Genomic DNA, 56,322 nt, shown 5'->3' with positions numbered 1-56,322 from the left:
CGGTCAGCCGGGTGTGCATGTGCATATACGAGCTGTAGAACAGCGGATCGCCCTCGGCGAGCAGCGCGACATCGCGCCCGGCATCCAGATGGGTGGCGATCCGCTCGGCGGCCTCGGCGTAGAAGTCCTCCATCGCCCCGGCATAACCGCCGGGGTGTTCGGTGGTCTCGGTGGTCACCGGGTACACCAGGTGCTCCTCGAGCTGGCCGTCGCGCAGATACGGCTCGGCGATCCGGCGCGCGATGCTGCGGCCGTGCCGGGCGCTGTGATACGCCACCACGTCGGCCGACCCGATCAGCCGGGCCGCCTTGACCGTGACCAGTTCGGGGTCACCGGGGCCCAGGCCGACGCCGTAGAGGGTGCCTTTGGTCGTCATTCGTGTTCACTCGCAATCGCATTCACCGCGGCGGCCGCCATCGCACTGCCGCCCCGCCGGCCGGTCACCACCAGATAGGACATCCCGCGCGGGCGGGCGATCAGTTCGTCCTTGGACTGCGCCGAGCCGACGAAGCCGACCGGGCCACCCAGCACCGCGGCGGGCACCGGTGCGCCCTCGTCGATCAGCTCGAGCAACCGGAACAGCGCGGTCGGCGCGTTGCCGATCGCCAGCACCGCGCCGTCGAGCCGGTCGGCCCACAGGTCTACCGCGGCGGCCGAGCGGGTGCTGCCCAGCGTGGCCGCCAACTCGGGTGCCCGCGGGTCGGCGACGAGTGACACCACCTCGTTGTCGGCGGGCAGCCGGGACCGGGTGATACCCGCGGCCACCATGGACGAGTCGCAGAGTATCGGTGCACCCGCGGCCAGCGCGGTATGCGCCCGGGCAACGACGTCGTCGCTGAAGGCGACGTGCTCGCCGAGGTCCACCTGCCCGCAAGTGTGGATGAGGCGGACGACGACGCGCGACACGTCATCGGGGAAGCGGGTCAGGTCGGCCTCGGCGCGGATGGTCGCGAACGATTGCCGGTAGATCTCCGCGGCGTCGCGGACGTAGTCGAGCACGAGATCACCCTACGGGTGACGGCCCTGGTAGCCGTGTCCGGTGGCGATCAGTACCTCTGCCCCCGAGGGACTGCCGCAGGCCCGTGGGCAGCCAACGAAATGACGGTGAACCCCCGGCGCGCCGTCGTTCAGCGCCGCGTGTGCGTCAGCACGCACATCAGAGAGAGATTTGTCACATCCGGGCCGTCCCGTGCAGGCACTCAGGCGCAGCCAGGGGGACGACTCGTCGAACACCAGACCCAGGGGGGCGAGCACCCGTAGCGCCGTGTCGGCGACACCTTCGTCGAGATCGCCGATGACCACCGAGCGCCACGGCGTGATGATCAGTGGTGCCTCGATGGCGGCCAGGAACTCGGCGACCCGGGCCTGCAGCACGCCCAGCGGCACCGCGGCGCCGAGGCTGACCAACCCGTCACGCTGGGTGATCCAGCCCACCGGCGGGCAGGAGCGAAGCGACCCGGGGAGTTGATCCGGCGGGCAGGAGACGGCGGGGTAGTGCGGCCCCTGCCGTGCGCCGTCGAGCAGCACGGCCGCGTCGGCGAGTTCGGCGACGCGCCACGCGGTACCTCTGACCTGGACGAAGCGCTGCGCGACCGAGATCAGTGTCGGGGCCGCCGCGCCGAACGGGATGCGCACGCCGCTGTCCCGGCCGGCCAGGATCACGGCGAAGGTGTCTGCATCGACCGCGTGCACCCCGACATCGGGGCGCAGTCCGGAGACGTCGCCGCTGCCGTCGTCGAGGGCGAACTGAAACCGCCCCGGCAGGCCGGCCAGTTCCGGAGCGGCGCACAACGCGGCGTCCAGTTCGGTCACCAGTGGCCGGACGTCGACGAGGTCGCCGCTGCGCCCGGACAGCGGGGAGGCGACGATGTTGCGCACCCGCTCATGGGTGGGCGAGGGCAGCAGCCCGGCGGCCGCAATCGCCGAGGCCACCGCGGCGGTATCCGTGATCGCCCTGATCTGGATATTGCCGCGCGAGGTGAGTTCCATTGCCGGTGAGCCGAATTGCTCGGCGGTGTGAGCGAGCGCGGCGAGTTGCGCCGGGGTGATCGCGCCACCGGCCAGCCGAATCCTGATCAGCGCACCATCGGCGGCCCGGTGTACCTGGAGGGCACCGGGGCACGCATCGTCGTCACGGACCCGGGCCACGTCTCTACCGTACGACCTGCGTACCGGCACCGGTATGCGGCCACAAATCGAGTACCGGTCTACGCAATCGTCAATACTCCCGCGCTCCTAGTTTTGGACCATGCCCGCGATTTGGGCAAAGAAGCACGGGAAGTGATCGACATGACCAGCTTGACCAGTCACCTACCTCTCCATCTGCCGCACCCGGACGTGCGCAGGCTCACCGACGCGGCACATGCCGCGGGAGCAAAAATCCATGCCGTGGTGGAACCGCACGAGCACCACGAATGCAAACGCTACGAATTCCTCGAGGACGCGCTGTTGGCGCGGGAGATGGGCCGGCTCTAGCCGCTCAACCGGCCAGCCGTACCGGGCTGACCACCTCGGAGTACCGCGACGCGTCACCGGCCACCGCCCGGCTGGACCGGCCGTGGACATCGACCGGGATATCACCGGCCAGCGTCACCCGACTCAGGTAGCGGAACTGGTCGTCGTAGTCGGCCACCGCGTAGTGCTGGGTGGCCCGGTTGTCCCAGATCGCCAGGTCGCCGGGCGACCAGGACCACCGAACGGTGTTCTCCAGCTTGATGACTCGGGCCTGCAGCAGATTGAACAAGGTCGCCGATTCGGTGCTCCCCAAGCCGATGAAGCGTTTGATGAAGTGTCCGAGCAACAGCACCCGCCGTCCCGTCTCCGGGTGCACCCGCACCACCGGGTGCTCGGTCTCGAAGTACTCGGATACGAACTCCTCGCGGTACTCACGGGTGTTGGCGGACAGTTTCTCCAGGTCGGCGGCGGCATCCGAGGCGTAGTCGTACTGATTGGTGTGGACCGCCCACAGGTTGTCCACCAGCGCGCGCAGCGGCGGCGGCAGCTGCTCGTAAGCGGCCTGGGTGTTGGCCCAGACGGTGGTGCCGCCGTATTCGGGCAGGGTCACCGCGCGCAGCAGCGACGCCTTGGGAATCCGGTCGACGAAGGTGACATCGGTATGCCAGCTGTTGGCCTTGTCGTAGCGCGAATCGATGGGCAGGATGTGCGCGCCCCGGGAGGTCACCGTCGGATGAGCTCCCGTCGGGGTGCCCAGCAGGCCGGCGAACGCGAGCTGGCCGGCGTCGTCGAGATGCTCTTGGTTCCCGAAGAAGATGACCTTGTGCGTGAGCAGGGCGTCGTTGATGGCCTCGACGGTGGGGCCGTCGAGATCGGCGGACAGCCGCACGCCGTCGATTCGGGCGCCGATATTCGCACCGAGTTTCGTGACGCTGATCGAATTGCGAGGACTCATCTCCCCATTGCGCCAGTCGGCGCGCGTCCCGTAAATGGTTTGGCTAGGGCCGATCAGAAAGCCGAACGGTGACGGCAAATACCAGTTCAACGGGTATCCCGCGGCCATCAGTGTGATGTGTCTCACGTCCGCGTGGCGGCTGTCTCGTCCGGCACAAAAAGCCGGTACCGGCGGTCCCGGGAAGTAGATTTCAGCCAGAAGAAAGGAGTGACCAATGGTTTCACTCATCGCCATCGGAATCGGCGTGGCCCTCGTGTTCGGTGCCCTCGCGACGCCGTATCAGGATTCGTGGTACGGCCGCTGGAGCCGCTCGGAGCGCTGACGGCGCCGACCGGGCAGCGCAGGTCGTGCGGTACGAATAGACGGTGCCGTCTGTCCTGCTGCTGTCCACGTCCGATACCGACCTGATCACCGCCCGCGCCTCGAGCGCGGAGTATCGGTGGGCCAACCCGTCGCGGCTGCTTGAGGATGAGCTCGACGCCGAGCTCACCACCCTGCTCGACGGTGTCGACGTCGCGATCGTGCGCATTCTCGGCGGATACCGCAGCTGGCAGCAGGGTATCGACGCCATCATTGGCAGCGGCGTCCCGACCATCGTGCTGTCGGGGGAGCAGTCGCCCGACGCCGAATTGATGCGGCATTCCACCGTGCCCGCGGGGGTGGCGCTGCAGGCGCACATCTATCTGGCCCAGGGCGGCACCGAGAACCTGCGCGGTCTGCACGCGTTCCTGTCCGACACCCTGCTGATGACGGGTATCGGTTTCGAACCGCCGGTCAGCATCCCCACCTGGGGTGTGCTGGAACGGGACGGCGCCGCAGTCGGTCCGACCGTGGCAGTGCTGTACTACCGCGCCCAACATCTGGCCGGCAACACCGGCTACGTCGAGGCGCTGTGCGATGCCATCGACGCGGCCGGCGGCAGGGCGCTGCCGGTCTACTGCGCGTCGCTGCGCACCGCCGAACCCGAGCTCCTGCAGCTGCTCGGCACCGCCGATGCGCTCGTCACCACGGTACTGGCGGCCGGTGGCGCCACACCGGCCATGGCCACCGCCGGCGGTTCCGACGACAGCTGGAACGTCGCGCATCTTGCGGCCCTTGATATTCCGATCCTGCAAGGGCTGTGCCTGACCAGTTCACGGGCCCGATGGGCGGACAACGACGACGGCATGTCCCCACTGGACGTCGCCACCCAGGTCGCGGTACCGGAGTTCGACGGCCGCATCATCACCGTCCCGTTCTCCTTCAAGGAGATCGACGACGAGGGCCTCATCACCTATGCCGCAGACAAGGAACGCTGTGCACGCGTCGCCGGGCTGGCCGTCCGGCACGCGAAACTGCGTCACATCGCGCCCGCCGACAAGCGGGTCGCCCTGGTGTTCTCGGCATACCCGACCAAGCACGCCCGCATCGGCAACGCCGTCGGGCTGGACACGCCGGCCAGCGCCGTCGCCCTGCTGCGCGCCATGCGCCAGGCAGGCTACGACATCGGCGAAGTGCCCGGTGTCGATGCCGGGGATGGTGACGCGTTGGTGCACGCACTCATCGAACGCGGTGGCCAGGATCCCGACTGGCTGACGCCGGATGCCCTGGAGGCCAACCCGATCCGCGTCTCGGCCAAGGACTACCGGGCCTGGTTCGCCACCCTGCCGCAAGATTTCGCCGAAGCGATCGTGAAGCACTGGGGCCCGCCGCCGGGTGAGCTGTTCGTCGACCGCAGTCGCGATCCGGACGGTGAGATCGTCATCGCCGCAATGCAGTCGGGCAACACCGTGGTGCTGGTGCAGCCGCCGCGCGGGTTCGGCGAAAACCCGGTGGCGATCTATCACGACCCCGATCTGCCGCCCAGTCACCACTACCTGGCGGCCTATCGCTGGGTGGATGACGAATTCGGCGACTCCTTCAAGGCGGATGCCGTCGTGCACCTGGGTAAGCACGGCAACCTGGAATGGTTGCCCGGCAAGACCCTCGGGCTGTCGGCGGGGTGCGGACCCGATGCCGCGCTCGGCGATCTGCCGCTGATCTACCCGTTCCTGGTCAACGATCCGGGCGAGGGCACCCAGGCGAAGCGGCGCGCCCACGCCACTCTGGTCGACCACCTGATCCCGCCGATGGCGCGCGCCGAAACCTACGGCGACATCGCGCGTCTTGAGCAGTTGCTCGACGAGCACTCCAATGTCTCGGCGTTGGACCCGGCCAAGCTGCCGGCCATCCGTCAGCAGATCTGGACCCTGATGCGCGCGGCCAAGATGGACCACGATCTGGGCCTGGAAGACCGCCCGGATGAGGACTCCTTCGACGACATGCTGCTGCACGTCGACGGGTGGCTGTGCGAGATCAAGGATGTCCAGATCCGCGACGGTCTGCACATCCTCGGCCAGGCGCCGGTGGGGGAGGCCGAACTCGATCTGGTCCTGGCCATCCTGCGCGCCCGCCAGCTGTTCGGCGGCGAGCAGACTGTGCCGGGGCTGCGTCAGGCGCTCGGGCTGGCCGAGGACGGCACTGCCGACAAGGCCAGCGTGGACGCCGCCGAGGCCCGGGCCCGTGAACTCGTCGCGGCCCTGCAGGCCAGTGGTTGGGACAGTGCGGCGGTCGACGGGCTGACCGAGGATCCGACGGTGGCCGCCATCCTGCGGTTCGCCGCCGACGAGGTGGTGCCCCGGCTGCGTGGCACCGACGGTGAGATCGACGCGGTGCTGCGCGCACTCGACGGGCACTACATCCCGGCCGGCCCCTCGGGGTCGCCGCTGCGCGGGCTGGTCAACGTCTTGCCCACCGGGCGCAACTTCTACTCGGTGGACCCTAAGGCGGTGCCGTCCCGGCTCGCATGGGACACCGGGGTGGCTATGGCCGAGTCCCTGCTGGAGCGCTACCGCACCGATCACGGCCGGTGGCCGGCCTCGGTCGGCCTGTCGGTGTGGGGTACGTCGGCGATGCGCACGGCCGGCGACGATATCGCCGAAGTGCTTGCGCTGCTGGGTGTCCGGCCGGTGTGGGATGACGCCTCGCGGCGGGTGGTGAGCCTGGAGCCGATCACGCTCGCCGAGCTGGGCCGGCCCCGGATCGACGTCACCGTCCGCATCTCCGGTTTCTTCCGGGATGCCTTCCCACACGTGGTCACCATGCTCGACGACGCGGTTCGGCTGGTTGCCGGCCTGGATGAGGCGCCCGAGGACAACTACGTCCGGGCGCACAGCCAGGCCGACATCGCCGAGCATCGTGACGAACGCCGAGCCACCACAAGAATTTTCGGGTCCAAACCGGGCACCTACGGGGCTGGGCTGCTGCAACTCATCGACAGCCGCAACTGGCGCGACGACAACGATCTGGCACAGGTCTACACCGCCTGGGGTGGTTTCGCCTACGGCCGGGACCTGGACGGCGCACCCGCCGCCGACGATATGAACAAGGCCTATCGTCGGATCGCGGTGGCGGCCAAGAACACCGACACCCGTGAGCACGACATCGCCGACTCGGACGACTATTTCCAGTACCACGGCGGCATGATCGCGACGGTGCGGGCGCTCACAGGTGCGGACCCGGCGGCCTATATCGGCGACAACACCCGGCCCGACGCCGTGCGCACCCGCACCCTCAGCGAGGAGACCACCCGGGTGTTCCGGGCCCGCGTGGTGAACCCGCGCTGGATCAACGCGATGCGTCGCCACGGCTACAAGGGTGCCTTCGAGATGGCCGCCACCGTCGACTACCTGTTCGGCTACGACGCGACCGCCCACGTGATGTCGGACTGGATGTACGAACAGTTGAGCGCCTCCTATGTGCTGGACCCGGAGAACCGCAAGTTCATGTCCGAGTCCAATCCGTGGGCCCTGCACGGGATGGCGGAGCGGTTGCTGGAGGCGGCCGGCCGGGGGATGTGGGCGCAGCCGGAAGCGGACACCCTCGACGGGTTGCGCCAGGTGTTGTTGGAGACCGAAGGCGATCTGGAAGGCTGAGTTTCCCGGTATTTCCGGGTGCCCACTAGATTCACAGTCATGGCACTTAACTTCGCCGATGTCGCCAAGGCCGAATACATCCTGCTGACCACGTTCACCAAGGACGGCCGGGCCAAACCGACGGCCATCTGGGCGGCGCCGGATGGGGACCGGCTGTTGGTCATCACCCAGGGAAAGTCCTGGAAGGTCAAGCGGATCCGCAACACCCCGCGGGTCACGGTCGCGATCTGTGATCGCCGCGGCAACGCCAAGAGCGAGGCGGTCGAGGCGACCGCCGCCATCCTGGACCAGTCCCAGATCGGCAAGGTCTACGACGCGATCGGGGCGCGGTACGGACTGCTCGGAAAGACGTTCAACCTGTTCTCCAAGCTGCGCGGCGGCATGAAGAACAATGTCGGTCTCGAACTCCGTGCAGCCGTCTAGTCGAGGCGCCGCACGGCACGCAGATATCGGCAGGTTGGTGCTGACCTGTCCCGACCGGGCCGGCATCGTCGCCGCGGTATCGACCTTCCTGACCCGTGCAGGCGCCAACATCATTTCGCTGGACCAGCACTCCACCCAGCCCGAGGGCGGAACGTTCCTGCAGCGCACCGTGTTTCATCTGCCCGGACTCACCGCCGCAAGCCCTGAACTGGATCGGGAATTCGCCGAGCTCGCCGCCCGGTTCGATATCGACTACCGGTTCACCGAGGCCGCCAAGCCCAAACGGGTCGCCATCTTCGCCTCCACCGCCGACCACTGCCTGCTCGATCTGCTGTGGCGCAACCGCAGGGGCGAGCTGGATATGACGGTGGTGATGGTGATCGCCAACCATCCCGATTTGGCCGAGCAGGTGCGGGCGTTCAACGTGCCCTTTGTCTACATACCGGCCACCCGCGACACCCGCGCCGAAGCCGAGCAGCGGCAGCTGGAACTGCTGCGGGGCAACGTGGATCTGGTGATACTCGCGCGCTACATGCAGATCGTCACGCCGGAGTTCCTGGACGAGATCGGGTGCCCGCTGATCAACATCCATCATTCGTTTCTGCCGGCGTTCATCGGCGCCAACACCTACCGTCGCGCCCGGGAGCGCGGGGTCAAGCTGATCGGTGCGACCGCGCATTACGTCACGGCCGACCTCGACGAGGGCCCGATCATCGAACAGGACGTGGTGCGCGTGGACCACACCCACGCCGTCGAGGATCTGGTGCGCCTCGGCGCCGACGTCGAGCGGGCCGTGCTGTCCCGCGCGGTGCTGTGGCATTGCCAGGACCGCATCCTGCGCCACGACAACGAGACGGTGATCTTCTGACCGCATGGCTCGTCCGCGCGCATCGCGCAGAATGAGCACATGGCCCCGACCTTCGACGACGTCCACCGCGAGAAGTACCTGCTGCTCACCACGTTCACCAAGGACGGCCGTCCCAAGCCCACGACCGTCTGGGGCGTGCCCCACGAGGGCACGTTGCTGATCGCCACCGACGACGGCTCCTGGAAGACCAAGCGGATCAACAACACCCCGCGGGTCACCATCCAGAAGTGCGGCGTACTGGGCAAGGTCAAAGGTGAACCGGTCGAGGCCGTCGCCCGCAATCTGCCGAAGACCGAGACCCGGCGGGTGTTCGACATGGTCACCAGGCGCTACTGGTGGCACGCGTGGTGGTGGATCCCGCAGGCCGTCCTGCGCGGCGGTGTCGACAAGGTGCACGCCGCGATCGAGGTTCAGCCCGTCGAGGCTTAGGAACCAGTTCGCGCTCTCGTGCGTTGACCGGATATGGCAATGCGACTGTTCCTCGTCTACGTCCTCGTCGAACTGGCGGTGGTCGTGGGCTTGGTGTCGACCATCGGGTTCGGGTGGACAGTGCTGGCCCTGCTGGCCGTATTCGGACTGGGGCTGGCGTTGGCCGGCGCGCAGCTGACCCGTCAGCTCGCTCGCCTGCAGGGGGCGCTGCGCAGCCGTTCTGACTCCCGCTTCGCTCGCCCCGGCGCGAACGACCCCTCGCTGGCCACCGACAGCGTGCTGATCGCGCTGGGCACGGTGCTGGTGGCCATCCCCGGTCTGGCCAGCTCGCTGGTGGGGGCGCTGCTACTCCTCCCGCCGACCAGGGTCGCCGCCCGGCCGCTGGCCAACCGCCTGATCAATCGCCAGCTCAGCCGCGCGGTGCCGGTCATGGTCTACAGCAGCACCGCGACCACTGCGACCACCGTGCACGGCGATTACGTCGACGGTGAGGTCATCGACGTGGTCGACGAGGTGATCACCCCGACCCCGCTGGACCGACGCGCCGACTGAGTACCCTGTCACCCTCGTGACCACTCTGCTACTCAACGGGCGCGTGCACAGCCCGGTCGCCCCTGATGCCACCGCCATGGCGATACGCGACGGCCTGGTCGTCTGGCTGGGCTCCGATGACGCCGCCCGCAGCGAGTTCCCACTCGCCGAGGTGGTCGATCTCGCGGGTGCCTTCGTCGCTCCGGCGTTCGTGGACAGTCATGTGCACGCGACAGCGACCGGGCTGGCGCTGACCGGGCTGGATCTGCGCACCGCGCGGTCGCATGCGGACTGCCTGCGCCTGGTCGCCGAGTATGCGGCCGCCCATCCCGACGGCATCGTCTGGGGACACGGCTGGGATGAGACGGGCTGGCCGGACGCGGCACCGCCGACCACAGCCGATCTCGACGCCGTGCTGGGCGGGCGGCCCGCCTATCTGAGCCGGGTCGACGTGCACTCCGCTGTGGCATCGACAGGTCTGCGCAGCACCGTCGCCGACCTGGCGGCCGTACCCGGGTACCACCCGCAGCTGCCGCTGACCGCCGACGCGCACCACGCCGCACGGGCCGCCGCCCGGGATCTGCTGTCACCCGAGCAGCGCAAAGGTGCCCAGCATGCCGCGCTGGATGCCGCCGCCGCCCTCGGGATCGCCGCCGTGCACGAATGCGCCGGCCCGGATATCGGTGGACTGGACGACTGGGATGCGCTGCGGTCCCTCGATCACGGTGTCGAGGTCATCGGCTATTGGGGTGAGGCGGTGGGAAGCGCCGAAGCGGCCCGAGCCCTTGTCGAACGCACCGGCGCGCGCGGGCTGGCCGGCGACCTGTTCGTCGACGGTGCCCTCGGGTCGCGAACCGCCTGGTTGCACGAGCCCTACGCGGATGCCCCGCACACCTGCGGCAACAGCTACCTGGACGCCGCGGCGGTCACTGCTCATCTGTTGGCATGCACCGAAGCCGGGATCACGGCCGGTTTCCACGTGATCGGCGACGCCGCCGTCACCACGGTCGTCAATGCCCTCCAGGTCGTGGCCGACCGGTTCGGGGGGCCTGCGGTCGCCCGCTGCGGGCACCGACTGGAACACCTGGAGATGGTCGAGCCGGAGCAGGCCGAGCGGCTGGGCGCCGTGGGCGTCATCGCGAGCATGCAACCCAACTTCGACGCCCTCTGGGGCGGGCCGGACGGTATGTACGCCCAACGTCTCGGGGTTGACCGAGCCGGCAAACTCAACCCCTTCGCGCTGTTAGCATCCCAAGGCGTGCCACTCGCCTTCGGCTCCGACAGTCCGGTCACCGGGCTTGACCCGTGGCAATCCGTGCGCGCCGCCGCCGAACATCGCACCCCGGGCAGCGCGGTGTCCGCGCGCGCGGCGTTCTCCGCGGCAACACGCGGTGCGTGGCGGGCCTCGGGTGTGCGCGACGGAGTCACCGGCACGCTGGTGCCGGGTGCGCCCGCGTCCTACGCGATCTGGGATGCCGGCGATCTGGAGGTGAGCATCCCGGCCACCGAGGCCGTGCAGCGGTGGTCCACCGATCCGCGATCCCGGGTGCCCGCGTTGCCGAGGCTGACACCGGAACGGTCGCCGCGCTGCCTGCGGACCGTGCACCGGGGTGTGGTCCTGTATGGCTGACACCGAGCCCGAAGTCGAGACGGCACCGGAGACCGAAACCGAGACCGCAGCCGAAACCGAGCCAGAACGCAGCGGCCCTGGACGGCTGGCCCGACTCGGCGCCCGGTTGCGCCAGATCACGCTGCCGCGGCTGCCCAGGTTCGCGGTGTCACTGGTCGCCGGCCTGCTGATGTGTGCGAGTTTCCCGCCGTGGGGCTGGTGGTACTGCGCATTTCTGTCGCTGGCGCTGCTGGGCTGGGTGCTGACCCGCACTCAGACCACCCGCGCCGGCGGGTTCGGCTACGGGCTGGTGTTCGGTCTGGCGTTCTACGTCCCGCTGCTGCCGTGGATCGGCAATCTGGTCGGCACACTGCCGTGGCTGGCGCTGGCGTTGCTGCAGGCGCTGTTCCCCGCACTGTTCGGGCTGCTGGCGGTGGTGGTGCGCCAACTACCCGGCTGGCCGGTGTGGTTCGCCGCCGAGTGGGCGGTCGGTGAATGGCTCAAATCCGTGGTGCCGTTCGGCGGTTTTCCGTGGGGTGTCGTCGGCTTCGGTCAGGCCGGTGGGCCGCTGCTGCCGCTGGCACAGCTCGGCGGCGCACCGCTGGTGTCGGCCGCCGTGGCGCTGGTCGGATTCAGTCTCACCGCGATCGCACTGGAAATCGTGCTGTGGTGGCGGCGCAGTCACCCCGATCATGCCGCCGCGTCCTCCGACGCCGCCCGTCCCGAGATCGTGCTACCCGGCGTGTGCCTGTCCGTCGTACTCCTGGGCACTGCGCTGGTGTGGCCCGCGGTGCACAAGGCCGGCGCCGGTTCCGGTGAGCACCCGTCGGTGACCGTCGCGGCGATACAGGGCAACGTCCCGCGTCTCGGGCTCGATTTCAACGCCCAGCGGCGGGCGGTGCTGGACAACCACGTCAACGAGACCCTGCGGCTGGCCGAGGATGTCCAGGCCGGCCGCGCGCCGCAGCCCATGGTCGTGATCTGGCCGGAGAACTCGTCGGATATCGACCCGCTGATCAATGCCGACGCCGGTGCGGAGATCTCCGAAGCAGCCCGGGCCATCCATGCGCCGATCCTGGTCGGCACCGTCCTGCGCGCCCCCGGCTTCACGCCGGAAACCCCCGTCGCGACCAATACGGTGCTGGTCTGGGATGGGCTGACCGGGCCCGGGGAACGCCACGACAAGAAGATCGTCCAACCCTTCGGCGAATATCTGCCCTGGCGCAGTCTCTTCCGGCACATCTCGTCCTACGCCGATCGCGCCGGCTACTTCGTCCCGGGTGCAGGCAACGGTGTGGTGACGGCCGCAGGCATCCCGATCGGCATCACCACCTGCTGGGAGGTGATCTTCGACCGGGCCGCCCGCGAATCCGTGCTCAACGGTGCCCAACTGCTCGCCGTTCCCGCCAACAACGCGACATTCAACGCCGCGATGAGTGCCCAGCAGCTGGCTTTCGCCCGGCTGCGCGCCGTCGAACACGACCGCTACGTGGTGGTGGCCGGCACCGTCGGGATCAGCGCGATCATCGCGCCGGACGGCCACGAACTGGCCAGCACCGAGTTCTTCGAACCGGGTTATCTCGACGCCGCGGTGCGGCTCAAATCCAACCTCACCTTTGCGACACAGTGGGCCCCGGCCGTCCAGATAGCGCTTCTGGCGATCGGCGTTGCCGCTGTGATCGCGGCCATGCTGCACAATGGGAGCTTCGTGCCAAGGCGCCGGACCGCAGGATCCGGTGAAACAGATTTGCAGCCCGACGGGGGCCATGCAGACGAGCCCGATCCGGGCAGTAAGGACACAGGAAGCACATGACCACTCCTGGGACAGGAGCGGAGCGACCGGGCAACCCGGCGTCGCCGAGCCGGCGCACGCTGGTGATCATTCCGACCTATAACGAGCGGGAGAACCTCCCGCTCATCGTGGGCCGCGTGCACGCCGCCCGGCCCGACGTACATGTGCTGATCGTCGATGACGGAAGCCCGGACGGTACCGGCCAGCTGGCCGACGAACTTGCCCTGGCCGATCCGGACCGCGTGCATGTCATGCACCGGGTCAGCAAAGACGGCCTCGGTGCCGCGTACCTCGCCGGGTTCGCCTGGGGGCTGGGCCGCGAGTACACGGTGCTGGTGGAGATGGACGCCGACGGCAGCCATGCCCCCGAAGAGCTGAGCCGGCTGCTCGAGGCGGTCGACGCCGGTGCGGATCTGGCGATCGGCTCGCGCTACGTGCCGGGCGGAACGGTGCGCAACTGGCCCTGGCGCCGGCTTGCGCTGTCGCGAACCGCCAACACGTATTCGCGCGTGCTGCTCGGGGTCGATATCAACGACATCACCGCCGGCTACCGCGCCTACCGGCGCGAGGTGCTGGAGAAGATCGATCTCGGCGCGGTCGACTCGAAGGGCTACTGCTTCCAGATCGATCTGACCTGGCGGGCCATCAATGCCGGGTTCACCGTCGTGGAGGTGCCCATCACGTTCACCGAGCGTGAACTCGGCGTATCGAAGATGAGCGGCTCGAACATCCGGGAGGCGATGTCCAAGGTCGCCGAGTGGGGGATCCGGGGCCGACTCGACCGGGCCCGCGGCATCGCCCGCTGACCACCTCGGAAGTGGCGTGCCCACCCGTACCGGATGTGCACGCCACACCGCAGGTCAGGACCCGCGGCGGCGGGTCTTGATGATCTCCAGACGCTCCTTGAGCAGTTCGTCGAGCTCTTCGACGGAGCGACGCTCCAACAGCATGTCCCAGTGCGTGCGGGGCGGCTTCACCTTCTTGGGCTCCGGAACGTCACCTTCGATGAGGGTGCCTTCCATCCCGTTGCGGCACGTCCAGGTGCCGGGAATCTCCGCGTCGTCGGCGAACGGCACATCGAATTCCTCGCCGTTGTCGGTGCGGTAGCGCGCCACCTGACGCGGCGCCAGATCATGGTTGCGGTCGGTCTCGTAGCTCACAGCTCCGAGGCGGCTGCCTCTCAGAACGCGATCGGCCATCGTCAACACTCCTCTTGCCGGCTGTATTTCGTCCGCAGTTTCAACGCAGACGGTGCCCGCGAAGTTCCTGACTCAGCCAAAGAGGATAGCGTGCCGTCCCTCAAAGTTGCCTGTCTCGTGTCTGTGTTACCAGCCCGCCGTGCCAATTCCCGGATCCACCGGCCCACGGGTCTACAGTCGGGATTCGTGACCGCAGCAGCGCCTTCTCCGGCATCCAGCCAGCCGCGTCGCCGCGCCCGTGCGCAGCCGTGCCGGTGGTGCGGCCGTGAGGTCGCCGACGCCGGGATGGGACGCCGCCGCCAGTACTGCCGCCAGTCCTGCCGACAGCGTGCCTACGAGCAGCGGGCACAGGTCAAGGGCACCTCGTTCGCACCAGACGCCGTGGTGCTGACCGCCGACGAGGCCGCCGACCTGTCCGACCGGGTCTACCAGGTGCGGTGTGCGGCCGAGGACATCGCCACCGCCTTGCAAGAGGGCGCAGACGGATCCGAACTCCGGGACCTGTGCGAGGTACTGATCCAGGCCGCCAAGGCCGCCGACGGCTGGCGCTGAGACCCAGGTTCCGCGGAGACCCCCACGCAGGAGTCTCACAGCTACGATGGCGCGGTGTCCGCCCCCGCACCTGATGGCCCTGCCGGCGTGTGGCGATTCGACGAGTTCGTGCTGGATACCCAGCGTTACGAGCTGCGCCGTGGCGGCGAGGTGGTGCGGGTCGAACCGCAGGTCTTCGATGTGATGACCCAGCTGGTGCGCAACCACGACAGGTTCCTCACCAAAGAAGAACTGTTCGACACGGTCTGGGGCGGCCGGTTCGTCGGAGAAGCGGCGCTGACCAGCCGGATCAAAGCGGCTCGCCGGGCACTCGGCGATGACGGCGAATCCCAGCGCTATATCCGTACCATCCGGGGCCGCGGCTACCAGTTCGTCGGCACCCTCACCGTCCCCGAGACACTCTCAGCCCCGGTCAGCGCACCGCCTCCGCGCCAACACATCGCGTTCTGCCGCGCCGCGGACGGCGTGCGGCTGGCGTACGCCGTGGCCGGGGAGGGCCCGCCGCTGGTGCGGGCCGCCAACTGGATGACCCACCTGGGCTACGACATCGAAAGCCCGGTGTGGCGGCACTGGGTTCGCGACCTCGCGGCCCGGCACACCTTCATCCGTTACGACGAGCGTGGTTGTGGACTATCGGACTGGGAGGCCGTCGACTTCACCTTCGATGACTGGGTCGCCGACCTGGAGACGGTGGTGGAAGCGCTTGGGCTGGAACGCTTTCCGCTGCTGGGCGTGTCGCAGGGCGGTGCGGTGGCGGTGGCCTACGCCGCCCGGCACCCGGACCGGGTCACCCACCTGATCCTGTGCGGGGCGTACGCCCGCGGTCGGGCTGTCCGCGCGATGAGCGATGATGAGAGACGCGCCGCCGCACTGGATTTGGATCTGGCCCGAGTGGGCTGGGGTCGCGACGACCCGGCGTTCCGGCAGGTCTTCGCAGCCCAATTCCTGCCCGACGGCGCCCGTGCCGACTGGGAGGCATTCGACCATCTGCAGCGCCGCACCACCTCACCGGAGAACGCGGTGCGCTTCCTCGACGAGTTCGGCCGCATCGACGTTCGCGACCTGGCCCGCGACGTGGCGTGCCCCACGCTGATCATGCATTCCGCCGACGACCGCCGTGTCCCCATGCGCTACGGGGAGGAGTTGGCCGCCCTGATCCCGAACTCCCGGCTGGTGGCGTTGCGGAGCAACAATCACCTACTCACCGAAGCCGAACCCGCGTGGCAGGTCTTCCTGTCCGAACTGACGGAATTCCTGCGTTCCTGAGTCGGCGTGGGTTCTCCACGCAATCTCCACGCAATCTCCATGTACTCCCGGCCGGCGACGACCATGCTGGTGACATGAGAAAGTTCTCCCGCACCCTCCTCGCCGGCGCCGCCGCGATGCTCGCCCTGGGCACCGTGGCCTGCTCCGGTGGCACCTCTACTCAGGCGGGGTCCACATCGGCCACCGCAGCCCCGTCCACCAGCACCGCCACCCCCTTCCCGCAGTCGGCCCGCTACATGGCTGACGCCGAGAAGGACGGCAAGAAGATGGCGATCGGCATCTCGGTCGACGGTGATTCCGTCACCGCCTACGCCTGCAACGGCACCGACGACGAAGCCTGGTTCTTCGGCAATCAATCCGCCGGCAGCATCGACATCACCTCGAAATTCCGTGACACCTTGGCCGCCAGTTTCACCGGCTCCGATGTCACCGGGGCGCTCACCATGAACGGCGTCACCTACGACTTCACCGCCGCTCCGGTTTCGGCCCCGGCAGGCATGTACACCGCCGCACTCGACGGTGCGCGGGCCTCCTGGATCATTCGGCCCGATGGCTCGGTGACCGGCGTGCAGTTCAACGGCGGCATCAGTGGCCGCGACTTCGAGCAGGCCGAGCTGCAGCAGCTCAACGCTGCGCAGTTCCAGGCCCAGGTCCGCAACAAGCGCAAACTGCAGCAGGCCGACCAGACCGTCAAACTGTCGGGCAACACCCTCACCTCGAGGATCAACGGGAGCGAGGTCACCGGGCACCTAGTCACCGGTACCACCCGATTCGGCTGATATCCGGCACAAAGCCGCCCAAATGCACATTTGGGCGGCTTTATGCGAGAGCGCCCTGGCATTTCGTCGATCTCGGCGGCCTCAGCAGGACAGCCGCACCCCGATATCGGGTGGTGCCTGGACCGGGGCGAGGCAGCCGAACCCGTCCACGCCGGCGGGCCGCATCCGGGTCGCCGTCTGGTGGGCATGGTTGACGCAGATCACCGCGTCACCGTCTGCCCGGCAAGCGAAGTCACCGAACGCCAGCGTCTGGCCGGACGAGAGGCCAGGGCCGTTGCCATCCACGAACGGCCCGGGATCGCCGTGCAGTGAGCCGATGTTCACGCTGGTCCCGTCGAAGTCCACCCAGTTGCCCTTCCACATCGTGAACGCGTCGGGCGGCTTGGGCGGCGGATTGGTCAGTTTCACCAGACAGGCCAGCGCACCATCGTTGTAGTGCGCGCTGCTGATGCAGCTCACGGTGTCGGTGCTGAATGCCACCCCGTGTACGTCGGTGGTGGTGCCGTCGCGGCTGACGGAACCGAACTTCTCGGCGGGTACCGCCTTGCCGGCGTTCACCCACCGCGTCACCTCGGCGATCGGTGCACCGGGTGCCGGCGGTCGCGGTGACGTGGAGCTCGGCGCGGTGGTGCTGGGTGCGGGCCGGGATGTGCCCGGCGTGATCGCGGTCAGCGGTGGCGGCGCAGGCACGGCGGCGCCCTTCATATCCTGCGAACACCCCGCCACCAGCGCGGACGCCATGAGCACCACTGCCATCCGCATGCGGCAAGGGTAGCCGTTCGCTACCGTCAGGCCATGCACGAACACACCGTCCGCGTGAAGATCAGCACCGGGACGATCGAGGGTTTCACCCGCAACGGGGTACACCGCTGGCGCTCGATCCCGTATGCGAAACCGCCGGTCGGTGCCCTGCGTTACCGTGCGCCCCGCCCCGCGTCGCCTTGGCCGGGGGTGCGTTACTGCCATGGATTCGCCAACTGCGCCCCACAGCAGCGGATGTACACACTGCTCGGTGTCGGCAAATATCAGCCGATGAGCGAGGACTGTCTGACGCTCAATGTGGTGGCTCCGCAGGACCCGGCAGATGACGGGCCCCTTCCGGTGATGTTCTTCATCCACGGCGGCGGCTACCTCATGGGCAGCTCGGCGACACCGATCTATGACGGGGTCGCCCTGGCCAAAGGTGGCTGTGTGTACGTCTCGGCCAACTACCGCCTGGGCGCGCTGGGTTGTTTCGATCTGTCCGCATTGTCCACACCCGAGCACGAGATCGACGACAACCTCTACCTGCGCGACCTGATCATGGCACTGCGCTGGGTGCGGGAGAACATCGCGGTGTTCGGTGGCGACCCGGACAATGTGACGATCTTCGGGGAGAGCGCCGGCGCGCATGCCGTCGCCACGCTGATGGCGATACCCGAGGCAGAAGGTCTTTTCGCACAAGCGATTTCGCAGAGCGCTGCCAGCGGTATGGTGCGCAACCCGGATCAGGCGGCCATGTTCGCCGCGCAGTTCGCCGGGTTGCTCGGCGCGTCCGGCACGGATGGGGCGCGCGCGGCGATGTCCGCGCGGCCGGCTGATCTGCTGGCCGCGCTGGACACCCTGATCGCCCGCGCGGGCAAGGAGATGCCCGGCGCGTTCCCGGTGGGTCCCACCTGCGGTACCGACCTGTTGCCGGAGGACCCGGTCGTCGCGATGCGTAGCGGCCGTGCGCACCGGATCCCGCTGGTCGTCGGCAGCAATGCCGAGGAAGGCAGGCTGTTCACCCGTTTCATGCAGCTGCTGCCGACCACCGAGCAGAGCATCGAGATGCTGCTCTCGACCACCGGGACCGAAACCCGCGATCGCGTCATCGCCGCCTATCCGGACTATCCCGCCCGAGCCGCGTGTATCCGGCTGGGTGGTGACTTCGCGTTCGGCACCGCCAGTTGGGATATCGCGGAGGCGCACAGCCGCCACCGGCCCACCTACGTCTACCGCTACGACTATGCGCCACGGATCCTGCACTGGTCGGGGATGGGTGCCACCCACGCGACAGAGCTGCTGGCGGTGTTCGGTGTCTACCGCACCCGCCTCGGCGGACTGCTCACGGCGGCCGCCGACGGCTCCTCGGCTCGCCGCGTCAGCCGGCAGGTACAGACGCGTTGGGGCACCTTCGGCAGGACCGGCAACCCCGGCGAGGGCTGGCCACGCTATGACCAGGACATGCGTGCGGTGCTGGTATTCGACCGCAACACCCACCTGGAATACGACCCGGCGGCCGAGCGTCGCCGAGCCTGGGAAGGTTTCACGCTGGCCGTGGGTTGACGGCTGACTTTCCCGCAGGCCTTCGCAATGGCCTGCGCACCACCGCACGGTGTGCTTGCGTAGAGCGATGGCGCACCCTCTTGACCCGCTCGATGCCGACGAATTCACTGCTGTCGCCGCGATCCTCGGCGCTCGGCACGGAGTGCGCGCCCCCGGCTGGCGCTTCGCCTCCATCGAACTCGCCGAGCCGACCAAGGACGAGTTGCGCGCCTTCGCCGGCGGGGGCACAGCCCCGCCCCGCCGGGCGCTGGCGGTCTGCCTTGATCGCGCGCACAACGCCACCTACAAGGCGCTGGTATCGCTGCACGCTCAGACGGTGGAGTCCTTCGACCACATCCCCGGCGTGCAGGCCAACTTCACCGTCGACGAATTCGTCGAATGCGACCAGGTGCTGCGCGCGCACCCCGAGGTGATCGCGGCGCTGGCGCGCCGCGGCATCACCGACCTGGACAGCGTGTTCATGGATACCTGGACCTACGGGGACGCGGTCGCCCCACCCGAGTTCCGGGACCGGCGGCTGGGTTGGTCGGACACGTGGCGTCGGGACGCACCAGGGGCGAACCCGTACGCCCACCTCGTCAGCGGGCTGCACTGTGTGGTCGACCTGAACACCATGGAGGTGCTCCGCGTGGAGGACTCGGGTCCGTTCGCCGAGGGGGCCGAACCCCCGGTGGTGATGGGCGAGTACGTTCCCCGTCACATCCCGGATCGGATATCGGCTGTGTCCCAGCGTGATCCGCTCACCCCGCTTCTTATCACCCAGCCCGAAGGTCCGTCGTTCACCCTGGATGGTCACCTGTTGACGTGGCAGAACTGGTCACTGCGAGTCGGTTTCAACTACCGGGAAGGCATGACGCTGCACGCGCTGACCTATCGTGACGGCGGCCGGATCCGTTCCGTCGCGCACCGGATGTCGTTTGCCGAGATGGTGGTGCCCTATCGGGACGCCTCGGTGGACCACTACCGTCGCACCGCCTTCGACATCGGCGAGTGGGGCCTGGGTTTCATGACGACCTCGCTGACCCTGGGATGCGACTGCCTGGGGGAGATCCGTTACCTGGATGCGGTGCTGCACAACAGCAAAGGCGAGCCCTACACCATCGCCAACGCCATCTGCATCCACGAGGAAGACAATGCGGTGCTGTGGAAGCATGTGGATCACGACGCCGGTGCCGAGGTGCGCCGGATGCGCAGACTCACGTTGAGCTTCCATGTCACCGTCGCCAACTACGAGTACCTGGTCTACTGGCGGCTGTATCAGGACGGCAATATCGAGTGCGAGGTCCGGGCCACCGGCATCATGGTCACCACTCCGCTGCCGCCGGGCGCTCCGAATCCCAACGGCACCCTGGTCGACGAGCGCACCTACGCACCGTTTCATCAGCACTTCCTGGTGGCTCGCCTGGACCTCGACATCGACGGCCCGGACAACACCGTCTACATGTCGGAATCCTTTGCCGAACCGATCTCGGAGGAGAACCCGCACGGTCTGTCGGTGGTGACCCGAAACATCCCGCTGCGCACCGAGAGTGAGGGCAAACAGGACCTCAACTTCGCCACCCAGCGCACCTGGAAGGTGGTCAACACCAACGTCGTCAACGGCCTGGGCACTCATCCGTCGTACAAGCTGGTACCCACCGGGGCGCTGCCGGCGATGTTCGATCCCGCCGCCCCGGTCCTGCAACGCGCCAACGTCATCGGGCACACCCTGTGGGTCACCCCGAACCGCGCCGATGAGCGCTGGCCGGCAGGCGAATTCGTCAACCAGTCGGTCTCCGACACCGGCCTGGGGGAGTGGACCAAGGCGGACCGCCCCATCCTCGACACCGATGTGGTCCTCTGGTACGTCTCCGGTCTGCACCACATCACCCGTCCCGAGGACTGGCCGGTCATGCCCGTCGACGTGGTGTCGTTCTGGTTGAAACCGTTCGGCTTCTTCGACCGTAATCCGGCCCTGGACGTCCCCCGGGACGAAAAACTTGACACCTGTCACATGTGATCGCAGTCACTGCTAAGTTCACTGGCGTGCACAGTGAACTCATCGAGCGTCCCACCGACCTGACCGACGACTGGCTGACCGCAGCGCTGGGCGCAGGTCGGGTCGAGGGCCACGATGTCGAGCGCATCGGCACAGGTCAGATGAGTGAGTGCTACCGGGTCACGCTGCGCTACGCAGACGGCGACAGCGGCCCCGCCAGCGTCGTCCTCAAGGTGGCCGCCGCCGATCCGAACAGCCGGACGACCGGCCTCGCCATGGGGCTCTATGAACGAGAGGTGCGGTTCTACGCCGAGATCGCACCGGCCCTGGGCAACGGGGGAACGGCGAGCCCGTTCGCCCCGTGCCTGCATCATGCCTACGATCCGGAGACCGGCGCCTTCGACCTCCTGCTCTCAGATGCCACGCCCGCGGTCGTCGGGGACGAGATCCGCGGTGCCACACCGCAGCAGGCGGCGCTGGCGTTGCATCAGCTGGGACTGGTGCACGGCCCGCTGCTCGGCAACCCCGACCTGGCCGGTGCGGCCTGGCTGAATCGGGACGCGCCGATCAACCAGGCGCTGATCGCCGGACTGTACGCCGCGTTCTCCGAGCGCTACGCCGACCGGATCGAGCCGCGACACCGCGAGGTGTGCGAACGCCTGGTCGGGTCATTCGACGCCTACCTGACGCAGGAAGCCGGGGCCGCAAAGGGATTGGTGCACGGCGACTACCGCCTGGACAACATGCTGTTCGGTGCGGCCGGCGCCGACCGGCCGCTGACGGTGGTGGACTGGCAGACCGTGACCTGGGGTCCGGCCCTGACCGACGTCGCCTACTTCCTCGGCTGCGCCCTCGAGCCGGCGGTGCGCCGGTCTCACTACGACGAGCTGCTGGCGGCCTATCAGGGCGCCGTGGGGGACGGGCTGTCCCTGGACGCCGTGCGCGACGGGGTGCGCAGGCAGAGCTTCTTCGGGGTGATGATGGCCATCGTGTCCTCGATGCTCGTCGAGCGGACCGACCGCGGTGACCTGATGTTCATGACGATGCTGCAACGGCACTGCGAACACGTGCTGGACACCGACGCCCTCGCGGTGCTGCCGGACGCCGCGGTGCCGGCACCCCTGGTCCCGGAGCCAGGGGATGAGGCACCGCACCCGGCCGGCGATGAGCCGCTGTGGAATGAGAGCTGGTACTTCGATTTCGCCGACGCCGCCCAGGGCATCGGCGGATGGGTGCGGCTGGGTCTGTATCCCAACCAGCAGAAGGCATGGGTCAACGCCCTGGTGTGTGGACCGGGCCTGCCGACGGTGGCGATCAACGACTTCGAGGTCGCCCTGCCCGCCGATCCCGCGCACATCCGCACCGATGACCTCGAGCTGTCGCTGGCGCCAACCGACCCGCTGCGCTCCTACCGTGTGACCGTACGGGGACACGGCCAGGCCTACGACGATCCCGCCGGCCTGCTGCACGGTGCGACGGGCCGGACCGTGGACGTCGCGCTGGATCTGGAATTCGCCACCGCGGGAACGCCGTACCAGTACCGGATCACGCCGCGTTACGAGATTCCGTGCAGCGTCACCGGCACCACCACGGTGGGCGGCACGACGTACGCGCTCACGGCCGTCCCCGGCCAGCGTGACCACTCGTGGGGTGTGCGGGACTGGTGGAGCATGGACTGGGTGTGGAGCGCCCTTCACCTGGACGACGGCACTCATCTGCACGGCGTCGACATCAGGATTCCCGGGCTCCCTCCCGTCGGCATCGGCTACGTCCAGAAGGGCGGCCAACTCGTCGAACTGGAGTCGGTGACCGCGGAGAAGACGTTCGGCGACAACGGATTACCGGTATCGACGACCATCAGCCTGAGTCCCGGCGATATCGAGGTCAGCCTCGACGTACAGGGCCATGCGCCCGTTCTGCTCACCTCGCCCGACGGGCGGATCAGCCAGTTCCCGCGGGCCTGGGTGACTGTCACCGCCCGCGACGGCCGCCATGGCGTCGGCTGGGTGGAGTGGAACCGCAACCTCTGAGGAGGGCAAGCTGGTCTCATGCTCGCGCTGAAATCGGTGGCCTTGTTCGTGCTCGCGGCGGTGCTCGAGATCGGCGGAGCGTGGCTGGTGTGGCAGGGCGTGCGCGAGCACCGCGGAGCGTGGCTGGTGGGTGCCGGTGTGATCGCCTTGGGCGCTTACGGATTCGTTGCGGCGTTCCAGCCCGATGCGCATTTCGGCCGGGTACTGGCCGCCTACGGCGGAGTGTTCGTGGCCGGCTCGCTGCTGTGGGGCATGCTGGCCGACGGCTTCCGGCCCGACCGGTGGGATGTCGCCGGGGCGCTGGTCTGTCTGGCCGGGGTCGGGCTCATCATGTACGCCCCGCGCTAGGCCGGCTACAGGGCGTCGTCGTCGAGCTCGTCTCGGTTCAGGCCCATCGGGGTGTCGGCAGGGACATCGCCGCCGGCCACCACCAGGCGGGTCAGGGGTGTCAGCGCCGCGAACAAGATGCCCAGCTGCCGGTCGTCGAGGGCATCGAAGGCGCGCAGCGCCAGCCGGTCCGTGCTGTCCTCGATCTGCGCCTTGAGGTCGGCACCGGCTGAGGTCAACGACCCCTCGGCGTCGACCAGTCCGCGCGCGGCCAGCGCGTCCAACTGTTCCTGCCAATCGTCCTCGTCGTAGTCACGGCTGGGGGCGATCATCTCGCGTGGCACCCGGCCGGCCACGGCGTGCAGCACGTTGGATTCGCGCCCGCCGATACCGTGCGCGGCGAGCACGGCGATATGGCCGTCGCCGCGCTGCTCCCGCAGCAGGGTGGTGGCGTGCCAGAGCTTGGCCAGCGGCTCCTCGGGCCACGGTAGTGCCGCGTTGGCGGCGAACAGCGCTCGCCCGTGTATCGGGGCCGAGCGGGCGGCGATCTCGGCCAGGTCGGCTGCGGTGCGCACCGTCTCATCGTCGGTCATCCCGTAGCGCCGCAATGTGGCCACCGCCGCATCCTGGCGGGCGGCCAGTACAACGGCCGGGGTGGCGATCTCCCACGCCGCGGGCAGTGCCTTGTGCACCTGACGCGGGGAGAAGTTGTAGAACAGCGCCGTGACCACTTCGGGTGGCACCGGCCCCAGGGGCGCCGACCGGGCAGCGAAGTAGCCCGACCAGAATCCGCGGTAGCCGAGTTCGCCGAGTGCGGCGCGGGATTCCGGCGCGAAGTAGGTGACGGCGTGTACCGGTTCCAGCCGGTCGAACAGGCGACGGGCAACCCTGGGCTGTCTCACCAGGACAGTCAAGCATCACGGGGTCGGCCGCGTGCGAGCACGGCCCCGGTATGGTTTTGCCCATGAGCGACGCGGCGGGATTCGGTTCTCCCGCACCTGTCGAAGCGACAAACCCGCAGCGGATACGCGATATCGCGATGGTCTGCTTTGCCGAGCGCGGGGTGTCGGGCACGTCCATGCGGACCATCGCCGACGCGGCCGACGTGAGCGTGGGTCTCATCCAGCACTACTTCGGCAGCAAAGCGGCCTTGATCGAGGCGATCGACGAGCACGTGCTGCGGGTGTGCGGTCAGATACTCGATGACAGTCCGGCCTCGCCCGAGACGGGGAACACCCCTGACGTCTATCGCGGCGGCACCGCGCAGCTGTTCATCGAGCATCCGGACGTGATGGACTACGTCGCTCGTGTTCTCACCGAAGGCGGAGCGACGGGTGCCGCGATCTTCGACGGTCTGGTCAAGATCAGCGAAACGCAGGGCGAGACGTTCATCGCGCGCGGTCTGGCCAGGCCCGACCTCGATCCGCTGTGGTCGGTGCTGAATCCGGTGCTGGTGCGCGTCGCGGCCAGCGTGTTCCGCAGACATATCGAGCGGCACATCCCCGGACCCCTTTACAGCCGGGAACAGACACTGCGATGGGACGAGGCCACCACCAACCTCATTCGGCACGGTCAGCTCCGGGAGGCCGCACGCGACGGATCCGGTGGGCGGGACACGTCCCAGCCCTGAGCGTGACGGCCCACCCTCAGGCGTCCTCGGCCACCGCTCTGGCGGCCTCGTCGATGATGGCCCGCATGGCATGTTCGGCACCCGATTCGTCGCGCAGCCGTATCGCCCGGGCCACCTCGTCGTGCAGTTCGATGGCGGCGGGGTTGGGCAGTTCGGGCATCATCCCGTGGTGAGTGCGTCCGGTGAGTACCTCGGCGACCACCGCATTGAGCGCACGGAACATCTCGTTACCGCTGGCATCCAGCAGCGTTTGGTGAAAGATCTTGTCGGCCTGCAGATATGCGTCCAGGTCACCGGAGCGGCCGTGCATCACCATGTCGGACACCGCGGCGGCCATGATTCGGCAATGGTGCGGATTCGCCCGCCGGGCGGCCAGTGCGGCAGCGGCCGGCTCGAATCCGCGACGTAACTCCGACAGCGAGATCAGCTGGGCGGCCCGGTCGCCGGATTCCAGACGCCACCGAATCACGCTGGGGTCGAACACATTCCAGTTGGCTGCGGGCTGAATGGTGATACCGACGCGGCGTCGCGAGGACACCAGGCCCATCGACTCGAGGACCCGGATCGCCTCGCGGGCAACGCTGCGCGACACCCCGTGTTCGGCGCTGACCCCTTCCAGGGTGATCACCTCGCCGGGTGGGTATCTGCCGGACACCACGGCGGCGCCCAGGGCGGTCAGCACGTTGTCGTGCAGTGCGCTGACGTTTGACGACGGACCCACGCGTACATCGTGTCATAGCGGGCTTGGATTGGACTTAAAGCAGACGTATTTGTGATCCTCTTGCAATAGTATGACGTTTAAGTCATCCTGTGTGAGGTCAACCACAGTCAGGGAGGTGTAGCGATGCCGTCACCGATCGTCGTGATGGGCGTCTCGGGGAGCGGGAAGTCCACCGTCGGCGCCGCGCTGGCACAGCGGCTGCGCGTCCCGTTCGCGGACGCCGATGACTTCCATCCGCCCGCCAACATCGAGAAGATGAAGGCAGGCCACCCGCTCGACGACGAGGACCGCAAGCCGTGGCTGGCGACGCTGGGCGACTGGCTGGGGGAGCGTTGTGGTGACGGTGGCGTGATGAGCTGCTCGGCGCTCAAACGGCGCTACCGCGACCAGTTGCGTGCACACTGCCCCGGCATCCAATTCCTGCACCTGAGCGGGACACCCGAGATCATCGGGGCGCGCCAGGCCAGCAGACCCGGCCACTTCATGCCGGCCTCGCTGCTGGCATCTCAGTTCGACACCCTCGAACCACTCGAGGAGGACGAGGCGGGCGTCGTCATCGACGTCGGTCAGAGCATCGACGCCATCGTCGACACCTACATCTCACTCACCGGAGGGGAACACCGATGAACGCCGCCGTCACCCTGTTGGCCGACGCGCCCAAACTCGTCGAGCCGGTGGCCTCAGCCCCGCAGCTGATTCTGTCGTTCCTGGCCGGCATCGCCGTCATCGTCGTCCTGATCACCGTGGTGAAACTGCACCCGTTCCTGGCGCTCATCTTCGGCGGCCTCACCGTCGGCCTGGTCGCGGGGGAGAACCTGACCAAGGTGCTCAAGTCGTTCACCGACGGGTTCGGATCGACGGCCGCCAGCGTGGGCATCCTCATCGCGCTCGGCGCGATGTTCGCCAAACTGCTCGCCGATTCCGGCGGCGCCGACGAAATCGTGGACACGATCGTCGGTGCAGCCTCGCCGCGCATGCTGCCGTGGGCGATGGCATTGGTCGGCGCCATCATCGGCCTCCCGATGTTCTTCGAGATCGGTCTCGTACTGCTGATGCCGGTCATCTATCTCGTGTCCCGCCGGTCGCAGCAGTCCCTGATCACCATCGGTATCCCGGCGCTGGCGGGCCTGTCTGCCATGCACGGGTTCGTGCCCCCGCATCCCGGACCACTGACGGCGGTCGGCCTGCTCAACGCCGATCTCGGCGTCACGTTGGGTCTCGGGGTGCTGGTGGCGATCCCGACGATCATCCTGGCCGGGCCGTTGTTCGGCAAGCTCGCCGGCAAGTGGGTGGTGGTGGATGCTCCCGACACCTTCGATGCCGACGAGACCAGGACACAGGACAAGCGGCCGTCGTTCGGGATCACGCTGTTCTCGGTGCTGCTGCCGGTCGCGCTGATGCTCGGCAAGGCCCTTGCCGACATCTTCATCGACAACGAAAAGCAATGGGTCCGAACCATCTTCGATGCACTGGGCACCCCGCTCGTCGCGCTTCTGCTCGCGGTGATCGTGGGCATGTTCACCCTGGGCCGGGGGGCGGGCATGGACCGGGCCACGCTCACCAAGTGCATCGAATCGGGCCTGCCGCCGGTCGCCGGCATCATTTTGATCGTCGCCGCCGGTGGTGGCTTCAAACAGGTTCTGGTGGACAGCGGTATCGGCACCATGCTCGCGCGGTGGGCCGAAGGTGTGCACATCTCGGTACTGGTGTTGGCCTGGGTGCTCGCGGTGCTCATCCGGCTGGCCACCGGCTCGGCCACGGTCGCCACCATCACCGCTTCATCGCTGATCCTTGGCTTGGTGGAGGGGATGAGCACCGGCCAGGTATCGCTGGTGGTACTGGCGGTCGGCGCCGGCTCGCTGTTCTTCTCCCATGTCAACGACGCGGGGTTCTGGCTGGTCAATCAGTACTTCCGGCTCAGCGTCGGGCAGACCATCAAGACCTGGTCGATCATGGAGACGGTGCTGTCGGTCAGCGGTTTGGCCGTCGTCCTGATCCTGGACATCTTCGTCTAGCTCAGCACACCGGAGAAACCCCTTGAATCCGTTGGGATTCCAGGGGAGGGCCGTTACGGGCTCTGCCGCGGCCGCGTGTCGACCTGGGGCACCTTCACCCAGCCGGGGTTGTTGACGAAATCCGACAAGCAGCCCGTGATGCCGCGGCAGGCGATGATCGCGCCCGCGCTGGGCGCCGCACCGATGGCAGGTGGCGGGGTCACGACCAGATCGCAATTGTCGGTGTACGCACCCACCTGTTGCTTGCCGACCAGAATCCCTTGGTTGGGGCAGGTCGCCATCACATCCGGTTGATGTGTCGCGGCCGGCGCGAGCAGCGACGTACCCACGGCGCCGAGGAAGGCGCTCGCGGTGATCCACCGGGTCAGCGTGCCCATGTTGCTGAGAATACGCTGCGAACGTCAGCCTGGGTACAAGCCCGGAAACGGGCGCAGCCAGTCACGTGTGGGCAGTGGTCCCGACGGTGGACGCAGCCGTTCCAACACTGCCCGCAGCGGGGGCCAGTCCGCCCGCCCGCGTCGGGTGACCGCGTAGGTGGTCAGGACGACGCTGGGATCGGCGAGATCCAGCACCGTGACGCCCGCCGTGGTGGGCCGGCCCATCGGAAGCAGGCCCACGCCGTAGCCGCCCACGATGAGATCCTCGACGAGGTCCAGACTGTCGATCTGGTGTGCGATGCGCGGGGTGAAGCCCGCCAGTGCAGCCAGGGTCCGCAACGCCACCTCGTCGGCGCTGTTGCGCGAGTTCACAATCCACGGCTGGCCGGCATACGCGCAGATATCTGCCTGCCCACCGACCTCAGGTGCGCCCTGCTGCGGAACCCCGAGTCCCCATGGGATCTTCCACAGCGGGACGGCTTCCAGGACGGGGCTCAGCGCCGCAGGTGCCAGGTTGTAGTCGTAGGTCAGGGCGAGGTCCAGATCGTCATCGACGAGCAGCCGGAACGCCTCGACCGGTTCGTACTCGCTCACCACGACGTCGATCCCGGGATACCGCGCCGTGAGCTCGGGCACAACCGGCAGCAGCGACACCCGGATGCCGGTCGCGAAGCCGCCCACTCGAAGCGTCCCGGCGGGTTCGGCGTGCGGATCCAGGTCGAGGCGGGCCGAGTCGAGGGCGGCCAGGATGGCGACGGCGTGATCGGCGAGCCGGCGGCCGGCAGGGGTGAGGCGTACCCGGCGGCCGTCCGGTTCGATCAGCGTCACCTTGGCTTCTCGGGCAAGTGCGGCCAGCTGCTGGGAGACCGTCGATGTCGTGAGGTGATGAGCATCGGCGACCGCCCGCATCGAGCCGAGCCGTGACAGGGTCAGCAGCAGCTGCAGTCGGCGGGGATCCATCCATCCATTCTGAGCCGAACGGCCGGCGGGTCGAAGTCACCTCGACACGCGCGGCGTCGACGGGATGAGTCCGCGCTATGGTGCCCGTCATGTCGAGTACGAGCAGCGACGTCTGGGAGGTGCTGTCCACCGCGCGCACCATCCGCCGGTTCACCGACGACCCCGTCGACGACGCCACCCTGACCCGCTGTCTGCGGGCCGCCACCTGGGCACCGTCGGGGGCCAACGCCCAAGCGTGGCGTTTCGTGGTGCTGCGCTCACCCGAACTGCGGGCAGCGGTGGCCCGAGCGGCCGCGGACGCACTGGCGGTCATCGAGCCGGTGTACGGGATGACCCGGCCGAGCACCGACGACACCGGCCCGGTGGCGCGCAACAATCGGGCCACCTACGAATTGCATGACCGGGCCGCAGAATTCACCTCCGTCCTGTTCACTCAGAAGAAGTTCCCGACGGCATCCGAACTGCTGCTGGGCGGGTCGATCTTCCCCGCCATGCAGAACTTCCTACTCGCCGCTCGGGCTCAGGGCCTGGGCGCCTGCCTGACCAGCTGGGCGTCCTACGGGGGCGAGGCCATCCTGCGGGAGGCCGTCGGTGTCCCCGACGACTATCTGCTGGGTGGGCACATCGTGCTCGGCTGGCCCAAGGGCCGGCACGGTCCGCTGCGGCGGCGGCCGCTGCGCGACGCGGTCTACCTCGACCACTGGGGCACGCCGGCCGATTCGGTGCTCGAGGGGGACTGACGCCCTCCAGCTCGATGAGACTGACCGGCCCATCACCACCAGGCCACCGGGGCAGGGGCTGCGCTCCTGCGCGGAACCTGCCCTGTGCGACGATGCGGCAATGGCACGTCCGTTTCATTTCGCCCAGACCGAGCAGGACACCTTCCTGCCCACCGCGTACGCGCAGAGCCACTGGGGGCCCGACCACCTCAACGGTCCGGCGCTCGTCGGCCTGGTGGCGCGCACGCTGGAAACCGCGTTCGGACGTCCCGAATTCCTGCCGGCCCGGCTGACGGTCGATCTCTTCAAGGCCGCCCGCGGTGTGCCGACCACGGCCAAACTCGCGCTGGTGCGCGACGGGCGCCGGGTGCGCAATGCCGAGTGCGAGCTGGTTCAGGACGGGGTGACGGTGGTCCGCGCCACGTTGGTGCAATACCGGCTCTCGGAACCACCGCGTGGCCGGGAATGGGTGGCTCCAATGACTTTCACCGGTCCCGTCGATCGCGATGACGCCCGCGGTATCGGGATCGGCAGCGATGACGCCGGCTGGACGGGTGCCATCGCCGATCACCAGAACACCTCACGTAAGCGGTTCGTCAACCGCACCATCGATGTGGTCGAGGGCGATGCGAACTCGCCGTTCGTGCGGGCCGCCATGGCCGCCGAGGGAACCAGCCTGGTCACCAACCTCGGCACGGCGGGCGTCGGCTATATCAACGGGGATCTGACCGTGGCACTTTCCCGGCTACCCGGTGACGAGTGGGTCGGGGTGCAGGCCGACTCGCACTGGGCTGCCGACGGGATCTCGGTGGGCGCCTCGACGTTGTTCGACAGTGCAGGCGCCTTCGGGACCGGAATGGTGACGGCGGTGGCCAACCCGGCCGCACAGATCGATTTTGCCAACGACCCGTTTCCCGAGCGCACCCGTTGATGCGCGCCGCACGACGATCGGGTCACACCGGACATCACGATCGGTTAAGGAAAAGGCCTCGAAGATAAGGTAGATCGGCCATCCTGCGCACCGTCGCGCCACGGAACGCAAAACTGAGACCGAACTCACTGGAGTTTGCTGTAACGGCCGAAATACCGCTCGACGACGCCGTTCGCGGTGTTTAGGAGTTTCCGTATGGTGGAAATCGGGTCGGGTCCCGAACAATTGACGACTCGAAGGAATCTCCACTCATCATGAAACTGAAGTTCTGCAATCGAATCGCTCTCTCCGTGCTGGCGGCGGGCGGTGCGCTCAGCGCCGTCGTGCTGGCACCGATCGCCTCCGCCGATCCGGTGGACTGCAGCCGGCAGTCGATCGACGCCACCGTGCAGCAGACCACCGGTGCGGCCCAGGATTACCTGGGTGCCCACCCGGGCGCCAAGCAGGCCGTGTCCGTCATCTATACCCAGCCGCGGGATGTCGCGTCGGCGAGCATCCGGACATACTTCACTGCCAACCCTCAGGAGTACCTGGAATTGAGGAGCATCTTGGCGCCGATCGGCGACAAGCAACGCGCCTGCAACACGACGGCACTCTCACCCGAAATGGCCTCGGCGTACAGCGAGTTCATGGCCGGCTGACGGGGTTCGACTCTCGAGGCTCAACCCTTGACGACCTGTGTCCCACCGGCCAGGTCGTCATGGGTGCCCTGTCGCCAGGGGCTGTTCCTGATCGACACGGCGATCACCACGTAGGCGACGAAGGCGAGCAGGCCGCCGACGTAGGGCACGGCCGCCAAGAGCGTGAACGAGTTGCGGATCGCCGATTGTTTGAGATCGGGGTGCGGACGGCCGTGAGGTCCGCGCACATGCAACCCCAACAGCTTCTTACCTGGTGTCCATCCGACGGACACTTCGAAAGCCACGAAGTAGATGAACGTCAGTAGGCCCGAAAACAGGCCGGTGACAAGAATATTCGAGAAGGAATCAAGGGACACGACCGCGAAGAGGCTCGCGGCGTTGACAATGACGCCGTCGATCACCCGAGCGAAGAACCGGGGACCGAGATTTCCGGGCACCGCGGACTTGGGCGCTTGGGACTGCCATGGTTGCGACGCGTGGTCACCGCTGCTCATCACCTGAATCTACGCATATCGCAGGAGCCGGTCGCGACCACGACCTCTTCGAGCGGTCGCTACCGGTGCGAGACTGTTTGATAGATGCGAACAATATGTCAGTAAAAATCACGTGGACATGAACGTTCTGGCTGCCGTTCAATGCAGAGATGACTTCCGCGACCGCCCGCAACGGTGCTTTCATGGCGATCGCCGCGATGTGCGCGGTGCAGCTCGGCGCTGCGATCGCGGTACAGCTGATCGACGATATCGGCGCCGCGGGCACCGCGTGGCTGCGGTTGGCCTGGGCCGGCTTGCTGATGCTGGCGCTCGTGCGTCCGCGCCGTGCGGCGTTCACCCGGTCGGCGTTCCGCACATGTGTGCTGCTCGGTGTGGTGACGGCCGGGATCACCCTGCTGTTCATGATGGCGGTGGCGCGGATCCCGTTGGGCACCGCCAGTGCGCTGGAATTCCTCGGGCCCCTCGGTGTTGCGGTGGCCAAGGGTTCGGGCCGCTATCGGCTGCTGTGGCCGGGGTTGGCGACGGTCGGCGTGCTGCTGCTGACCGAACCGTGGGCCGGATCCGTCGACCCCGTCGGGGTGCTCTACGCGCTGGGGTCGGCGGTGTGCTGGGGGATGTACATCCTGCTGACGCAACGGGTGGGGGATGAGGTCGCCGGAATCGCCGGCCTGGCCGTATCGATGCCCGTCGCGGGCCTCGTCGCGACGGCGGTGGCCGGGCCCACGGTGTTCGGCCGTCTGACGCCGGAGATCCTGATGATCGGGGCGGGGCTGGCGATCCTGCTGCCCATCATCCCGTTCGCGCTCGAACTACTGGCGCTGCGCCGGCTCACCGCGGCAGCGTTCGGGACGCTGATGAGTCTGGAGCCAGGTTTCGCGATGCTGATGGGGCTTCTCGTGCTGCATCAGGTGCCGGCACCGCTCGCCGTCGTCGGCATCGTCGCGGTGGTGGGTGCCGGGATCGGGGCGGCCCGCAGCGGTGCCCGCAGCGAGACGCACGGAACGCCGCCGGAGGTTAGCCTCGGTACATGTCGAACGGAATCTTCGCCCACCCAGTGACGCGTGCCGTCAACAGACTGGCCGTGGCCCTCACCGCCGTCCCCGCCATCGGCGAGCTGGTCGGTCGCAGCCTGGTCGAAATCCGCTATACCGGTCGCAAGTCCGGGCGGGTCTTCCAGACGCCGGTCAACTACCGACTGTCCGGTGATCAGGTCACCATCGCCGTCATGGCGCCCGATGCCAAGAGCTGGTGGCGCAACTTTCTCGGCGACGGCGGGCCTATCACCTTGCTGAATTTCCGCGGCGCGGACCGCACCGGCCATGCCGTCGCCACCCGCGACGACAAGGGCCGGGTCAAGGTGCGTGTTCGGCTCGACTAGACCTCGATGCGCTTGCGTCGGTACAGCGTTCCCACCCCGAGCAAGATCAGGCTGATCACCAGGATCGCTGTGGCCAGCACGTTGATCTGTGGTGGCACAGCCGCTTTCACCGCCGCATTCACATACAGCGGATAGGTGACGGTGGATCCGCTGACGAAGTAGGTGATGATGAAATCGTCCAGGGACAGCGCGAAGGACAACATGCCCGCCGCGATGATGCCCGGCACGATCAGCGGCAACGTCACGCGGAAGAAGGTGCGGGTCGGGCTGGCGCCCAGATCCATCGACGCGTCTTCCAGCGTCCAATCGAAACCGCGCACCCGGGCCCGCACCGTCATCGCGATGAAGCTCACCTCGAACGCGACATGCGCGATCACGATGGTGGTGTAGCCCGCCGCCCAGTGCAGATCCAGAAACAGCGTCAGCAACGACGCGCCCATCACCACTTCGGGGGCGGTGAGCGGCAGCACCATGAAGGTGTCGACGGCCTTGCTGCCGCGGAAACGCTGACGTACCAGGGCGATCGCCAACAGCGTGCCGAGCACCAGCGCGATCAAGGTGGACACCAACGCCACATTGAGGCTGAGCTTGAGTGCGTCCACCAGTGCGGGGTATTTGAACGGGTGCAGCCAGTTGTCCAGGGTGAAGCCCTGCCAGCTGTAGTTGAACTTGCCCGCCGGGTGGTTGAACGAGAAGAGCACGATCACGAAGATCGGCAGGAAGAGGTACAGCAGTACCAGGCCGCCGACGATACGCAGGACCAGATCGCCCCATTTGGGCCTGGCCCGAACCTTTTTCACCACAGACTGCTCCACGGTGGCCGTCATACCAGGTCCTCGGTACCCAGTGCGCGGGTGTAGAGCAGCACGCCGATGACGATCAGGACCATCAGTCCCAGGCTCAGCGCCGCGGCGACGGGGTAGTCCTTGACCACCAGGAACTGTTTCTGGATGACATTGCCGATCATCGTCGTCTGGGTGCTGCCCAGGTAGTCCGCGTTGATGAAATCACCTACCGCGGGAATGAATACCAGCATGCTACCGGCGAGCACGCCGGGTAGTGACAGGGGCAGGATGACCTTGCCGAAAGTGCGCGGACTCGACGAGTACAGATCGCGGGAAGCCTCCAACAGACGCGGATCGATCTTCTCCAGACTGACGTACAGCGGCAGGATCATGAAGATGATCCAGTTGTAGATCAGACCGCCGATCACCGCCCAGCCGGTCGAGAGCAGCCGTCCCTCACTGGGGATCAGGCCGATGGTGTTGAGGACGCTGACCACCCAGCCGTCGTCGGCCAAGATGGTCTTCCAGGCCAGGGTGCGGATGAGGAACGTCACGAAGAACGGCAGGATCACCAGGCCCAGGATCAGATTCTTGAACCTGCCCGCCTTGAACGCGATCATGTAGGCCAGAGGGAAAGCCAACAGCAGACACACCACCGTCGCGACGGCTGCGTAGCCGAACGACCGCAGGATCTGATCCTGGTATTGGTGGAACGCCGCGGTGAAGTTGCCGACGTTCCAGTCGAAGGTCAGGGTCGGCAGGTACACCGACCCGCCCGCGGTGGACAGCGACGTGCGGGCCAGTGAAAACAGCGGCACCACAAAGAAAATCGCGAGATAGGCCAGCGCGGGCAAGATCATCAGGTAGGGCGCGATCTTGCTGCGCTGCCTGCTGCTGGAGGCGACTCCTGCCATGCGATCAGCCGCCGGTGACCGCGGCGTACAGGTTGTTGAACTGCTGGGTCTGCTCGTCGGTCAAGGCAGCCCAGTTCTTCAGCCGGCCGACGGTCTCGGGAGTCGGGTTGATCAACGGGTTCTTGGACAACTTCGGATCGATCTTGTCCAACTCTTCTGCCATATCGGACAGCACCGGCACGTACTGCGTGTGGGCGACCAACTTGGCATAGTTCGCCCGGTCGTACACGTAGTTGATCCAGGCCTCGGCGGCTTTTTGGTTCTGGGTGGTGTAGGGGATCACCTGGGTGTCGATGAACCAGTCGCCACCGGACTCGGGCACGACGAACTTCAGGTCGGGATTGTCCGCCTGCAACTGCACCACGTCACCCGAATACGCCTGGGCGATCGCGACATTGCCGGCGGCAAGGTCATCGGAGTAGTCGTTGCCGGTGAACCGGCGGATCTGGCCCTTGTCCTTTTGCTCGCGCACCAGGTCGACGGCCTTGGTGACGGACTCGGTGGTCGGATTCTCCGGTGAATTGCCCTGGGACTGCATGATCATGCCCAGCCCATCCTGGACATCGGAGAACAGGCTGACTTTGCCCTTGAACGCCGGATCCCAGAGATCGTCGATCTTGGTGATATCGCGGCCGGTGGCCGCCCTGTTGTAGGCCAGACCGACCATGCCGGTCATATACGGGGCGGTGTACTTGCGTCCGGGATCGACCGACGAGTTCAGCAGATCGGGCCGCAGGTTCTTGCGGTTGGGAACACCGGCTTCGCTGATCTCATTGAGCCAGCCGAGTCCCTTGATCCGGGCGGCCATGAACTGGGTGGGCACCACCAGGTCGGCGCCGATGTCCTGTTTGCGCGACAGCGGCTCCTTGACCTTGGCGAACCACTGCTCGTTGTCGTTGAAGTCTTCCTTGTAGTCGACGGTGATACCGCTCGCCTTCTGGAAGGCGGCGACGAATCCGTCGGCCATGTACAGCGGCCAGTTCGAGATCCGCAGGGTGCCCGATGCGGGACCATTGTCCTGCGTGCTGCTGCTCGACGACGAGCTCCCGCCGTTCGACCCGCAGGCCGCCAGGAAGGAGGGGCCCAGGATCGCCGCTGCGGCCGCCGCCGCACCGCCGCCGATGAAGCGCCGCCGGCTGGTCCGGTTGGATGCCAGGCGGGTAAGCAGGCGGGGATCGATCTCGTTGGACATGCGGGACCTTTCGTGAATATGTGAATCGTTGGGGGTGGGGAGGAGCCGGCGACAGCTAGGAGTCGTCGAGCATCTCCTCGAGGTCCTCGGTGGTGGGGATATCGGCGGCGGGCAGCACGAGGGAGGCATCCGGGGTCCAGTTGACGTACACCTCGTCACCGGGGCGCAGCAATGGCAGGTCCTGTTCCGCGCCGACGTGGGCCACCACGGTGGACCCGTCGGGCGCCACCAACGACAACCGCACCACCGGACCCTGGAAGGTCAGGTCGCGCACGGTCGTGCGCACCGCGACCACGTCCCCGGTGGGTGCTTCCACGCTCACCCGGACGCGCTCCGGGCGGATCATCAGGGTCGCCTGGCCGCCGGCCTCGATGGCGGTATCGCCTGGGCGGGATTTCAGTGTCGAGCCCAGCACTTCGATCTCCACGTAATCGCGGTTGGCTCGCCCGGTCTGCTTGCCGGCCCACAGGTTGGCCTGACCGATGAAGCCCGCGACGAACACCGTGGCCGGCCGGTCGTAGATCTCGGTGGGCGTGCCGATCTGCTCGACATTGCCGACGTTCATGACCGCGATGCGATCACTCATCGTCAGCGCCTCCTCCTGGTCGTGGGTCACGTAGATGAACGTGATCCCGACCTCGCGCTGGATGCGCTTGAGTTCGAATTGCATGGCATGGCGCAGTTTGAGATCCAGCGCGCCCAGGGGTTCGTCGAGCAGCAGGGCGCTGGGGTAGTTGACCAGCGCGCGCGCCAAAGCCACCCGCTGCTGCTGGCCACCGGAGAGCTGGCCGGGCTTGCGCTTGGCGAAATCCGTGAGTCGGACGATCTCGAGGATCTCATCGACAGCACGTTTGACTTCGGTTTTGTCCTTCTTGGCGCTGCGCGGTCCGTACGCGACGTTGTCCCACACCGTCATGTGCGGGAACAGCGCGTAGTGCTGGAAGACGGTGTTCACGTTGCGCTTGTGCGGGGGAACCCGGGAGACGTCGACACCCTCGAGGCGGATCGCCCCCGAGGTCGGTGTCTCGAAGCCCGCGATCATGCGCAGCGTGGTGGTCTTACCGCAGCCCGACGGGCCGAGCATGGAGAAGAACTCACCGGAGGCGATGGTGAAGTCTGCTTCCGCCACTGCGACGTAGTCATCGAAGCGTTTCGTCACATGGTCGATCTCGATGACCGGGGCCGCCGGCTTGATGGTGGTCCCGTCCTCACCCGTCGTGTGATCGGCGGCGGTGGTGTTTGTGCCGGTCAGAACCAGACCTCCTCGGCATTGTGGGCGTTGCGCGTTTAACCATTGCCCATCGGAAGGGCCTTCGCAAGCGATTCCGCAACGAATTTACATTTTGACAATGGAATCCATAGGAAAGATCGGAAAAATAGGCAGAATCCGGTGCGCCGACGGTGCCCATCCCGCCATCGGCGGTCAGGGGCGACGCCGATCGAGTCGATCGTGATCGAATGGTCGCATGACAGGTGGGGCAGTAGGCACGTTCCGAGGACTCAATGCAGAACCGTTCTCGGGGCGTACGCCCCGCGGAGCCGGCGATCTGTCGGTCGAGACGCACGGCATCGCCCCGGTCACCGCGGAGCAGCGCTACGGCACGCCCGCCCGGCTGTTCACCGTGTGGTTCGCCCCTCAGGTCAACATGACGGGCGTATTCACCGGAACCCTGGCCATCACGCTGGGGCTGGGATTCTGGCTGGGCCTGGTCGCCATGGTGATCGGCACGGTGCTCGGCGGGCTGGCGGTCGGCTATCTGTCGACCTGGGGCCCGCGCACCGGCACCGCACAGTTGCCGGCGGCGCGGCTGGCATTCGGGCCGAGCGTCGTGCTGCCCGCCGCGCTGCAGTGGCTGTCCTCGATAGCCTGGGACGCACTTGTCGGGTTGTTCGGCGGCGAGGCGTTGTCGGTGCTGCTGGGCATCCCGTTCTGGGCGGCGGTGCTGATCGTGCTCGCCGTGCAGGGTGCGGTCGGGTTCTTCGGTTACGAGCTGATCCACCGACTGCAGGCCGTGCTCACAGTGGTGTTGTTCGTGACGTTCGTCGTGTTCGCGGTGAAGCTGGTCAGCGGCCACCCCACCGACGCCGTGATCACGCCCGCCACCGTGGCCGGCCCCGACCTGGTCGGGGCGTTCGTGCTGGAGGTGACCATCGCCCTGAGCCTGTCGATCTCATGGGCCAGTTACGCCGCCGATTTCAGCCGTTACCTACCCGCTCGGTCGTCAGGGGCGAAGGTTTTCGGCTACACCTTCGGCGGAATGGTGCTCGCCTACGTCTTCGTCCAAGCCATCGGGATCGCCGCCGCCGGGGTGATCGGGGATCACACCGCCGCCGGAGTGCGCGACGTGATGGGCGGCGGGATCCTGGGCGCGGTGGCCCTGCTGGTCATCGCGCTGGCCTCGATCGGGTCGGGCGTGATGAACGACTACAGCGGCTCACTGGCCTTGCAGACCATGGGGGTGCGGGTCCGCCGGCCCTTCTCGGCGGCCCTGGTCACCGCGGTGGCTTTTCTCCTGATCCTGTGGCTGCACGGCGCCGATACCGCCACCCGCTTCCAGGACGTCCTGCTGCTCATCGGTTACTGGATCCCGGCGTTCGTCGCGCTGGTGGCCATCGACTGGGTGCTGCGGACCAGGGGCCGGCTCGATCCCGCCGTGGACGTCACCTCGGAGCCCACCCGCCGCGGAGACGGGATTGCCGCACTGGTGGTGTTCCTCGCGTCCTACGCCGCGGCGATCCCGTTCATGAACACCACATTGATCCAGGGTCCGGTCGCCGTGGCCTGGCACGGCGCGGATATCGCCTACTTCGTCAACTTCGTGGTCGCTGCGGTGCTCTACGGCGGGTACCGGCTCGTCAGCTCCGGGAGTTCCCGCCGGGTCAGCGCACCGTCGAGAAAAACGTCCTGACATCGTCGACGAACAACTCGGGTTGTTCGAACGCGGCGAAATGCCCGCCGCGCGGCATGTTCGTCCAGTGCGTGATGTTGTAGGCGTCCTCGCACCAACTACGCGGGGTGCGCAGAATCTCCTTCGGGAACGCTGCGACACCCGTGGGAAGCTCGACCCGTTCACCCGCGCCGAAACTGGCGAAGCTCTCCCAGTACAGCCGCGCCGCGGACGCGCCCGAGCGCGTGATCCAGTACAGCATCACGTTGTCGAGCAGTTCGTCGCGCGTCAGGACGTTCTCCGGGTGGCCGTCGCAGTCGGACCACGCCCAGAACTTCTCCACGATCCAGGCCAGCTGCGCCACAGGCGAATCCACCAATCCGTAGCCCAGCGTCTGGGGCCGGGTGGATTGTTGCTTGGAATAGCCGGTACCCCACTTGCGGTGGTCTTTCATGGCCGCGAATGCCTCGATGTCCTCGGCGGTGGGGGATTCCAGGCTGGCCGCGGGCGGGCGGCCGATCGGCATATTGGTATGGATGGCCACGCATCCACTGATGTCGCCGCCGGGACGGCTCCGGCCACCGGCATTACGGCCGATCTGCGTCGTCACGGCCGCGCCCCAGTCCCCGCCCTGGGCTCCGTAGCGCGTATAGCCAAGCCGGCCCATCAACGTGTCCCACGCCTGCGCGATCCGCTGCACACCCCAGCCGGTGGACGCCGGCTTACCGGAGAAGCCATACCCGGGCAGGGACGGGCACACCACGTGAAACGCATCCTCGGGCCGGCCGCCGTGTGCGGTGGGATCGGTGAGCGGACCGATCACCTTCGCGAACTCGACGACGGAGCCGGGCCAGCCGTGCGTGATCAGCAACGGCAGCGCATCCTCATGCGGTGAGCGTTGATGGATGAAGTGGATGTCCACACCATCAACCGCGGTAGTGAACTGCGAGAAGCCGTTCAATGCGGCTTCGCGCGCACGCCAGTCGTAGTCCTGAGCCCAGTACCGGGCCAGCTCGCGGGTGTACTCCAGCGGCATGCCCTGGCTCCAGTCCTCGACGCATTCCGCCTCGGGCCAGCGGGTCCCGGACAGCCTGCGCGTGAGATCGGCCAGGTCGTCGTCGGTCACCGAGATGTGGAAGGGCGCAATCTCACTCATCACGCCATCGTGGCACGAACACCTTCGTCGATTCGGACCGCCCGCGCAGAACTTCCTCATGATGCGCGCACCAGTTGCGGCGTTCCGCATCGTCGGCGCGGTCGACGGCCGCACCCGAGCACGCGATACGCCCCGGGGTGGTCTTTGCCGCATCCGCCAACCGCGCGGCCTCGTTCACCGGATCACCGATGACGGTGTACTCGTAGCGATTCTCCGCCCCGATATTGCCGGCGAACGCGGGCCCCGCCGAGACCCCGATGCCGTAGTCGAGTTCCTGGCGTCCGAGGGCGGCGGCCAGTGTGCGGGCGGCCGCCAGCGCCGAGGTGGCCGCCAGCGCCGAGGCGATCGGCGCACCGAAGACAGCCAGCGCGGCATCACCCTGAAACTTGTTGATCAGTCCGTCATGGGCGTCGACCGCCGCCACCACGATTCGGAAGAAATCGTTGAAGACAGCGGCGACCTCGGCCGGGGTGCGGGTCATCGCCAGCGCCGTGGAGCCCGTCACGTCGACGAACAGCACGGCCACCTCGCGGACATCGCCGGAGAGCCCGTCATCGCCCATAGCGCCTGTCCGGCCCGTCATTTCGACGGCCAGACGCGCCACATCGGGTCCGACGTGGCGGCCGAACAGGTCGCGCAACCGATCACGTTCCTGCAACCCTGTCACCATGCGGTTGAAGCCACGCTGCAGCCGCCCGATCTCGGATTGCTCGTAGACAGCGACCTGCGTGCCGATGTGGCCCTGCTCCACCTCGGCCATCGCATCGATGATCTCGCGGAGCGGATCGGAAATGGAAAGGGAAACCAGCATCAGGGTGCGCAACCCGAGGAACACCGACACCATCGACAACAGGACCACCGGAACATCCACCGAGGCGGTGTCGGGGATCAGCCAGCCGTTGGCCCGACAGACCACCATGATCGCAATGGTCGCGCTCGGTAGGGCGGTGCTCAGCGTCCACATCAGCACCAGCCGCGCCTGGACGCCGGGAGCGGTGGCGCGGCTCTCGAAATCCCTTGTCGCCGCGGCTACCACGGGCCGCGTGACGCGTTGGGTGAACAACAGACTGCTGCTCGCGGTGGAGATGCCGCCGAACAGCACCGACACCTCGATCAGCAGGATCGGCAACCAGCCGGTGACTCCATTGGCGATGACGAAGACGGCGCCGCTGAGCAACCAGATCGACATCAGCAGCACGGATTGGTTCCGGATGATGTTGATCGCCGCACGACGCTGATCCGGATCGGGGTCAAGGTCGGCGTCGAACCAACGCAGCGGCGGCGCGATGATCCGGTAGCCGCCCGCGGCCGCCAGGACCGTGCCGAGCACCACGACGGCCAGCAGGGGCATCAGGTTGGCCTTCGGAACCAACGACTGTGCATCACCGGAACTCTGGTGGCCCAGGGACAGCAGGACGATCACAACCTCGGCGGAGGTCAGCAGGTGAGCGAAGACCAGGCCCGAGACGAACCGGACCCCCCTATTGAGGGACATCTGTGTAGACCGCTGCGTAGCCGTCCGTCGAGAACGTGAAACCCTTACCGCTGGCCTCGCTGCCGCACGACACACCGCTGGTTTCCTGAACGTTGCAGCGGAAGCCGGCCACGGCCAGGACCGTCCCGAACGGCAGCGTGGCCGCCGGGCCCGGTTGCAGCACGAACGGATCATCCTCTGCAGCAACGAATTGCGCATCGTCATCACGGTCGATCACCAGCGCGTTCGGCGTGACCTGGATGCCGTCGCCGCGGGTCACCGCCGTCGGGGCGTCCGTGATGGGCATGGCCGCGGCGCCGGCCGCCTGGCAGCCGGCCTGGGCGTGCGGGATGATCGCGCAGCGCCACCGGCCGCTGGGGGTGGTGAAGTAGTACGCCTGTTGGTCACCGGAGGTGGCATAGAACTCATCGGCGTTGGCCAGGTGGGTGTTGGTGGCGTACGAGGGCAGAGCGGGCCGCGGCGCCGACGTGGCGATGGGGGTGTGCGGTTCGCCGGTGTTGATCACGGTGGGGCCACTGCAAGCCGATACCGCGAGCACTGCGCCCACCGGCAACAGCCAGGGCCGACGTGCGGCGTCTTTGCGGCGTGCCATGCGCCCAGCGTAGGGGATCGGCTGTCGTGGCCATTAACGCACGCTGAACGCAACCGGTGACGAGTCCGCCGGCGCCGGGAAGGCTGCTCGGGTGACCCGCGTAATCCGCTTCAACGCCTTCGACATGAACTGTGTCGCCCACCAGTCGCCTGGCCTGTGGAAACATCCCGACGACCAGTCCGCGCAGTACAAGGACCTCGAATACTGGACCGAGCTCGCCAAGCTGCTGGAGCGTGGAAGGTTCGACGGACTGTTCATCGCGGACGTACTGGGCACCTATGACATCTACGGTGCCAGCGATGAGGCGGCCATCCGTCAGGCCGCGCAGATCCCGGTGAACGACCCGCTGCTGCTCGTGTCGGCCATGGCCCTGGTGACCCGAGACCTGGGCTTCGGTATCACCACCGGCACCGGCTTCGAGCATCCGTACCCGTTCGCCCGCCGGCTGTCGACGCTGGATCACCTCACCAAGGGTCGCATCGGCTGGAATGTCGTCACCGGCTACCTGCCCGCGGCCGCCCGCAACATGGGACAGACCGATCAGCCCGCGCACGATGCCCGTTACGACCACGCCGACGAGTACCTCGAGGTGCTCTACAAGTTGTGGGAGGGGTCGTGGGAGGACGACGCCGTCGTCCGCGACAAGGACCGCGGCGTGTTCACCGACCCGAGCAAGGTGCACCATATCGGCCATGAGGGAACGCATTTCAGTGTTCCCGGGGTGCATCTCTCAGAACCCTCACCGCAGCGCACGCCGGTCATCTATCAGGCCGGTTCTTCACCACGCGGGGTCCGGTTCGCCGCCGAGAACGCCGAGGCCATCTTCACCGCGGCGCCGACGAAGGCCATCCTGCGCGAGACCGTGACGACCATCCGGCGCGAGCTCGAGATCGCCGGCCGCGATCCGTACGCGGTGAAGATCTTCAACCTGTCGACCGTGGTCACCGCGGCCACCGACGAGGAGGCGCACGCCAAACACGCCGAGTACCTGTCCTACGGCGACCCGGAAGGCGCGCTGACGTTCATGTCCGGCTGGATGGGCGTCGACCTGGCGCGTTACGGGTTCGACGAGCCGGTGGGCAACGTCGACTCGAACGCCATCCTGTCGGCGGTGGCGGCGTTCCAGTCCGCCGATCCCGACGGCCGGGAGTGGCAGATCAAAGATATCGCCGAGTGGGGCAAGATCGGTGGACTGGGCCCACGGTTCGTGGGATCCGGTGCGCACGTGGCGGATTCGTTGCAGGAGTGGGTTGATGAGACCGACGTGGACGGTTTCAACTTCGCCTACGCGATCACGCCGGGATCGTTCGTCGATATCGTCGATCACGTGATCCCCGAGCTCACCGCGCGCGGCGCTTACCAGGCCGAATACACGCCGGGAACCCTGCGCCACAAGCTGCTCGGCAGGGGAGACCGGCTGCCGCAGGAGCACCGCGGCGCCAGTTACCGGGTCGGCGGGAAGAATTCGACGATCATCGAACGGCCGTCGACCCTGCCGTCGTCGTCGGCATCGGTGGCCTCGCAACCGACTCGCGGCCGCTAGTCGCACCGCGGCGCCGTAGGCTGGCCCGGTGGACGCTGCACGCCTCCGCCGGGCCACCGGCGCCGATCATGCCGCGGTGCACCGCCTGATCGCAGTGGCATTCGCCCCGTACGTCGAGCGGATGGGCCGCCGCCCTGCGCCGATGGATGTGGATTTTACTGCGGCACTGAATGATTCATTGGTATGGGCGATCGAAGACGACGGCCGCCTGGACGCGGTGCTGGTGCTCGAGCACCATGCCGACCATGTGTTGGTCGACACCATCGCCGTGGACCCCGCCGCGCGGGGACGCGGTCACGGTGCCCGGCTGCTCGATCGGGCCGAGTCGGATGCTCGCGAACTCGGGCTCAGCGAGGTGCGGCTCTATACCAATGAGGCCATGTCGGAGAACCTGACGTACTACCCTCGGCGGGGCTATCAGGAAACGGGGCGCCGGACCGAGGACGGCTATCACCGCGTCTACTTCCGCAAGAAGATTTCCCCTGCCCCTTTCAAGATATAGCTCACCCCGGGGCTTGCCGCAAGACCCGGGGTATGCCGCACAATCGTCCATCCAAGGCTGTGAGCAGACCGATTGGATTGGGGGATTTGATGTTTGACGTAATCATCGCCGGTGCCGGGCCGACCGGACTGATGTTGGCCGCCGAGCTGCGCCGACACGGAGTGCAGGTTCTGATGCTGGACAAGGCGACCGAACCCACCTCGGTGGTGCGTGCCTTGGGGCTGCACGTGCGCAGCAGCGAGATCCTGGATCAACGGGGCATGCTGGAACCCTTTCTGGAGCACGGGCGCACACACCCGGTGGGCGGCTTCTTCGCCGCCATGGACAAGCCGGCACCCAGCGGGTTGGACACCGCCCACCCCTACACACTCGGCATACCGCAGCCGCTCGTCGAACGGCTGCTGACCGCGCACGCCCTGCACCTCGGCGCGGACTTGCGCCGAGGTGCCGAACTCGTCGGCCTGCACCAGGATGCCGACGGGGTGACGGTCGATCTGACCGGTGGTGAGCAACTGCGCGCCCGGTTCCTCGTCGGCTGCGACGGTGGCCGTAGCACGGTGCGCACGCTGACAGGGATCAACTTTCCCGGCGAACCCGCCACCGCCGAGACACTGTTGGGCGAGATGCGGCTGTCGGCCGACCCGGAGAGCATCCTCGCCACGGTCGACCGGATCCGGCAGACCCAGAAGCGTTTCGGCGCCGGCCCGCTGGGAGACGGTTTCTACCGGGTGGTGGTGCCCGCCGACGGTCTGACCGATGACCGCGCCGTCCCGCCCACGCTCGATGAGTTCCGGCAGCAGTTACGGGTCACCGCCGGGACCGATTTCGGCGCGAATTCACCGCGGTGGCTGTCGCGCTTCGGAGACGCCACCCGGCTGGCCGAACGCTACCGGTCGGCGCGTGTCTTCCTCGCCGGCGATGCCGCCCACATCCACCCGCCGGCCGGCGGTCAGGGCCTCAACCTCGGCCTGCAGGATGCCTTCAACCTGGGCTGGAAGCTCGCCGCGGAGATCAACGGGTGGGCGCCGGCCGGGTTGCTCGACAGCTACCACGACGAACGGCACCCGGTGGCCGCCGATGTGCTGAACAACTCCCGCGCCCAGATGGAGTTGATGGCCACCGCGCCCGGGCCGCAGGCGGTGCGCCGGCTGATCTCGGAGCTGATGGACTTCGACCAGGTGAACCGCCACCTCGTCGAGAAGATCACCGCCATCGGTATCCGGTACGACGTCGGGGACGCTCGCTGGGGTCGCCGGCTGCGCGATATGCCGGTGGGCTGCTCCCGCCTGTACGCCTTGACGCACGCCGGTCGCGGACTGCTGTTGGACCAGACCGGCCGACTGTCGGTGGCCGGATGGGCCGACCGGGTAGACCACGTCAGCGCCGGTTGCCCGGAGTTGGACACCGCAGCCGTGCTGCTCCGACCGGACGGCCACATCGTGTGGTCCGGTGATGACCAGCGAGGCCTCGCGGACCGGTTGTCGGCCTGGTTCGGCGCGCCTACAGCGGCAGCAGGATGTTCTTGACGCTCGGATCGGTGGCCAGGAACTGTTGCACCGCCGGATCTTTGAACGTCTGGACCAGCTTCTTGATGTTCTCGGTGTCTGCCCACTTGGTACCGACGGTGAGCTGCCCGGCGAATTCGTCCGGCGCCGGGGGAGCGAAGATCTGCTGTGTGAGCGGCACCTTCGCGGCCAGGTAGTACTCGGTGTAGCCGACCGCGGCGTCCAGGTCGGGCAGCGAGCGAGATTGTGCGGCGAAGTCCAGGAGGGTGAATTTCAGGTGCTTCGGGTTGCCCTCGATGTCCTTCTGCGTTGCCTGCCATTTGTCCACACCGGGTTTCAGCGTGATCAGCCCGGCCCGTTCCAGCAGCCACAGGCCCTGGGCTTCGTTGGCCGGATCGGAGTACAGCGAGACGTTGGCTCCGTCGGGCAGCTGGGACACGTCGGTGTACTTGTCCGACCAGATGCCGAAGCCCCACCGGAACACCGGGGTGGCCGCGGTTTCCCGGAAGTCGGGGTTGGCTTCGAGCACCTGGCCCAGCCAGAGCTTGTGCTGATACACCGTGCCCGCGACCTCGCCGTCGTTGACCGCCCGGTTGATGGTGTTGCTGTCGGACAATCCGCGGAACGCGACCTTGATCCCGTGCCGCGGCGCGACCTCCTTACCGATGTATTCGATCAGCGCCTGCTCGGCCGCGTTGCCCTCGTTGGTGGCGACCACCAGGGTCGCACCGGGAATTTCGTTGGCGGACTTCGTCTCGTTGAAGAACGCATAGCGCACGATGACGGCGCCGACGATGACGATCGCCAGGGCGAGCGCGATCCAGACCCACTTCGAGTTGCGTTTGAGTTCGAATCCGTGGTCGTCCTGGTCCGGCGCGGTGTCGGAGGTGGGTGTGGTGGTCATGCGGGGACCTTTCGGCGCAGGGGCGCAGCGTTGTGCGCCCGGCGGTGTGGGGTGGTGAAACGGACCAAGGCGTCGCCGGTCAGCTGAACCAGCGCGACGGTGATGACGAGGATGACGATGGTGGCCAGCATGACGCCCTGGTCGAAGCGCTGGTAACCGTATGTGACTGCGACATAGCCGATTCCGCCGGCACCGATGGTGCCGGCGATGGCCGAGTATTCGATCATCGCGATGACATTGATGGTCAGGCCGCCGATGATGGACGGCACCGCCTCGCTGAGTTGCGTGGTGCGGATGATCTGCAGCCGGGAACCGCCCGAGGCTCTGGCGACCTGCACCACGGCGGGCGGCACCGAACGAAGCGAGTTCTCCACGATCCTGGTGAAGAACGCGATGCCGGCAAGCGACATGGGCACCACCGCCGCGGCGATGCCGATGTTCGTCCCGGTGATGAAGCGGGTGAACGGCATGATGGCCGCCATCAGGATGAGGAACGGCAGGGACCGTCCGATACTGATGACCCAGCCCAACGTGGTGTGCAGCGCCGGGTTCTCGAACAATCCGCCCGGCGCCAGATTGTGGATCAGCGCGCCCAGCGGGACTCCCACCAGCACCACGATCGACATCACGATCCCGACCATGATGAGGGTGTCCAGCAGGGCGGGGAAGAGCAGGCCGGGCAGCTCGTCGAACGGGACTTTCGTATTGGCCAGCAGGGTTTCGGTCACGCCACCACCTCCAGCTCGCGGTCGGTACCGGCATCGGTGCTGACCGCCAGTCCGAAACGGGCCAGCACGCCGGGGACCCGCGTCCCGAGGTCGGCCGGGATGCCGAGCGTGGCGCCGCCGACGGTGACGCCGGCGACAACCTGGACCGACGCGCCGAGCACGGCCACCGGCACGCCCAGTTCGCTCGAGGCACGCCCGATCCAATCCGCGGGCACATCGGGTGCGTCGTACACCACGTGCCACACCTGTTGTCCGGCAGCCGGTGTGGCGTCGACGCGGTGTGGCCGCAGTTCGGCTCCCAACGCAGATTCCGGGTCGGTGAGCAGATCGATCAACCGACCTGATTCGGCGATGGTTCCGTGCTCCAGCCGGGCCACCGAATCGGCGATCTTGAGCACCGTGTCCATCTCGTGGGTGATGAACACGATCGACAGATTCAAGTCGTCGCGCAGTTCCCGCAGCAGCTCGACCACTGACGTCGTGGTGGTGGGGTCCAGGCCGGCGGTGGCCTCATCGGAGAGCAGCACCGAGGGTCGTAGCGCGAGGGCCCGCGCGATGCCCACGCGTTGACGCTGACCGCCGGACAGCTGGAACGGATAGTGCTGGGCGCGCTGCGACAGGCCCACGCGGTCGAGCAGTTCGGCGACGCGCTTCTGTGCCTCGGCCGTGGTGACCCCGAGGTATTCCAAGGGCAGGGCGACGTTCTCGGCTGCGGTGCGCCGTTCCAGTAGACCCGAGGACTGGAAGACGGTGCCGATCCGGCGGCGGGCGACGCGCAGCTTACGGTCCGACAGGGTGGTGAGGTCTTCGCCGTTGACCACCACAGCACCGGAGCTCGGCGGTGTCAGCAGGTTGATACATTGCGCCAGGGTGCTTTTGCCGGCCCCGCTGGGACCCACCACGGCGAGGATCTCGCCGGCGTCCACACGGAAGTTGATCCGATCCAGCACCACCGTGCGCTGCTCACCACGGCCGTAGACCTTGGTGACGTCGGTGAGTTCGATCATGAGCGTCGACCCTGTCAGAACGGAATACGCTGGGACACCTTTGCACTCACGGTGAGCCCAGCCCAACCCGATTGGCGCCAGGCTGAGCGGAATCATTGAAGCTGAACCACCAGCCCGTGACACTCGGTGCGTTATGAGCATCGACGAATCTGAAGCCGGCACCGACACCTCGCACGGGTTCACCCTGCAGAGGCGCCGGAAGTGGCCCCTCATCGCCCTTGCCGTCGCGGTGGTGCTGGCCGTCGCCGGATACTTCGTGCTGTTCCGTCACAACGGAACTCAGTCGCCCAACGAGACCGCCGGTGCCACGCTGCAGGTGGTGTACCTCGACTCCAACCCCGCCGAGAAGGCGATCATCGACTACATCGGCGAGCACGTCGCCCCCGATTACGACGTGAAAGTTGCCTCCGTCGGACTCGGGGACAGCACCCAGATCAACAGCGCCATCAATGACGGCAGATACGCCGGCACGATATTCCAGCATCGGCACTGGCTGCAGCAGGTACTCGACGCCAATCCCGGGTTCAAGGAGCAGGCCGCGACCGGTCCGTTCTTCCACTGGGTGTTCGGGATCTGGTCCGACAAGTACAAGAACGTGCAGGATCTGCCGGACGGTGCGACGGTCTCGCTGCTGGCCGACCCCGCCAACAACGCGCAGGGCATCTGGTATCTGGCGCAAGCCGGGTTGATCACCTTGCGGCCCGGTGCGGACGTCACGGCGCTGACGCAGAAGGACATCGCCACCAATCCCAAGAATCTGAAGTTCACCCTGCTCGACTTCGGGGCTCAGCCCCGGGCGTTGCCCGACCTCGATGCCATCGTCGGCTACGCCGAATCGTTTCTTGCGGCCGGTGTCTCGGAGGACAAGCTGATCTTCGCCCCGAAGTCGCCCGATGAGTTCGCCTCGGTGCTGACGGTCGGCAGCGACTACATCGACACCGCCAACATCCAGAATCTGATCAAGGCGTTCAAGGACCCGCGGGTGCAGACCTTCATCGCGAACGATCCCGAGGTGAAGAAGCTGGCGCTGCCCGGCAATCCGGCATGACGAACCGTGAACTGCACTTCGGGCTGAATGTGCTGTCGGACGGGATGCATCCGGCAGCGTGGCAGCACCCGTCCGCGGACCCGCATTGGTTCACCGATCCGGCGTACTGGATCAACCTGGCGCGCACCGCCGAGCGCGGCACGCTGGATGCGCTGTTCCTGGCCGACAGCCCATCGCTGTTCCAACCGCCCGGTGAACCGCTGGTGGCTCCGCCGCTCGCACTCGACCCGATTGTGCTGCTGTCGACGCTGGCCTCGGTGACGACGCACCTGGGCCTGATCGGCACCGTGTCCACCTCGTTCGAAGAGCCCTACAATCTGGCACGCCGTTTCGCCTCGCTGGATCATCTGAGCCGCGGCCGGGTGGCGTGGAACGTGGTCACCAGTAGCGATCCGTACGCCTGGAACAACTTCGGTCGCGCCGGCGGCACGTCGGCCCAGCCGCCTCGGGACCAGAGATACCGTCGCGCAGCGGAGTTCGTCGATATCGTGCGGGCACTCTGGGATTCCTGGGATGACGATGCCGTGCTCGCCGACAAGCGCACCGGCGCCTTCAGCCGGATCGGGTCGATCAACACCATCGACCACCGTGGGGAGTTCTTCTCCGTGGATGGGCCGCTGACCTTGCCACGCTCCCCGCAGGGGCACCCGGTGCTGTTCCAGGCCGGGGGCTCTGCGGGCGGGTTGGATCTCGCCGCCCGCTACGCCGACGGCGTGTTCGCCGCGCAGGCCTCATTACCGGACGCGCTGCGCAATGCCGAGGAACTGCGGTCCCGCAGCGTCGCCTACGGACGCCCGCGTGACGCCATCAGGATCATGCCGGGATTGTCCTTCGTGCTGGGCAGTACCGAGGAGGAAGCACACCGGCGCCACCGTGAGCTCAACGAGCTGGCCGGGGAGCGCCGGCTGGCGCACCTGGCCGGACAGCTCAGCGTGAATGCGGCCGAGCTGGAATGGGACAAGCCGTTGCCGCAGTGGCTGATCGACGGCGCCGAGACGACCGTCGGCTCCCAGGGGGCCCGCGATATCGTGGTGAACCTGGCCCGCCGAGAGAATCTGACGGTGCGGCAACTTCTCGACCGGGTGATCACCTGGCACCGGCTGGTGGTCGGATCCCCCGAACAGATCGCCGATGCCATCGAGGAGTGGTTCGTCGCAGGTGCGGTGGACGGTTTCAACCTGATGCCCGACGTCTTCCCGTCCGGCCTCGAACTTTTTCGTCGATCACGTCATCCCGATCCTGCGTGATCGGGGATTGTTCCGCCGGGAGTATCGCCACATCACCTTGCGCGGCCATCTCGGGCTGGAACGGGTGCCTGATCGCCGCGCCACGCCGACCCGGCGGGCTAGTGGTCTGTGACCCCGTCCTTGACGAACTGTTCGATGAGGTCGGCGATCATGCCGGCACCGCGGCTGTTCTGGTGCACGTGGTCGGTGGTCAGCAGCAGGCCGCGTCGTTCGGAGATGCGGTCGTAGGATCGGCGCAGCAGAACGTGCTGCAGCACAGCCGAATACCACTCGCGCTCGCCTGTCCTCAGCGGTATCGGGTCGGCGTCGCTGTTGCGCAGCTGCTCACACTGGCGCTCGAACAACGGGAGATACGTGACACCGTACTCTCGGGCGGTGTCCGCGACGATCTCGGCGAACTCACGGCCGGTGTGGGCCGCGGCGGAGTCCAGTTGCTGCCCGAGGACAGGTGGTGAGAGCACCGCGATGCGTGCATCGGTGGCCGACTGCAGACGCGCCACGATCGACGCGAGATGTTCCCGAAAGCGCGGCGCGCTGGGCGCATACGGCAACTCACACCGTTTCACGACCTGACGGGCGTTGGCGTCGCTCAGGGTTCCCCAGGCGTCATTGGTACCGATCAGCACCGTGATCGCCGTGGGCTGTTGGTCGATCACCGGATCGAGGCGTTGCACCAGCCCGTAGGACACTTCACCGTTCACGCCCGATCCGGTCACCGTGACATCGGCGCCCGCCAGACGTTGTGCCAGCATCCCCACGTAGCTCACCCCGTAGTCGCCGGTGGTGTTGCTGTCGCCGAGGCACATCAGCCGGGTGGTCATGGTGCGCCGGCGCTCACTTGGTTCCGAAGATGCGGTCCCCGGCATCACCGACGCCCGGCACGATGTAGCCGTGCTCGTCGAGTGCGCGGTCGACGGCGGCGGTGAAGATCTGCACATCGGGATGCGCTTCGTGCAGGGCGGCGATGCCCTCCGGGCAGGTGAGCAGGCAGACGAACTTGATGGACTTGGGGGAGTGTTCCTTGAGTCGCTCCACCGCCGCCACCGCCGAGTTACCGGTGGCCAGCATCGGATCCACCAGCACCACGTCGCGCTCGTGGAGGTCGCTGGGCATCTTGAAGTAATACTCCACGGCGATATGCGTTTTCGGATCGCGGTACAGACCGATATGACCCACGCGGGCGCCGGGCACCACCTCCAGCATGCCGTCCAGAATGCCGCTGCCGGCCCGCAGGATCGACACGAACACCAGCTTCTTACCGTCGATGACCCGCCCGGTCGTCATCTCCAGAGGTGTCTCGACGTCGACCTCCTGAGTCGGGATGTCGCGCAGCACGTCGTAGGTCATGAGCATCGAGATCTCGTGCAACAGAGTGCGGAAGCTGTTGGTGGACGCGTCTTTTCTCCGCAGCAGCGTCAGCTTGTGCTGCACCAGGGGATGGTCGACCACGTGTACATCGGTCATCTCTTCAGAACACCGTCCCGTCGCTGGTGATGGTCAGTGGTGGCAGGCCGTTTCGTAGTCGGCCCGCGGTGGCGCGGCCCGCTTGCCAGGTACCGCCCTCCAACACGCAGGCCAGCGGAACATCCGCACCCAGTTCCGTGCGCACCAGCGGCGCCAGTTCGTCCAGCAGGGCGACGGTCAGCGCACGCCATTCCACCACCAGTTCGTCATCGACCGCCCATTCGCGTTGCGCCGCATCCGGATCACGCAGCCGGAGCACTCCGGTGTCCAGCAGCAGGCCGCCGTTGCGGTATTCGGGCAGACCGGTCAGCTCGTCGATCCCGGTGACGGTGACGCCGGCCCATCCGAACGGCTCCAGCAGCGAGTAGGTCAGCCATTGCGACAACTTGTGAAACGGCATCCACCCGGCACTGGGTCCGGCGCCGGGCACCGCGGGGTGCGGCCACACGTCGCCGAGTGGCTGCCCGCCGATCATGTTGCCGGTCAACCAGATACCCGAGAGGGACGACAACAGCAGGGACAAGATGGCGTGTGCGGACACCGCATCATCCCGGCCGACGAGCACATCGAACATGCCGCCCGGGCGGCCGTCGGGCCCGAACACCGCCGGATCTGCGGCCAGCGTGTCACCGAGCCGACGCAGCAGCTGGGCCCTGCCCTCGAGCCCGACCAGCGGATTGGCGCTGGTGACCTGGAAGGCACCCGCGAGCAATTCCGGTGTCACCGCACGCAGGCCGGCGGCGTCGACGCGCAACGGCTGCTCGGGGTCGGTGGAGAACAGGCCATCGGTGAACGCGTGCCAGCTGGCCACACCCAAGCCCTCGGACCGGGCGAACGACAGCCCGCTGGCATCCTCGGCATAGCGCCACCGCGGTCCGGCTCCCGCATCGAGCAGCACACTGACCACCGTCAGATCGATCATCGCGCGCGCATCCAGATCGGCGCGGCGGTCCACCCCGCCGGCCTCGAAATGACGCCACCTGCTGTGGAAGGGCACATCCAGTTCGGGGTAACGGCTGCGGGTGACCGCGGCGACCTCGGTGGCGGTGGCGGGCAACGCATCGTCGTCGACGTCGAACCACGCCGAGTCGCCCGCACGTGCGCGCTCCAGCAGGAAACGCGCTCGAGCCCGGATCGCCGCGGTGGTGCGCAGCTCGGCAACGGGATCGGTGCTACTCACGATGGTTCGCTCGCAAGCTTCGCTCACGCCTCGAGGCCCCGGCCCTTGACGTTCTTCAGCGCGTCGGCATCGGGAACGTCACCGGGGGTGAAGTAGCCGGCCGCCATCTTCGCGTCGATCTCCACCCTGGCGTCCGCGGGTACCAGTTTGTCGGGGATGTTGACGCGTTCGCCGACCTCGATACCGGAGCCGGTGATCGCGTCGTACTTCATATTGCTCATGGACACCAGACGGTGGATCTTGCGGACACCCAACCAGTGCAGCACATCGGGCATCAGTTCTTGAAAGCGCATGTCCTGCACGCCGGCAACGCATTCGGTGCGAGCGAAGTACTGGTCGGCGGTGTCACCGCCCTCCTGACGTTTACGCGCGTTGTAGACGAGGAACTTGGTGACCTCGCCGAGTGCGCGGCCCTCCTTGCGGGAATAGGCGACCAGTCCGACGCCCCCGCGCTGTGCGCCCAGGATGCATTCCTCGATGGCATGCGTGAGGTAGGGCCGGCAGGTACAGATGTCGGAACCGAACACATCGGAACCGTTGCACTCATCGTGCACACGGGCGGTCAGTTCCACCGAGGGATCGGCGAGATCCTGTGCAGCGCCGAAGATGTACACGGTCTGCCCGCCGATGGGCGGCAGGAAGACCTCGAGATCGCTGCGGGTGACCAACTCGGGATACATCCCGCCGGTCTCCTCGAAGAGCACTCTGCGCAGATCGGTTTCGCTACAGCCGAATCGGGCTGCCACACCCGGCAGGTGCCACACCGGTTCCAGGGCGGCCTTGGTCACCAAGGCCGCCCCGCCGTCCAGGAGATACCGGCCATCCGGGCGCAACCTGCCCTTGGCGATGGCCTCGGCGATCTCCGGCAGGATCACGTGCGCCTTGGTCACGGCGATCGTGGGTCGGATGTCGACGCCCGCGGCCAACTCGGTCGCGAAGGCATCGGCCACGGTGGCGCCCCACGGGTCGAGGCTGACGATCTTGTCCGGGTCACCCCACTGCGGGTACGGGCCGATCGCATCGGTGGGCGACGTGTTGGTCAGGTCGGCGCGATGGGCCCGCGAGAGTGCACCGGCGGCCACGGCCAGGGCACGGTAGACGCTGTAGGAGCCGCTGTGTGTACCGACGACATTGCGGTGTGCCCGGGTGCTGGTGGTGCCCACGACGGGTCCGCGCTGCGCCGCGGTCGGTGCGCCCCAGCGGATCGGCAGTGCACCCGAACCGCCGCTGTGCGAGGTCAGGCGGATGTGACCGGGCTTGGGTGTGACGGTGTCGGCCATCCTCGCTCCTTTGCTCGCCCCGGTGCGCACGGCTGGGAAGGCGCCAGCTTAGCGACTCGGCGTGAGCAGCGCCGGGCGATAAGGGGTGATACCGCTGACAGTGCGCCCGACCTGCGGCACAGTTGCCCTATGAGCAGTCAGAAGATACCGACACCGGGCGATTTGCGGGCCGCGGCACAGGCTGCGGTCGACTCCGCCCAGTCCGCGGTCGAGGCGGCGCAAGCGGTGGCCAGCGGGGCGATGCGCATCCCGCCCGCTTCGGTCCAGCTTGCCGCACAACTTCCCGATCTCATCGAGAATCTGGCCGTCGCGACCGAGCGGCTGAACACCACGATCGACCGCACCGAGCGTTATCTGGCGATGGCCGATCCGATGTTCCGGACCCTCGATCGTCTACTTCCGCAGTTGGAGGCCCTGGTCGCCACGGGTAACGAGGTGTTCCGGATGCTGTCCAACATCCCCGGGGTGTCCCGGCTCGGCAAGTTCACCGGCCGGTCTTCCGAGGACCGGAGCTGACCGCGCGCTCAGCGCAGCGAGTACCGGATGGGCAGATGCTTGAGGCCACCGACGAAGGTGGTGGCCGACAGCTCAGGCGGGCCGGCCAACTCGATCGATTCCAGCCGGGGGAGTAGCTCGCCGAACAGGCTGGTCATCTCCATCCGGGCCAGCGCAGCGCCCAGACAGTAGTGCACTCCGTAGCCGAAGGACACGTGCTTGTTCGGTTCGCGGCCGACGTCGAACCGGAACGGATCGGCGAAGACCTCCTCATCGCGATTGCCCGACGCGTAGGCCAGGTACACCGATTCGCCGGCGGCGATCGGGACGCCGCGGACCTCGGTGTCGGCCGTGGCGGTCCGCATGAACTCCTTGACCGGGGTGGTCCAGCGGATCATCTCCTCGATGGCGGTCGGCAGGAGGCCGGGGTCTGCCTTCAGCCGGGCCAGTTCGGCGGAGTGGTCGATCAACGCGCGCAGGCCGCCGGAGATCGCGTCCTTGGTGGTGTCGTGGCCGGCGCTGGCGACGATCACGTAATACGAGACGGTGTCCATGTCCGACAGCGGCTGGCCGTCAATGGTGCCGTTGGCGATGGCCGAGGCCAGATCGCCGGTGGGGTTCTCCCGCCGGGAGGCGGTCAGTGCCGCGAAGTAGGTGAAGAAATCCATGAGCACCGCGAGGATGTCTTCACTTCCGCCGGCGCCGCGCTTGTGCTCGGCATCGTCGCCGCCGAACAGTTCCTGAGTGAGTTTGAGCATGCGCGGAAAGTCCTCTTCGGGCAGTCCGAGCAAGGACAGGATCACATACAGCGGGTAGTTGACCGCGACCTCGGTGACGAAATCGCATTCCGGCCCGTTGTCGCGCATCAGGTCGACGTACCGCTTCGCCAGCTCGTCGACGCGAATCTTCAGGTCGCGCATGGCTTTCGGCCGGAACCAATCCGCACCGATCTTGCGGATGTCGCGGTGGTGCGGGTCATCCATGTGCACCAGGGTGCGCAATCCGATACCCGCCTCCTGCTGGGCCTTGAGCGCGTCGTCACTGCCCGCCGGCATCAGCAGCGGCCTGGGTCCGCTGAC

The 56,322-nt window shown here is 67.3% G+C and carries 57 protein-coding genes (2 of these 57 cut by a window edge); 31 read left to right on the top strand and 26 right to left on the bottom strand.

Annotated features, from left to right (window positions below):
• The 3 genes in view from H7J86_RS29790 to cobG are tightly spaced (at most 9 nt apart) and all read right to left on the bottom strand, a layout consistent with a single transcriptional unit that may run on beyond the window.
• Positions 1-376, bottom strand: the beginning of a protein-coding gene (locus H7J86_RS29790; RefSeq protein WP_267295373.1) for a precorrin-2 C(20)-methyltransferase. Its footprint begins 1,118 nt before the window's first position; 376 of the gene's 1,494 nt are visible here — the first part of the coding sequence; the start codon lies at positions 374-376; its stop codon lies off the left edge, out of view.
• Positions 373-999: a precorrin-8X methylmutase gene (locus tag H7J86_RS29785; RefSeq protein WP_090357674.1), complete on the bottom strand. Its 627-nt coding sequence runs from the start codon at positions 997-999 to the stop codon at positions 373-375. Before H7J86_RS29785 ends, H7J86_RS29790 begins: the two co-directional genes overlap by 4 nt.
• 9 nt (positions 1,000-1,008) lie before the next feature.
• On the bottom strand, positions 1,009-2,148 hold the full coding sequence (gene cobG / locus H7J86_RS29780; protein WP_267295371.1) for a precorrin-3B synthase: 1,140 nt from the start codon (positions 2,146-2,148) through the stop codon (positions 1,009-1,011).
• Between the two features lie 141 nt (positions 2,149-2,289).
• Between cobG and H7J86_RS29775 the strand changes: the two genes are divergently transcribed.
• Positions 2,290-2,475: a hypothetical protein gene (locus H7J86_RS29775; protein ID WP_139169957.1), complete on the top strand. Its 186-nt coding sequence runs from the start codon at positions 2,290-2,292 to the stop codon at positions 2,473-2,475.
• A gap of 4 nt (positions 2,476-2,479) precedes the next feature.
• Here the strand turns inward: H7J86_RS29775 and H7J86_RS29770 are convergent, their stop codons facing one another.
• A complete protein-coding gene (locus H7J86_RS29770) occupies positions 2,480-3,409 on the bottom strand; it encodes a TauD/TfdA dioxygenase family protein (RefSeq protein ID WP_090357668.1) in 930 nt (309 codons plus the stop codon).
• Between the two features lie 365 nt (positions 3,410-3,774).
• Here H7J86_RS29770 and cobN point away from each other — a divergent pair, with 365 nt between their 5' ends.
• From cobN to H7J86_RS29730, 8 genes are read left to right on the top strand one after another with little or no spacing between them, the layout of a single operon-like run.
• Positions 3,775-7,362 carry a cobaltochelatase subunit CobN gene (cobN, locus tag H7J86_RS29765; RefSeq protein WP_267295368.1) on the top strand — a complete coding sequence of 1,196 codons (3,588 nt, stop codon included), beginning with the start codon at positions 3,775-3,777 and terminating at the stop codon, positions 7,360-7,362.
• A gap of 39 nt (positions 7,363-7,401) precedes the next feature.
• A complete protein-coding gene (locus tag H7J86_RS29760) occupies positions 7,402-7,785 on the top strand; it encodes a PPOX class F420-dependent oxidoreductase (RefSeq protein ID WP_267295366.1) in 384 nt (127 codons plus the stop codon).
• On the top strand, positions 7,754-8,653 hold the full coding sequence (gene purU / locus H7J86_RS29755) for a formyltetrahydrofolate deformylase (RefSeq protein ID WP_187095499.1): 900 nt from the start codon (positions 7,754-7,756) through the stop codon (positions 8,651-8,653). The genes H7J86_RS29760 and purU overlap by 32 nt, the downstream gene beginning before the upstream one ends.
• 39 nt (positions 8,654-8,692) lie before the next feature.
• On the top strand, positions 8,693-9,082 hold the full coding sequence (locus H7J86_RS29750) for a PPOX class F420-dependent oxidoreductase (RefSeq protein WP_267295364.1): 390 nt from the start codon (positions 8,693-8,695) through the stop codon (positions 9,080-9,082).
• 33 nt (positions 9,083-9,115) lie between these two features.
• Entirely contained in the window at positions 9,116-9,634 is a 519-nt protein-coding gene (locus tag H7J86_RS29745) for an FxsA family protein (protein WP_267295361.1), read from the top strand.
• 16 nt (positions 9,635-9,650) lie between these two features.
• Positions 9,651-11,243 (top strand): amidohydrolase, encoded by a 1,593-nt coding sequence (locus H7J86_RS29740; RefSeq protein WP_267295360.1) that lies wholly within the window; start codon positions 9,651-9,653, stop codon positions 11,241-11,243.
• On the top strand, positions 11,236-13,035 hold the full coding sequence (gene lnt / locus H7J86_RS29735; RefSeq protein ID WP_267295359.1) for an apolipoprotein N-acyltransferase: 1,800 nt from the start codon (positions 11,236-11,238) through the stop codon (positions 13,033-13,035). The genes H7J86_RS29740 and lnt overlap by 8 nt, the downstream gene beginning before the upstream one ends.
• The gene (locus H7J86_RS29730; RefSeq protein WP_372517353.1) at positions 13,032-13,820 is read left to right on the top strand and encodes a polyprenol monophosphomannose synthase; all 789 of its coding nucleotides are present in this window, start codon (positions 13,032-13,034) and stop codon (positions 13,818-13,820) included. The genes lnt and H7J86_RS29730 overlap by 4 nt, the downstream gene beginning before the upstream one ends.
• A 54-nt stretch (positions 13,821-13,874) precedes the next feature.
• On the opposite strand, the gene H7J86_RS29725 is transcribed toward H7J86_RS29730, so the two are convergent.
• On the bottom strand, positions 13,875-14,213 hold the full coding sequence (locus tag H7J86_RS29725) for an RNA polymerase-binding protein RbpA (RefSeq protein WP_090358198.1): 339 nt from the start codon (positions 14,211-14,213) through the stop codon (positions 13,875-13,877).
• A gap of 186 nt (positions 14,214-14,399) precedes the next feature.
• Here H7J86_RS29725 and H7J86_RS29720 point away from each other — a divergent pair, with 186 nt between their 5' ends.
• The 3 genes from H7J86_RS29720 to H7J86_RS29710 all read left to right on the top strand — a co-directional run bounded on the left by H7J86_RS29720 (position 14,400) and on the right by H7J86_RS29710 (position 16,810).
• Positions 14,400-14,765, top strand: a complete 366-nt coding sequence (locus tag H7J86_RS29720; RefSeq protein WP_267295358.1) for a transcriptional regulator — start codon at positions 14,400-14,402, stop codon at positions 14,763-14,765.
• A gap of 54 nt (positions 14,766-14,819) precedes the next feature.
• Positions 14,820-16,031, top strand: coding sequence for an alpha/beta hydrolase (locus H7J86_RS29715; RefSeq protein ID WP_267295357.1), 1,212 nt, complete (start codon positions 14,820-14,822; stop codon positions 16,029-16,031).
• Between the two features lie 74 nt (positions 16,032-16,105).
• Complete coding sequence (locus tag H7J86_RS29710) at positions 16,106-16,810, top strand: hypothetical protein (protein WP_187095504.1); 705 nt, start codon at positions 16,106-16,108, stop codon at positions 16,808-16,810.
• A gap of 81 nt (positions 16,811-16,891) precedes the next feature.
• On the opposite strand, the gene H7J86_RS29705 is transcribed toward H7J86_RS29710, so the two are convergent.
• Positions 16,892-17,572 (bottom strand): RAD23 family protein, encoded by a 681-nt coding sequence (locus H7J86_RS29705; protein ID WP_267295356.1) that lies wholly within the window; start codon positions 17,570-17,572, stop codon positions 16,892-16,894.
• 33 nt (positions 17,573-17,605) lie between these two features.
• On the opposite strand from H7J86_RS29705, the gene H7J86_RS29700 reads away from it, so the two are divergent.
• The 4 genes from H7J86_RS29700 (at position 17,606) to H7J86_RS29685 (ending at position 23,473) form a co-directional block, all read left to right on the top strand.
• On the top strand, positions 17,606-19,117 hold the full coding sequence (locus H7J86_RS29700; protein ID WP_267295355.1) for a carboxylesterase/lipase family protein: 1,512 nt from the start codon (positions 17,606-17,608) through the stop codon (positions 19,115-19,117).
• A gap of 67 nt (positions 19,118-19,184) precedes the next feature.
• Positions 19,185-21,116, top strand: a complete 1,932-nt coding sequence (locus tag H7J86_RS29695; protein WP_267295354.1) for a primary-amine oxidase — start codon at positions 19,185-19,187, stop codon at positions 21,114-21,116.
• A gap of 26 nt (positions 21,117-21,142) precedes the next feature.
• Positions 21,143-23,125: a DUF7064 domain-containing protein gene (locus H7J86_RS29690; protein WP_267295353.1), complete on the top strand. Its 1,983-nt coding sequence runs from the start codon at positions 21,143-21,145 to the stop codon at positions 23,123-23,125.
• Between the two features lie 18 nt (positions 23,126-23,143).
• The gene (locus tag H7J86_RS29685) at positions 23,144-23,473 is read left to right on the top strand and encodes a YnfA family protein (protein ID WP_090357638.1); all 330 of its coding nucleotides are present in this window, start codon (positions 23,144-23,146) and stop codon (positions 23,471-23,473) included.
• A gap of 5 nt (positions 23,474-23,478) precedes the next feature.
• On the opposite strand, the gene H7J86_RS29680 is transcribed toward H7J86_RS29685, so the two are convergent.
• Positions 23,479-24,357 carry an SCO6745 family protein gene (locus tag H7J86_RS29680; protein ID WP_267295776.1) on the bottom strand — a complete coding sequence of 293 codons (879 nt, stop codon included), beginning with the start codon at positions 24,355-24,357 and terminating at the stop codon, positions 23,479-23,481.
• A gap of 59 nt (positions 24,358-24,416) precedes the next feature.
• On the opposite strand from H7J86_RS29680, the gene H7J86_RS29675 reads away from it, so the two are divergent.
• A complete protein-coding gene (locus tag H7J86_RS29675; protein ID WP_267295338.1) occupies positions 24,417-25,082 on the top strand; it encodes a TetR/AcrR family transcriptional regulator in 666 nt (221 codons plus the stop codon).
• Between the two features lie 16 nt (positions 25,083-25,098).
• Here the strand turns inward: H7J86_RS29675 and H7J86_RS29670 are convergent, their stop codons facing one another.
• Positions 25,099-25,803 carry a FadR/GntR family transcriptional regulator gene (locus H7J86_RS29670; protein ID WP_267295335.1) on the bottom strand — a complete coding sequence of 235 codons (705 nt, stop codon included), beginning with the start codon at positions 25,801-25,803 and terminating at the stop codon, positions 25,099-25,101.
• Positions 25,804-25,926: 123 nt separating this feature from the next.
• Here H7J86_RS29670 and H7J86_RS29665 point away from each other — a divergent pair, with 123 nt between their 5' ends.
• Positions 25,927-26,430 carry a gluconokinase gene (locus H7J86_RS29665; protein ID WP_090357634.1) on the top strand — a complete coding sequence of 168 codons (504 nt, stop codon included), beginning with the start codon at positions 25,927-25,929 and terminating at the stop codon, positions 26,428-26,430.
• A complete protein-coding gene (locus H7J86_RS29660; protein ID WP_090357632.1) occupies positions 26,427-27,818 on the top strand; it encodes a GntP family permease in 1,392 nt (463 codons plus the stop codon). The genes H7J86_RS29665 and H7J86_RS29660 overlap by 4 nt, the downstream gene beginning before the upstream one ends.
• A 53-nt stretch (positions 27,819-27,871) precedes the next feature.
• Here H7J86_RS29660 and H7J86_RS29655 read toward each other — a convergent pair whose 3' ends face one another.
• Both H7J86_RS29655 and H7J86_RS29650 read right to left on the bottom strand, forming a co-directional pair.
• Positions 27,872-28,195, bottom strand: coding sequence for a hypothetical protein (locus H7J86_RS29655; protein WP_267295334.1), 324 nt, complete (start codon positions 28,193-28,195; stop codon positions 27,872-27,874).
• A gap of 24 nt (positions 28,196-28,219) precedes the next feature.
• Positions 28,220-29,155 carry a LysR family transcriptional regulator gene (locus H7J86_RS29650; protein WP_267295331.1) on the bottom strand — a complete coding sequence of 312 codons (936 nt, stop codon included), beginning with the start codon at positions 29,153-29,155 and terminating at the stop codon, positions 28,220-28,222.
• 89 nt (positions 29,156-29,244) lie between these two features.
• Between H7J86_RS29650 and H7J86_RS29645 the strand changes: the two genes are divergently transcribed.
• The 3 genes from H7J86_RS29645 to H7J86_RS29635 all read left to right on the top strand — a co-directional run bounded on the left by H7J86_RS29645 (position 29,245) and on the right by H7J86_RS29635 (position 31,446).
• The gene (locus H7J86_RS29645; RefSeq protein WP_267295329.1) at positions 29,245-29,895 is read left to right on the top strand and encodes a nitroreductase family protein; all 651 of its coding nucleotides are present in this window, start codon (positions 29,245-29,247) and stop codon (positions 29,893-29,895) included.
• 100 nt (positions 29,896-29,995) lie between these two features.
• The gene (locus tag H7J86_RS29640; protein ID WP_187095513.1) at positions 29,996-30,805 is read left to right on the top strand and encodes an acyl-CoA thioesterase domain-containing protein; all 810 of its coding nucleotides are present in this window, start codon (positions 29,996-29,998) and stop codon (positions 30,803-30,805) included.
• A gap of 254 nt (positions 30,806-31,059) precedes the next feature.
• Entirely contained in the window at positions 31,060-31,446 is a 387-nt protein-coding gene (locus H7J86_RS29635) for a hemophore-related protein (RefSeq protein ID WP_090357625.1), read from the top strand.
• A gap of 20 nt (positions 31,447-31,466) precedes the next feature.
• Here the strand turns inward: H7J86_RS29635 and H7J86_RS29630 are convergent, their stop codons facing one another.
• On the bottom strand, positions 31,467-31,940 hold the full coding sequence (locus H7J86_RS29630; RefSeq protein ID WP_090357623.1) for an RDD family protein: 474 nt from the start codon (positions 31,938-31,940) through the stop codon (positions 31,467-31,469).
• 149 nt (positions 31,941-32,089) lie between these two features.
• On the opposite strand from H7J86_RS29630, the gene H7J86_RS29625 reads away from it, so the two are divergent.
• Both H7J86_RS29625 and H7J86_RS29620 read left to right on the top strand, forming a co-directional pair.
• Positions 32,090-32,998, top strand: coding sequence for an EamA family transporter (locus H7J86_RS29625; RefSeq protein ID WP_267295327.1), 909 nt, complete (start codon positions 32,090-32,092; stop codon positions 32,996-32,998).
• Positions 32,968-33,318, top strand: coding sequence for a hypothetical protein (locus H7J86_RS29620; RefSeq protein WP_267295325.1), 351 nt, complete (start codon positions 32,968-32,970; stop codon positions 33,316-33,318). Before H7J86_RS29625 ends, H7J86_RS29620 begins: the two co-directional genes overlap by 31 nt.
• Here the strand turns inward: H7J86_RS29620 and H7J86_RS29615 are convergent.
• The 4 genes from H7J86_RS29615 to H7J86_RS29600 are packed head-to-tail and all read right to left on the bottom strand — an operon-like array spanning position 33,315 to position 37,368.
• Positions 33,315-34,145, bottom strand: a complete 831-nt coding sequence (locus H7J86_RS29615; protein WP_090357617.1) for an ABC transporter permease — start codon at positions 34,143-34,145, stop codon at positions 33,315-33,317. The genes H7J86_RS29620 and H7J86_RS29615 overlap by 4 nt on opposite strands.
• Complete coding sequence (locus H7J86_RS29610) at positions 34,142-35,017, bottom strand: ABC transporter permease (RefSeq protein WP_090357615.1); 876 nt, start codon at positions 35,015-35,017, stop codon at positions 34,142-34,144. Before H7J86_RS29610 ends, H7J86_RS29615 begins: the two co-directional genes overlap by 4 nt.
• 4 nt (positions 35,018-35,021) lie before the next feature.
• The gene (locus tag H7J86_RS29605) at positions 35,022-36,209 is read right to left on the bottom strand and encodes a polyamine ABC transporter substrate-binding protein (RefSeq protein WP_267295323.1); all 1,188 of its coding nucleotides are present in this window, start codon (positions 36,207-36,209) and stop codon (positions 35,022-35,024) included.
• Positions 36,210-36,264: 55 nt separating this feature from the next.
• The gene (locus H7J86_RS29600) at positions 36,265-37,368 is read right to left on the bottom strand and encodes an ABC transporter ATP-binding protein (RefSeq protein ID WP_235683272.1); all 1,104 of its coding nucleotides are present in this window, start codon (positions 37,366-37,368) and stop codon (positions 36,265-36,267) included.
• Positions 37,369-37,675: 307 nt separating this feature from the next.
• Here H7J86_RS29600 and H7J86_RS29595 point away from each other — a divergent pair, with 307 nt between their 5' ends.
• Positions 37,676-39,118 (top strand): purine-cytosine permease family protein, encoded by a 1,443-nt coding sequence (locus tag H7J86_RS29595; RefSeq protein ID WP_267295321.1) that lies wholly within the window; start codon positions 37,676-37,678, stop codon positions 39,116-39,118.
• On the opposite strand, the gene H7J86_RS29590 is transcribed toward H7J86_RS29595, so the two are convergent.
• Genes H7J86_RS29590 through H7J86_RS29580 form a run of 3 tightly spaced genes read right to left on the bottom strand, consistent with a single transcriptional unit; the run spans position 39,090 to position 42,340 of the window.
• Positions 39,090-40,244, bottom strand: a complete 1,155-nt coding sequence (locus tag H7J86_RS29590; protein ID WP_267295774.1) for an epoxide hydrolase family protein — start codon at positions 40,242-40,244, stop codon at positions 39,090-39,092. The genes H7J86_RS29595 and H7J86_RS29590 overlap by 29 nt on opposite strands.
• Before the next feature lies 1 nt (position 40,245).
• Positions 40,246-41,748, bottom strand: a complete 1,503-nt coding sequence (locus H7J86_RS29585) for an adenylate/guanylate cyclase domain-containing protein (RefSeq protein WP_267295319.1) — start codon at positions 41,746-41,748, stop codon at positions 40,246-40,248.
• Positions 41,735-42,340 (bottom strand): hypothetical protein, encoded by a 606-nt coding sequence (locus H7J86_RS29580; RefSeq protein WP_267295317.1) that lies wholly within the window; start codon positions 42,338-42,340, stop codon positions 41,735-41,737. The genes H7J86_RS29585 and H7J86_RS29580 overlap by 14 nt, the downstream gene beginning before the upstream one ends.
• A gap of 91 nt (positions 42,341-42,431) precedes the next feature.
• Here H7J86_RS29580 and H7J86_RS29575 point away from each other — a divergent pair, with 91 nt between their 5' ends.
• The 3 genes from H7J86_RS29575 (at position 42,432) to rox (ending at position 45,911) form a co-directional block, all read left to right on the top strand.
• Positions 42,432-43,883 (top strand): LLM class flavin-dependent oxidoreductase, encoded by a 1,452-nt coding sequence (locus H7J86_RS29575; RefSeq protein ID WP_267295314.1) that lies wholly within the window; start codon positions 42,432-42,434, stop codon positions 43,881-43,883.
• A 28-nt stretch (positions 43,884-43,911) separates the two neighbouring features.
• On the top strand, positions 43,912-44,385 hold the full coding sequence (locus tag H7J86_RS29570) for a GNAT family N-acetyltransferase (protein WP_267295312.1): 474 nt from the start codon (positions 43,912-43,914) through the stop codon (positions 44,383-44,385).
• An 89-nt stretch (positions 44,386-44,474) separates the two neighbouring features.
• Entirely contained in the window at positions 44,475-45,911 is a 1,437-nt protein-coding gene (rox, locus tag H7J86_RS29565) for a rifampin monooxygenase (protein ID WP_267295310.1), read from the top strand.
• Here the strand turns inward: rox and H7J86_RS29560 are convergent.
• Genes H7J86_RS29560 through H7J86_RS29550 form a run of 3 tightly spaced genes read right to left on the bottom strand, consistent with a single transcriptional unit; the run spans position 45,886 to position 48,529 of the window.
• Entirely contained in the window at positions 45,886-46,794 is a 909-nt protein-coding gene (locus H7J86_RS29560; RefSeq protein WP_267295308.1) for a MetQ/NlpA family ABC transporter substrate-binding protein, read from the bottom strand. The two genes, rox and H7J86_RS29560, sit on opposite strands and share 26 nt — an antisense overlap.
• Positions 46,791-47,522 carry a methionine ABC transporter permease gene (locus tag H7J86_RS29555; protein ID WP_267295306.1) on the bottom strand — a complete coding sequence of 244 codons (732 nt, stop codon included), beginning with the start codon at positions 47,520-47,522 and terminating at the stop codon, positions 46,791-46,793. The genes H7J86_RS29560 and H7J86_RS29555 overlap by 4 nt, the downstream gene beginning before the upstream one ends.
• Positions 47,519-48,529 carry a methionine ABC transporter ATP-binding protein gene (locus H7J86_RS29550; RefSeq protein ID WP_090357596.1) on the bottom strand — a complete coding sequence of 337 codons (1,011 nt, stop codon included), beginning with the start codon at positions 48,527-48,529 and terminating at the stop codon, positions 47,519-47,521. The genes H7J86_RS29555 and H7J86_RS29550 overlap by 4 nt, the downstream gene beginning before the upstream one ends.
• A 133-nt stretch (positions 48,530-48,662) precedes the next feature.
• Between H7J86_RS29550 and H7J86_RS29545 the strand changes: the two genes are divergently transcribed.
• Together H7J86_RS29545 and H7J86_RS29540 are read left to right on the top strand one after the other, a co-directional pair.
• A complete protein-coding gene (locus H7J86_RS29545) occupies positions 48,663-49,577 on the top strand; it encodes a MetQ/NlpA family ABC transporter substrate-binding protein (protein ID WP_267295304.1) in 915 nt (304 codons plus the stop codon).
• Positions 49,574-50,824, top strand: a complete 1,251-nt coding sequence (locus tag H7J86_RS29540; protein ID WP_267295302.1) for an LLM class flavin-dependent oxidoreductase — start codon at positions 49,574-49,576, stop codon at positions 50,822-50,824. Before H7J86_RS29545 ends, H7J86_RS29540 begins: the two co-directional genes overlap by 4 nt.
• A gap of 98 nt (positions 50,825-50,922) precedes the next feature.
• Here the strand turns inward: H7J86_RS29540 and H7J86_RS29535 are convergent, their stop codons facing one another.
• From H7J86_RS29535 to H7J86_RS29520, 4 genes are read right to left on the bottom strand one after another with little or no spacing between them, the layout of a single operon-like run.
• Entirely contained in the window at positions 50,923-51,645 is a 723-nt protein-coding gene (locus H7J86_RS29535; protein ID WP_267295299.1) for an SGNH/GDSL hydrolase family protein, read from the bottom strand.
• A 13-nt stretch (positions 51,646-51,658) separates the two neighbouring features.
• A complete protein-coding gene (gene upp / locus H7J86_RS29530; protein WP_090357588.1) occupies positions 51,659-52,288 on the bottom strand; it encodes a uracil phosphoribosyltransferase in 630 nt (209 codons plus the stop codon).
• A gap of 4 nt (positions 52,289-52,292) precedes the next feature.
• On the bottom strand, positions 52,293-53,471 hold the full coding sequence (locus H7J86_RS29525; RefSeq protein WP_090358188.1) for a URC4/urg3 family protein: 1,179 nt from the start codon (positions 53,469-53,471) through the stop codon (positions 52,293-52,295).
• A gap of 20 nt (positions 53,472-53,491) precedes the next feature.
• Positions 53,492-54,748, bottom strand: coding sequence for a GTP cyclohydrolase II (locus H7J86_RS29520; RefSeq protein WP_267295297.1), 1,257 nt, complete (start codon positions 54,746-54,748; stop codon positions 53,492-53,494).
• A 129-nt stretch (positions 54,749-54,877) separates the two neighbouring features.
• Here H7J86_RS29520 and H7J86_RS29515 point away from each other — a divergent pair, with 129 nt between their 5' ends.
• Positions 54,878-55,264, top strand: a complete 387-nt coding sequence (locus H7J86_RS29515; RefSeq protein ID WP_187095525.1) for a hypothetical protein — start codon at positions 54,878-54,880, stop codon at positions 55,262-55,264.
• Between the two features lie 8 nt (positions 55,265-55,272).
• Here the strand turns inward: H7J86_RS29515 and H7J86_RS29510 are convergent, their stop codons facing one another.
• Positions 55,273-56,322 carry the 3' portion of a cytochrome P450 gene (locus H7J86_RS29510; RefSeq protein WP_267295295.1) on the bottom strand. 213 nt of this gene lie beyond the right edge of the window, so only the last 1,050 of its 1,263 coding nucleotides appear in the window; its start codon lies beyond the right edge, outside the window — the gene reads right to left on this strand; its stop codon occupies positions 55,273-55,275.

It is taken from the genome of Mycobacterium hackensackense, assembly GCF_025822555.1.
In the GTDB taxonomy this organism is placed as follows: Bacteria; Actinomycetota; Actinomycetes; order Mycobacteriales; family Mycobacteriaceae; genus Mycobacterium; species Mycobacterium fluoranthenivorans.
Note: the sequence above shows the minus strand (reverse complement) of the source record. Positions and strands in the feature narration are given on the sequence as shown.

Coding starts and splice junctions, on each gene's coding strand:
- H7J86_RS29775 (WP_139169957.1), top strand. CDS start 2,290: ATGACCAGCTTGACCAGTCACCTACCTCTCCATCTGCCGCACCCGGAC.
- H7J86_RS29770 (WP_090357668.1), bottom strand. CDS start 3,409: ATGAGTCCTCGCAATTCGATCAGCGTCACGAAACTCGGTGCGAATATC.
- H7J86_RS29760 (WP_267295366.1), top strand. CDS start 7,402: ATGGCACTTAACTTCGCCGATGTCGCCAAGGCCGAATACATCCTGCTG.
- purU (WP_187095499.1), top strand. CDS start 7,754: ATGTCGGTCTCGAACTCCGTGCAGCCGTCTAGTCGAGGCGCCGCACGG.
- H7J86_RS29750 (WP_267295364.1), top strand. CDS start 8,693: ATGGCCCCGACCTTCGACGACGTCCACCGCGAGAAGTACCTGCTGCTC.
- H7J86_RS29745 (WP_267295361.1), top strand. CDS start 9,116: ATGGCAATGCGACTGTTCCTCGTCTACGTCCTCGTCGAACTGGCGGTG.
- lnt (WP_267295359.1), top strand. CDS start 11,236: ATGGCTGACACCGAGCCCGAAGTCGAGACGGCACCGGAGACCGAAACC.
- H7J86_RS29730 (WP_372517353.1), top strand. CDS start 13,032: ATGACCACTCCTGGGACAGGAGCGGAGCGACCGGGCAACCCGGCGTCG.
- H7J86_RS29725 (WP_090358198.1), bottom strand. CDS start 14,213: ATGGCCGATCGCGTTCTGAGAGGCAGCCGCCTCGGAGCTGTGAGCTAC.
- H7J86_RS29710 (WP_187095504.1), top strand. CDS start 16,106: ATGAGAAAGTTCTCCCGCACCCTCCTCGCCGGCGCCGCCGCGATGCTC.
- H7J86_RS29705 (WP_267295356.1), bottom strand. CDS start 17,572: ATGCGGATGGCAGTGGTGCTCATGGCGTCCGCGCTGGTGGCGGGGTGT.
- H7J86_RS29700 (WP_267295355.1), top strand. CDS start 17,606: ATGCACGAACACACCGTCCGCGTGAAGATCAGCACCGGGACGATCGAG.
- H7J86_RS29695 (WP_267295354.1), top strand. CDS start 19,185: ATGGCGCACCCTCTTGACCCGCTCGATGCCGACGAATTCACTGCTGTC.
- H7J86_RS29685 (WP_090357638.1), top strand. CDS start 23,144: ATGCTCGCGCTGAAATCGGTGGCCTTGTTCGTGCTCGCGGCGGTGCTC.
- H7J86_RS29675 (WP_267295338.1), top strand. CDS start 24,417: ATGAGCGACGCGGCGGGATTCGGTTCTCCCGCACCTGTCGAAGCGACA.
- H7J86_RS29665 (WP_090357634.1), top strand. CDS start 25,927: ATGCCGTCACCGATCGTCGTGATGGGCGTCTCGGGGAGCGGGAAGTCC.
- H7J86_RS29660 (WP_090357632.1), top strand. CDS start 26,427: ATGAACGCCGCCGTCACCCTGTTGGCCGACGCGCCCAAACTCGTCGAG.
- H7J86_RS29655 (WP_267295334.1), bottom strand. CDS start 28,195: ATGGGCACGCTGACCCGGTGGATCACCGCGAGCGCCTTCCTCGGCGCC.
- H7J86_RS29650 (WP_267295331.1), bottom strand. CDS start 29,155: ATGGATCCCCGCCGACTGCAGCTGCTGCTGACCCTGTCACGGCTCGGC.
- H7J86_RS29645 (WP_267295329.1), top strand. CDS start 29,245: ATGTCGAGTACGAGCAGCGACGTCTGGGAGGTGCTGTCCACCGCGCGC.
- H7J86_RS29640 (WP_187095513.1), top strand. CDS start 29,996: ATGGCACGTCCGTTTCATTTCGCCCAGACCGAGCAGGACACCTTCCTG.
- H7J86_RS29635 (WP_090357625.1), top strand. CDS start 31,060: ATGAAACTGAAGTTCTGCAATCGAATCGCTCTCTCCGTGCTGGCGGCG.
- H7J86_RS29630 (WP_090357623.1), bottom strand. CDS start 31,940: ATGAGCAGCGGTGACCACGCGTCGCAACCATGGCAGTCCCAAGCGCCC.
- H7J86_RS29625 (WP_267295327.1), top strand. CDS start 32,090: ATGACTTCCGCGACCGCCCGCAACGGTGCTTTCATGGCGATCGCCGCG.
- H7J86_RS29620 (WP_267295325.1), top strand. CDS start 32,968: ATGTCGAACGGAATCTTCGCCCACCCAGTGACGCGTGCCGTCAACAGA.
- H7J86_RS29615 (WP_090357617.1), bottom strand. CDS start 34,145: ATGACGGCCACCGTGGAGCAGTCTGTGGTGAAAAAGGTTCGGGCCAGG.
- H7J86_RS29610 (WP_090357615.1), bottom strand. CDS start 35,017: ATGGCAGGAGTCGCCTCCAGCAGCAGGCAGCGCAGCAAGATCGCGCCC.
- H7J86_RS29605 (WP_267295323.1), bottom strand. CDS start 36,209: ATGTCCAACGAGATCGATCCCCGCCTGCTTACCCGCCTGGCATCCAAC.
- H7J86_RS29595 (WP_267295321.1), top strand. CDS start 37,676: ATGACAGGTGGGGCAGTAGGCACGTTCCGAGGACTCAATGCAGAACCG.
- H7J86_RS29585 (WP_267295319.1), bottom strand. CDS start 41,748: ATGTCCCTCAATAGGGGGGTCCGGTTCGTCTCGGGCCTGGTCTTCGCT.
- H7J86_RS29580 (WP_267295317.1), bottom strand. CDS start 42,340: ATGGCACGCCGCAAAGACGCCGCACGTCGGCCCTGGCTGTTGCCGGTG.
- rox (WP_267295310.1), top strand. CDS start 44,475: ATGTTTGACGTAATCATCGCCGGTGCCGGGCCGACCGGACTGATGTTG.
- H7J86_RS29560 (WP_267295308.1), bottom strand. CDS start 46,794: ATGACCACCACACCCACCTCCGACACCGCGCCGGACCAGGACGACCAC.
- H7J86_RS29550 (WP_090357596.1), bottom strand. CDS start 48,529: ATGATCGAACTCACCGACGTCACCAAGGTCTACGGCCGTGGTGAGCAG.
- H7J86_RS29545 (WP_267295304.1), top strand. CDS start 48,663: ATGAGCATCGACGAATCTGAAGCCGGCACCGACACCTCGCACGGGTTC.
- H7J86_RS29540 (WP_267295302.1), top strand. CDS start 49,574: ATGACGAACCGTGAACTGCACTTCGGGCTGAATGTGCTGTCGGACGGG.
- H7J86_RS29535 (WP_267295299.1), bottom strand. CDS start 51,645: ATGACCACCCGGCTGATGTGCCTCGGCGACAGCAACACCACCGGCGAC.
- upp (WP_090357588.1), bottom strand. CDS start 52,288: ATGACCGATGTACACGTGGTCGACCATCCCCTGGTGCAGCACAAGCTG.
- H7J86_RS29520 (WP_267295297.1), bottom strand. CDS start 54,748: ATGGCCGACACCGTCACACCCAAGCCCGGTCACATCCGCCTGACCTCG.
- H7J86_RS29515 (WP_187095525.1), top strand. CDS start 54,878: ATGAGCAGTCAGAAGATACCGACACCGGGCGATTTGCGGGCCGCGGCA.